50 protein-coding genes and 1 tRNA gene (1 of these 51 running past the window's edge) are annotated in these 56,897 nt (G+C 65.3%); 25 read left to right on the top strand and 26 right to left on the bottom strand.

All coding sequences use genetic code 11. From position 1 onward, the window contains the following. Window positions 1-142, top strand: the 3' portion of a protein-coding gene (locus ACT3TS_RS06380) for a hypothetical protein (protein WP_444530662.1). It extends 71 nt beyond the left edge of the window; 142 of the gene's 213 nt are visible here — the last part of the coding sequence; the start codon falls outside the window, past its left edge; its stop codon occupies window positions 140-142. Between the two features lie 129 nt (window positions 143-271). Here ACT3TS_RS06380 and ACT3TS_RS06375 read toward each other — a convergent pair whose 3' ends face one another. After that, the gene (locus ACT3TS_RS06375) at window positions 272-1,378 is read right to left on the bottom strand and encodes an ADP-ribosylglycohydrolase family protein (protein WP_444530661.1); all 1,107 of its coding nucleotides are present in this window, start codon (window positions 1,376-1,378) and stop codon (window positions 272-274) included. Between the two features lie 95 nt (window positions 1,379-1,473). On the opposite strand from ACT3TS_RS06375, the gene ACT3TS_RS06370 reads away from it, so the two are divergent. The 7 genes from ACT3TS_RS06370 to ACT3TS_RS06340 all read left to right on the top strand — a co-directional run bounded on the left by ACT3TS_RS06370 (window position 1,474) and on the right by ACT3TS_RS06340 (window position 9,771). Further along, the gene (locus ACT3TS_RS06370; protein WP_444530660.1) at window positions 1,474-1,830 is read left to right on the top strand and encodes a YidH family protein; all 357 of its coding nucleotides are present in this window, start codon (window positions 1,474-1,476) and stop codon (window positions 1,828-1,830) included. A gap of 1 nt (window position 1,831) precedes the next feature. Beyond that, entirely contained in the window at window positions 1,832-2,314 is a 483-nt protein-coding gene (locus tag ACT3TS_RS06365) for a DUF202 domain-containing protein (protein ID WP_444530659.1), read from the top strand. Between the two features lie 67 nt (window positions 2,315-2,381). Beyond that, the gene (locus tag ACT3TS_RS06360) at window positions 2,382-3,404 is read left to right on the top strand and encodes an aquaporin (protein WP_444530658.1); all 1,023 of its coding nucleotides are present in this window, start codon (window positions 2,382-2,384) and stop codon (window positions 3,402-3,404) included. Between the two features lie 199 nt (window positions 3,405-3,603). Continuing rightward, window positions 3,604-3,966 (top strand): SdpI family protein, encoded by a 363-nt coding sequence (locus ACT3TS_RS06355; protein WP_444530657.1) that lies wholly within the window; start codon window positions 3,604-3,606, stop codon window positions 3,964-3,966. Window positions 3,967-4,035: 69 nt separating this feature from the next. Then, a complete protein-coding gene (locus tag ACT3TS_RS06350) occupies window positions 4,036-5,226 on the top strand; it encodes an exonuclease SbcCD subunit D C-terminal domain-containing protein (RefSeq protein ID WP_444530656.1) in 1,191 nt (396 codons plus the stop codon). Beyond that, window positions 5,223-8,372: an AAA family ATPase gene (locus ACT3TS_RS06345; protein ID WP_444530655.1), complete on the top strand. Its 3,150-nt coding sequence runs from the start codon at window positions 5,223-5,225 to the stop codon at window positions 8,370-8,372. The genes ACT3TS_RS06350 and ACT3TS_RS06345 overlap by 4 nt, the downstream gene beginning before the upstream one ends. Before the next feature lie 82 nt (window positions 8,373-8,454). Beyond that, window positions 8,455-9,771, top strand: coding sequence for an MFS transporter (locus ACT3TS_RS06340; RefSeq protein WP_444530654.1), 1,317 nt, complete (start codon window positions 8,455-8,457; stop codon window positions 9,769-9,771). Here the strand turns inward: ACT3TS_RS06340 and ACT3TS_RS06335 are convergent. Next, on the bottom strand, window positions 9,755-10,573 hold the full coding sequence (locus ACT3TS_RS06335) for an alpha/beta fold hydrolase (RefSeq protein WP_444530653.1): 819 nt from the start codon (window positions 10,571-10,573) through the stop codon (window positions 9,755-9,757). The two genes, ACT3TS_RS06340 and ACT3TS_RS06335, sit on opposite strands and share 17 nt — an antisense overlap. An 80-nt stretch (window positions 10,574-10,653) precedes the next feature. After that, on the bottom strand, window positions 10,654-12,051 hold the full coding sequence (locus tag ACT3TS_RS06330; RefSeq protein ID WP_444530652.1) for an amino acid permease: 1,398 nt from the start codon (window positions 12,049-12,051) through the stop codon (window positions 10,654-10,656). 222 nt (window positions 12,052-12,273) lie between these two features. Between ACT3TS_RS06330 and ACT3TS_RS06325 the strand changes: the two genes are divergently transcribed. From ACT3TS_RS06325 to ACT3TS_RS06300, 6 genes are all read left to right on the top strand, one after another. Then, window positions 12,274-12,993 (top strand): hypothetical protein, encoded by a 720-nt coding sequence (locus tag ACT3TS_RS06325; RefSeq protein WP_444530651.1) that lies wholly within the window; start codon window positions 12,274-12,276, stop codon window positions 12,991-12,993. A 108-nt stretch (window positions 12,994-13,101) separates the two neighbouring features. Next, window positions 13,102-13,851 (top strand): NUDIX hydrolase, encoded by a 750-nt coding sequence (locus ACT3TS_RS06320; RefSeq protein WP_444530650.1) that lies wholly within the window; start codon window positions 13,102-13,104, stop codon window positions 13,849-13,851. A gap of 78 nt (window positions 13,852-13,929) precedes the next feature. Then, window positions 13,930-15,303 carry a quinolinate synthase NadA gene (gene nadA / locus ACT3TS_RS06315; RefSeq protein ID WP_444530649.1) on the top strand — a complete coding sequence of 458 codons (1,374 nt, stop codon included), beginning with the start codon at window positions 13,930-13,932 and terminating at the stop codon, window positions 15,301-15,303. Next, window positions 15,300-17,120 carry an L-aspartate oxidase gene (gene nadB / locus ACT3TS_RS06310; protein ID WP_444530648.1) on the top strand — a complete coding sequence of 607 codons (1,821 nt, stop codon included), beginning with the start codon at window positions 15,300-15,302 and terminating at the stop codon, window positions 17,118-17,120. Before nadA ends, nadB begins: the two co-directional genes overlap by 4 nt. Then, a complete protein-coding gene (nadC, locus tag ACT3TS_RS06305) occupies window positions 17,117-18,052 on the top strand; it encodes a carboxylating nicotinate-nucleotide diphosphorylase (RefSeq protein ID WP_444530647.1) in 936 nt (311 codons plus the stop codon). The genes nadB and nadC overlap by 4 nt, the downstream gene beginning before the upstream one ends. Next, complete coding sequence (locus ACT3TS_RS06300) at window positions 18,049-19,218, top strand: cysteine desulfurase family protein (protein ID WP_444530646.1); 1,170 nt, start codon at window positions 18,049-18,051, stop codon at window positions 19,216-19,218. Before nadC ends, ACT3TS_RS06300 begins: the two co-directional genes overlap by 4 nt. On the opposite strand, the gene ACT3TS_RS06295 is transcribed toward ACT3TS_RS06300, so the two are convergent. The 5 genes from ACT3TS_RS06295 to ACT3TS_RS06275 all read right to left on the bottom strand — a co-directional run bounded on the left by ACT3TS_RS06295 (window position 19,207) and on the right by ACT3TS_RS06275 (window position 23,294). Next, window positions 19,207-20,034: a polyphosphate polymerase domain-containing protein gene (locus ACT3TS_RS06295; RefSeq protein WP_444530645.1), complete on the bottom strand. Its 828-nt coding sequence runs from the start codon at window positions 20,032-20,034 to the stop codon at window positions 19,207-19,209. The genes ACT3TS_RS06300 and ACT3TS_RS06295 overlap by 12 nt on opposite strands. Beyond that, the gene (locus ACT3TS_RS06290) at window positions 20,034-20,705 is read right to left on the bottom strand and encodes a DUF4956 domain-containing protein (RefSeq protein WP_444530644.1); all 672 of its coding nucleotides are present in this window, start codon (window positions 20,703-20,705) and stop codon (window positions 20,034-20,036) included. The genes ACT3TS_RS06295 and ACT3TS_RS06290 overlap by 1 nt, the downstream gene beginning before the upstream one ends. A 105-nt stretch (window positions 20,706-20,810) precedes the next feature. Further along, window positions 20,811-21,473, bottom strand: a complete 663-nt coding sequence (locus ACT3TS_RS06285) for a response regulator transcription factor (RefSeq protein ID WP_444530643.1) — start codon at window positions 21,471-21,473, stop codon at window positions 20,811-20,813. Next, the gene (locus ACT3TS_RS06280; protein ID WP_444530642.1) at window positions 21,473-22,945 is read right to left on the bottom strand and encodes an ATP-binding protein; all 1,473 of its coding nucleotides are present in this window, start codon (window positions 22,943-22,945) and stop codon (window positions 21,473-21,475) included. Before ACT3TS_RS06280 ends, ACT3TS_RS06285 begins: the two co-directional genes overlap by 1 nt. Beyond that, window positions 22,938-23,294 (bottom strand): hypothetical protein, encoded by a 357-nt coding sequence (locus ACT3TS_RS06275; protein ID WP_444530641.1) that lies wholly within the window; start codon window positions 23,292-23,294, stop codon window positions 22,938-22,940. Before ACT3TS_RS06275 ends, ACT3TS_RS06280 begins: the two co-directional genes overlap by 8 nt. 298 nt (window positions 23,295-23,592) lie before the next feature. Between ACT3TS_RS06275 and ACT3TS_RS06270 the strand changes: the two genes are divergently transcribed. Further along, on the top strand, window positions 23,593-23,886 hold the full coding sequence (locus ACT3TS_RS06270) for a DUF1540 domain-containing protein (RefSeq protein ID WP_444530640.1): 294 nt from the start codon (window positions 23,593-23,595) through the stop codon (window positions 23,884-23,886). An 81-nt stretch (window positions 23,887-23,967) separates the two neighbouring features. Here ACT3TS_RS06270 and ACT3TS_RS06265 read toward each other — a convergent pair whose 3' ends face one another. From ACT3TS_RS06265 to ACT3TS_RS06225, 9 genes are all read right to left on the bottom strand, one after another. Beyond that, window positions 23,968-24,507 carry a GtrA family protein gene (locus tag ACT3TS_RS06265; protein WP_444530639.1) on the bottom strand — a complete coding sequence of 180 codons (540 nt, stop codon included), beginning with the start codon at window positions 24,505-24,507 and terminating at the stop codon, window positions 23,968-23,970. Window positions 24,508-24,613: 106 nt separating this feature from the next. Then, on the bottom strand, window positions 24,614-25,489 hold the full coding sequence (locus ACT3TS_RS06260; protein ID WP_444530638.1) for a fumarylacetoacetate hydrolase family protein: 876 nt from the start codon (window positions 25,487-25,489) through the stop codon (window positions 24,614-24,616). Window positions 25,490-25,518: 29 nt separating this feature from the next. Next, window positions 25,519-26,373, bottom strand: coding sequence for a MurR/RpiR family transcriptional regulator (locus ACT3TS_RS06255; protein ID WP_444530637.1), 855 nt, complete (start codon window positions 26,371-26,373; stop codon window positions 25,519-25,521). After that, complete coding sequence (locus ACT3TS_RS06250; protein WP_444530636.1) at window positions 26,366-27,436, bottom strand: metallophosphoesterase; 1,071 nt, start codon at window positions 27,434-27,436, stop codon at window positions 26,366-26,368. The genes ACT3TS_RS06255 and ACT3TS_RS06250 overlap by 8 nt, the downstream gene beginning before the upstream one ends. Continuing rightward, entirely contained in the window at window positions 27,433-28,269 is an 837-nt protein-coding gene (phnE, locus tag ACT3TS_RS06245; protein WP_444530635.1) for a phosphonate ABC transporter, permease protein PhnE, read from the bottom strand. The genes ACT3TS_RS06250 and phnE (ACT3TS_RS06245) overlap by 4 nt, the downstream gene beginning before the upstream one ends. A 1-nt stretch (window position 28,270) precedes the next feature. After that, window positions 28,271-29,071, bottom strand: coding sequence for a phosphonate ABC transporter, permease protein PhnE (phnE, locus tag ACT3TS_RS06240; RefSeq protein WP_444530634.1), 801 nt, complete (start codon window positions 29,069-29,071; stop codon window positions 28,271-28,273). After that, the gene (gene phnC / locus ACT3TS_RS06235; RefSeq protein WP_444530633.1) at window positions 29,068-29,877 is read right to left on the bottom strand and encodes a phosphonate ABC transporter ATP-binding protein; all 810 of its coding nucleotides are present in this window, start codon (window positions 29,875-29,877) and stop codon (window positions 29,068-29,070) included. Before phnC ends, phnE (ACT3TS_RS06240) begins: the two co-directional genes overlap by 4 nt. 154 nt (window positions 29,878-30,031) lie before the next feature. Then, window positions 30,032-31,027, bottom strand: a complete 996-nt coding sequence (phnD, locus tag ACT3TS_RS06230; protein ID WP_444530632.1) for a phosphate/phosphite/phosphonate ABC transporter substrate-binding protein — start codon at window positions 31,025-31,027, stop codon at window positions 30,032-30,034. A 26-nt stretch (window positions 31,028-31,053) separates the two neighbouring features. Beyond that, a complete protein-coding gene (locus tag ACT3TS_RS06225) occupies window positions 31,054-31,818 on the bottom strand; it encodes an HAD family hydrolase (RefSeq protein WP_444530631.1) in 765 nt (254 codons plus the stop codon). 141 nt (window positions 31,819-31,959) lie between these two features. On the opposite strand from ACT3TS_RS06225, the gene ACT3TS_RS06220 reads away from it, so the two are divergent. Both ACT3TS_RS06220 and ACT3TS_RS06215 read left to right on the top strand, forming a co-directional pair. Beyond that, entirely contained in the window at window positions 31,960-33,489 is a 1,530-nt protein-coding gene (locus ACT3TS_RS06220; RefSeq protein ID WP_444530630.1) for a M20/M25/M40 family metallo-hydrolase, read from the top strand. A 132-nt stretch (window positions 33,490-33,621) separates the two neighbouring features. Further along, the gene (locus ACT3TS_RS06215; RefSeq protein WP_444530629.1) at window positions 33,622-34,431 is read left to right on the top strand and encodes a hypothetical protein; all 810 of its coding nucleotides are present in this window, start codon (window positions 33,622-33,624) and stop codon (window positions 34,429-34,431) included. On the opposite strand, the gene ACT3TS_RS06210 is transcribed toward ACT3TS_RS06215, so the two are convergent. Together ACT3TS_RS06210 and ACT3TS_RS06205 are read right to left on the bottom strand one after the other, a co-directional pair. Then, window positions 34,428-34,880 carry a MarR family winged helix-turn-helix transcriptional regulator gene (locus ACT3TS_RS06210; RefSeq protein ID WP_444530628.1) on the bottom strand — a complete coding sequence of 151 codons (453 nt, stop codon included), beginning with the start codon at window positions 34,878-34,880 and terminating at the stop codon, window positions 34,428-34,430. The genes ACT3TS_RS06215 and ACT3TS_RS06210 overlap by 4 nt on opposite strands. Before the next feature lies 1 nt (window position 34,881). Continuing rightward, window positions 34,882-36,015 carry a CE1758 family FMN-dependent luciferase-like monooxygenase gene (locus ACT3TS_RS06205; protein WP_444530627.1) on the bottom strand — a complete coding sequence of 378 codons (1,134 nt, stop codon included), beginning with the start codon at window positions 36,013-36,015 and terminating at the stop codon, window positions 34,882-34,884. Window positions 36,016-36,271: 256 nt separating this feature from the next. On the opposite strand from ACT3TS_RS06205, the gene ACT3TS_RS06200 reads away from it, so the two are divergent. Beyond that, entirely contained in the window at window positions 36,272-37,747 is a 1,476-nt protein-coding gene (locus ACT3TS_RS06200) for an MFS transporter (RefSeq protein ID WP_444530626.1), read from the top strand. 91 nt (window positions 37,748-37,838) lie between these two features. On the opposite strand, the gene ACT3TS_RS06195 is transcribed toward ACT3TS_RS06200, so the two are convergent. The 4 genes from ACT3TS_RS06195 to ACT3TS_RS06180 form a co-directional block, all read right to left on the bottom strand. Next, on the bottom strand, window positions 37,839-38,774 hold the full coding sequence (locus ACT3TS_RS06195) for a hypothetical protein (protein WP_444530625.1): 936 nt from the start codon (window positions 38,772-38,774) through the stop codon (window positions 37,839-37,841). Window positions 38,775-38,925: 151 nt separating this feature from the next. Then, complete coding sequence (locus ACT3TS_RS06190) at window positions 38,926-42,315, bottom strand: efflux RND transporter permease subunit (protein ID WP_444530624.1); 3,390 nt, start codon at window positions 42,313-42,315, stop codon at window positions 38,926-38,928. A gap of 52 nt (window positions 42,316-42,367) precedes the next feature. Next, complete coding sequence (locus tag ACT3TS_RS06185; RefSeq protein ID WP_444530623.1) at window positions 42,368-43,867, bottom strand: malate:quinone oxidoreductase; 1,500 nt, start codon at window positions 43,865-43,867, stop codon at window positions 42,368-42,370. Window positions 43,868-44,030: 163 nt separating this feature from the next. After that, a complete protein-coding gene (locus ACT3TS_RS06180) occupies window positions 44,031-45,716 on the bottom strand; it encodes an ABC transporter substrate-binding protein (protein ID WP_444530622.1) in 1,686 nt (561 codons plus the stop codon). A gap of 141 nt (window positions 45,717-45,857) precedes the next feature. Here ACT3TS_RS06180 and ACT3TS_RS06175 point away from each other — a divergent pair. Then, window positions 45,858-45,939 (top strand) — tRNA-Leu (locus ACT3TS_RS06175). 78 nt (window positions 45,940-46,017) lie between these two features. On the opposite strand, the gene bcp is transcribed toward ACT3TS_RS06175, so the two are convergent. The 3 genes from bcp to ACT3TS_RS06160 all read right to left on the bottom strand — a co-directional run bounded on the left by bcp (window position 46,018) and on the right by ACT3TS_RS06160 (window position 48,955). Then, window positions 46,018-46,494 (bottom strand): thioredoxin-dependent thiol peroxidase, encoded by a 477-nt coding sequence (gene bcp / locus ACT3TS_RS06170; RefSeq protein WP_444530621.1) that lies wholly within the window; start codon window positions 46,492-46,494, stop codon window positions 46,018-46,020. Window positions 46,495-46,703: 209 nt separating this feature from the next. After that, complete coding sequence (locus ACT3TS_RS06165; RefSeq protein WP_444530620.1) at window positions 46,704-48,290, bottom strand: sulfatase family protein; 1,587 nt, start codon at window positions 48,288-48,290, stop codon at window positions 46,704-46,706. Next, the gene (locus ACT3TS_RS06160; protein ID WP_444530619.1) at window positions 48,287-48,955 is read right to left on the bottom strand and encodes a PadR family transcriptional regulator; all 669 of its coding nucleotides are present in this window, start codon (window positions 48,953-48,955) and stop codon (window positions 48,287-48,289) included. Before ACT3TS_RS06160 ends, ACT3TS_RS06165 begins: the two co-directional genes overlap by 4 nt. A gap of 162 nt (window positions 48,956-49,117) precedes the next feature. Between ACT3TS_RS06160 and ACT3TS_RS06155 the strand changes: the two genes are divergently transcribed. The 6 genes from ACT3TS_RS06155 to ACT3TS_RS06130 all read left to right on the top strand — a co-directional run bounded on the left by ACT3TS_RS06155 (window position 49,118) and on the right by ACT3TS_RS06130 (window position 56,851). Then, window positions 49,118-50,662, top strand: a complete 1,545-nt coding sequence (locus ACT3TS_RS06155; protein WP_444530618.1) for an ABC transporter substrate-binding protein — start codon at window positions 49,118-49,120, stop codon at window positions 50,660-50,662. A 61-nt stretch (window positions 50,663-50,723) separates the two neighbouring features. Continuing rightward, window positions 50,724-51,665 carry an ABC transporter permease gene (locus tag ACT3TS_RS06150; protein WP_444530617.1) on the top strand — a complete coding sequence of 314 codons (942 nt, stop codon included), beginning with the start codon at window positions 50,724-50,726 and terminating at the stop codon, window positions 51,663-51,665. After that, on the top strand, window positions 51,662-53,572 hold the full coding sequence (locus ACT3TS_RS06145; protein ID WP_444530616.1) for a dipeptide/oligopeptide/nickel ABC transporter permease/ATP-binding protein: 1,911 nt from the start codon (window positions 51,662-51,664) through the stop codon (window positions 53,570-53,572). Before ACT3TS_RS06150 ends, ACT3TS_RS06145 begins: the two co-directional genes overlap by 4 nt. Continuing rightward, the gene (locus tag ACT3TS_RS06140) at window positions 53,569-54,405 is read left to right on the top strand and encodes an ATP-binding cassette domain-containing protein (protein ID WP_444530615.1); all 837 of its coding nucleotides are present in this window, start codon (window positions 53,569-53,571) and stop codon (window positions 54,403-54,405) included. Before ACT3TS_RS06145 ends, ACT3TS_RS06140 begins: the two co-directional genes overlap by 4 nt. Before the next feature lie 85 nt (window positions 54,406-54,490). After that, window positions 54,491-56,044, top strand: coding sequence for a beta-N-acetylhexosaminidase (locus ACT3TS_RS06135; RefSeq protein WP_444530614.1), 1,554 nt, complete (start codon window positions 54,491-54,493; stop codon window positions 56,042-56,044). A gap of 51 nt (window positions 56,045-56,095) precedes the next feature. Beyond that, entirely contained in the window at window positions 56,096-56,851 is a 756-nt protein-coding gene (locus tag ACT3TS_RS06130; RefSeq protein WP_444530613.1) for a copper homeostasis protein CutC, read from the top strand. The last annotated feature ends 46 nt before the right edge of the window (window positions 56,852-56,897 follow it).

The following is a 56,897-nucleotide window of genomic DNA, read 5'->3' as shown; positions in this document are numbered from 1 at the left end:
AGCCGGTTCAGACAAGACGTCCGTTGCCTGTGATTCCGTTGCCCACGTCATCGAAAAGGTTCAGTCAAAATCTCTGACCATTGCCGTTCCTGCGGATCGAGCAAGCCAGGGGAGTGTCTACATCGTCGTAGATAAACCCTAAGGCTTGCTCGGCCTCCGGCAGCCGAGCTGCATCGCACGATCCCGGCTTGAGATCCCCGGTCCAACGCCGTCCGGAGGAACTGGCCCTGCCGTCCGAGATTGTAACGGTGTCGTCAACGAGCGTCCGGGGCTATTCGCCCGTGGTGAGCTTGATGAATTCCGCACCGAGGTGGCGGATCAGCTGGGGTGCCTCGCACAGCGTGAGCCATGACGGCGGCAGGGCGGTCTCGCCGTAAAGTGCGCCAAGGATGTTCCCGGCGATCGCGGCGGTTGAGTCGCTGTCGCCGCTGTGGTTGGTGGCCAGCCGAATGGCTGCCAGGAAGTGGTCGACCGGCGAGGACGCCTCACCGGAGGTGGCCAGCACGCAGTACAAGGCAACGCCCAACGCCTCTTCGGCAACCCAGCCCAGCCCCAGCGCATCGGTGAGGGCATCGACTGACAGGGGTTCGCCGTCGTGCGTGGCCAGCGGGGACTTCGACAGCGTGAGCGCCGACTCCAGCCGGTCGAGCAACTCGGCGTCGGCGGCAGGCTCGGTGGCGGCACGGTCCCTTGCGGATTCGGCGGCGGCCTGCAGAGGCAGCCCGCCCATGACCAGCTGGTGGATCAGCCAGCTGAACGCGGCAGCCGATTGGCGTGCCGAGGGGTGGCCGTGGGTCAGCGATGCGGCGTCGGAACTGATCTTGTACACGGTTTCAGCCTCGACGTTGGGCAGCAGTCCGTAGGGGGCCGAACGCATCACGGTGCCGCAGCCCTTTGACTCCGGGTTGACCGGGCGGGCAATGGTGCCCATCTCGCCCGTGGCCAGCCCCGTGACGCAGGCGTTGCCCGGGTGGCGCTGGTGGTGGAGGACGCTCTGGCCGTCAATCCAACGCGGCGACTGCTGCGGGGCGTGTTCGGCGGTGGCAATGCCCTGGGTTTTCAGCCAGCGCAGGTAGGCGAGCCACTGGCAGGCGTTGATGTCGGCGCCAACGCCGTTGTTGGCCCACTCCAACACGTCCAGCAGGCCGTCAAGGGTGTACAGGGTCATCTGGGTGTCGTCGGAAAAGTGTGGCGGGGCGGCTGCCTGCGACAGGTCCACCAGCAGCGACGGGCCGAATTTGGCGGCAATGTCGGCGAGCGAATCAAACTCCACCAAATAACCGAACGCGTCACCCAGGGCGCCGCCCATGAGAGTCCCCTGGACACGGGTGGCAAAATCGGCCGGCGGAGCGTTGACGGGCCCTGGTGCAATAGTCATGTACTCCAATTTACCGCCAAAGCCTGATCCGGGGGTGACCGCGGCGCCCAGTAGACTCGAGGCTGGACAACCACCCCTGATTGATGAGGAGACCCATGCGGGAACCAGCTTGGCGACGGACGGGAAAGACCCCCGACTACAGATTTTCGCTGGCCAATGAGCGCACATTTTTAGCCTGGGTACGCACCGCGCTGGCGTTGTTGGCGGGCGCCGTGGCCATCGACCAGCTTGCACCGGAGATCGCTCCTCCGCTGGTCCGCATCATCCTGTGCATGATTTTGGCCATGATCGGTGCCGTGCTGGCCATCGTCAGCTATCGGCGGTGGGCCCATCAGGAGCAGGCCATGCGCAACGACCAGGAACTGCCGCACTCCTGGCTCATGCTGGGCATGACAGTTGTTGTTTCGCTGGCCGCCATAGTCTTTGCCGTGCTGATTTTGGTCCGGCCGTAACATGACCGCCGCACTGCCCGCCGGCCAATCCGACGCCGGCCTGTCCGACGACGGCCCGAAGGGTCCCGGTCCCAGGCATCCCGCCGCCGACCCCGGCCTGCAGCCCGAACGCACGGCCCTGTCCTGGCGCCGGACCATCATGAGCGCCGTCATCGCCACCATTTTCATCTGGCGTGGCTGGTTGGAGGCGCTGACCGGCGCAAACGCGGACCAAGGCCCCAGCGACGCCGCCGGCGCGGGTCTTTTTGCCGCAGGCCATTCGGCCCAGGTTGTGGGGCTGGGCGTGTGCGTCATGGTCGCCTGCCTCACGACGGTCGTCCTCGTGCTGTGCGCCGTGAGCCGGATCCGCATGCTCCACGCCGGTGTTGGCGTGCTTGAAAGCAGCGAGCACATCGCTGCTCCGGCTCTTATGTTACGTACAGCCTCGGCCGCTATAGTTGCTCTGGCTGCGGCCACGGTGACTGCGTTGGCGTTGGGGGTCTAGCCCCAGCCACGCCCGCCGGCAACAGCCAAAGCTTTGTTCTCGTCTCCAACCGAAGGATCTTCACACCATGACTACATCCGGAACGGCCACGGCCCCGGTGCATGCCTACTCACTCAGTACCCGTACTGCCATTGAGGGGCTGGGCAGCTTTTTCATCGTGTTTGCCGGGCTGGGCACGGCGCTTTTCAGTTCCGGCGGCACCGGGACCACGGTGGGGTTCGCGTACGGCCTGGCCATGGTGGCAGCGATCATTTCCTTCGGCCACATCTCCAACGGCTACTTCAACCCGGCGTTTTCGCTGGGCATGGCCGTGGCGGGCCGGCTGAAGTTCTCAGCCATGGTTCTCTACGTGGTGGCCCAGACCGTCGGTGCCCTGTTGGCATCGGCGATTTGGCTGGCGCTGATGAAGGTCATGCCCGCTGGCGCCACGCCTGAAACCCCCGCACTGTTTGGTGCCCTGGCCAACGGCTTTGACGCCCATTCCCCCTCGCAAGTCCCCATGATTGGGGTCCTGATTGTGGAAATTGTTGCTGTCGCCCTGCTCACGGCCATGGTCCTGGGCGTAACCTCCGCCCGGAACAAGACGGCCCTGGGCCCGGTTGCGATTGGTCTGGCATTTGCCGTGGCTGTTGGCATCACGATGCCCCTGACCAACGGTTCCCTGAACCCGGCCCGCGCCACCTCCGTGGTGTTCCTGGCCGACTCCTGGGCGCTCGGCCAGCTCTGGCTGTTCTGGCTGGCCCCGCTGTTTGGTGCAGCCCTGGCCGCCGCCATCTACCGCTCCTTCGCACCGTCCAAGCCCCTGGCCGCTGAGGACCTGACGGACGAGTCCCTGACGGACGACGCCGATGCCTCCCACGTGGCCACCGGCACCTCCGTTTCCTCCGCGGCTTCGGTGACGGACGACGCTGTGGTGACGGACGACGCTGTGGACGCCGATGAGGCACCCGCCGCGGCGGTCCCGTCGTCGGCCAAGAAGAGCGGCACTGACAGTGTCAAGGACAGCGGCTCTGCCGCCGGTGCCGCAGGGAAGCGGGCAGCCAGCCAGGCTGACGACGCCCAGGCGTTCTTCGACGCACCGAAGAAGTAAGCAGGAACCCATAGGGGCTGCGCAGCAGCTTGTCGACTGATATCCGGGTCGGTGGGAAACGGCGGGAATCACAAGAAATTGTTGATTCCCGCCGTTTTTGTTCCCAAGTGTTCAGGTCCGCAAATGAGGGTGCAGCCAACCTTCGCCGACTGCTGCACAACCGCGGCAGCCGGGTGCTGTTTGCCGCTAAAGTTGAACCATGCTGATCTTCTCCCTCCTCTTACTTGCTGCCTGCTCGCTGGGGATTGCCGCGCTCAACCATGCCTGTGCAGTCGGGAAGATCAAAAAGAACCCGCTGGTGGGCATCCGTACAGCCAAGACGATGGTCAGTGAAATCACCTGGCAGGCCGGGCATGCAGCTGCTGTCCAGCCGATGTGGGTCAGTGGCATTGCCGCAGCGGCCATTTCCCTGGCGGGGCTGCTCTTCCTGGATTCCCCCAACACCCAGATCGTCATGGTGTTCCTGGCGTGCGCACTGCTGGTGACGGCCGTCATTTACGGGGCAAAGCTTGCCAACACCGCCGCCGTTGAAGCGCTGGCAAATGAAAACCCACGACGCTAGACCGGTGCCCGGCATTGCCACGGCGGGGATCAAAGCTGGAATGTCAGTGGCCTCCGCTAGCGTGGAGGCATGAAGCTACTTCACACCTCAGACTGGCACTTGGGCAGGTCGTTCCACGGCGTCGGCACACTGGCCGCCCAGCGGCGCTTCGCCGACCAACTTCTTGACACCGTCACGGCGGAAAACGTTGACGTGGTCCTGGTTGCCGGGGACGTGTACGACCGTGCACTGCCCAGTGTTGATGTGGTGAACCTCTTTGATGACATTCTGGCCCGGCTCAACGCTGCGGGGGTCCAAGTGGTGGTCACCAGCGGCAATCACGATTCCGCCACCAGGCTTGGATTTGGCGGTCGGCTGCTTGAACGTGCTGGGGTGCACCTGCGCACCCGCCTGGCAGACCTGGCAACTCCTGTGCTGCTGCCGCTCACGGACGCCAACACCGGCACCGGTTCGGCAAAAAACGACGGCGGACAGGTGGCCATATACGGTATTCCGTTCCTGGAACCACGCCTGGTCGCCGAGGAACTGGGCGTCGAGAACGGGACGCACTTCAGCGTCACCGAAGCAGCCGTACAGCTCATTTCCGCAGACCTTGCCACGCGGGCGCCCGGCACCGCGTCGGTGGTGCTGGCCCACACCTTTGCCAGTGGTGGCATCACGTCCGCCAGCGAACGGGAATTGTCGGTCGGGGGAGTTGGCGCCGTCCCGCTGGACCTCTTTGACCCCTTCACCTACACGGCCCTTGGCCACCTGCACGGGCCACAGCGGCTGAGCGATACCGTCCGTTACTCCGGCTCCCCGCTGCCGTATTCCTTCTCGGAGGCCCGGCACAACAAGGGTGCATGGCTGCTGGAGATCACTCCGGACGGGCTGGGCGCCGTCACGAAAGTCGACTGGGCCCCCGAACGTGCCCTGAGCATCCTGAGCGGAAAAATCGACGACCTCATGACAGCCGCGCAATGGTCTGCCGCCGAGGAGGACTACTGCCAAATCACCCTCACGGACAACGACCGTCCGGAACTGGCCATGGACCGCCTGCGCATCCGCTTCCCGCACACCCTTGTGTTGATGTTTGAGCCCGAGACGGCCCGCACGGCGGACAAGCAAAGCTACGGGGACCGCATTGCCAAGGCCGCGGACGAACTGGAGCTGTGCTGCGGGTTCCTTGACCATGTGCGCCACCGCGGCGCCAGCGACGACGAACAACAGGTTTTGCGTGCAGCCCTGGCAGGCGTGCGGGAACAGGAGGCGGCACTGTGAGGATCCACCATTTGGAAGTCCAGGCCTTCGGCCCCTTTGCCGGCCGGGAAACCGTTGACTTTGACGCGTTGGGCGCGCAAGGACTCTTTCTGCTCAATGGTTCAACCGGAGCAGGCAAGACCAGTGTCCTTGACGCCATTGCCTATGCCCTCTACGGGCGTGTCCCGGGTGCGCGGCAGGGCGCCCAGAACCAGCTGCGCAGCCATCACGCGGCCGAAGGTGTCGGCCCCGAGGTTTTGTGCGAGTTCAGCGCAGGCGGGCGGCGCCTTGAAGTGCGGCGCAGTCCCGAATGGATGCGCCCGGTCAAGCGCGGCACGGGCACAACGCGCGAGCAGGCCAGCACGCAGCTGCGTGAAATGACAGCAGCGGGCTGGGAGGTGAAGTCAACCCGAAATGACGAGGCGGCAGCCGAGATCCAGGAACTCTTGGGCATGAGCATGGCCCAATTCACCAAGGTCGTGTTGTTGGCCCAGGGTGATTTTGCGGCATTCCTGCGGGCCAGTGCGGAGGAACGGCAGGTGCTGCTGCAGAAACTTTTTGGCACGGACATTTACAAGGACCTGGAAATCCGCCTGGCCACCGACTCAAAGACTGCCCAGGCAGCCGTTGCTGCCGGAATCGGAGAGCTGGCGGCCACCGAGCAGCTCGCCCGCAGCCAGGCAGCACCGGTTCTGGCCGCCGACGCAAAACTGCAGGCCGAGGCCGGGCTGCAGGCGGAGGAAGCCTCCGGTGTTGTGAGCGAGGTTGCCGGCGAGACGGCGGATCCGGCAGGCAACGAGCCGGAGGGCGCCGGCCCGGTCGGCATCGGCGAGTTGCAGGGAACGGATCTTTTTGACGCACTCAACGAGGGGCTGGCCCGCGCCGTCGAACGTGCCACGCAGCGGGACGGACAGTTCCAGGCACAGTCCGATGCGCTGGCCGATGCCGTGAAGGAAGCGGAAGGCCGCAGCAGCCGCCACAAAGCCCTTGCCGCGGCGGCAGCGGAACGGGACAGGCTGGCAGGGCTGGCGGAACAAGCACAGCAGTGGCGCCACCGGCAGGAACAACATCACGAAGCCCAGGTGCTGGCAGCAGTGGTGGCTGCAGCCGTCAAGGCCACCAGGGAAAGCGAACAGGCGCAGTCGAGTGCTGCGGCGGCTGCGGCGGCCTTTGACGCCAATGACATCGCCGCCGCGCTGCTCGGGAAACCGGCGGCAGAGGCCGGAGCCGCGGACCTGGAAAGACTCGACCGCGAGCTGACAACCCGGCTCGCCGCCGTCGACGGGGCGCTGCCGGACGAAGCCCGGCTCGGCCAAAAAACGGCCGTCCTGGCAAAAAACGAAAAGGCGTTGACGCTCGCACTCAAGCAGCAGGAACAACAATCCGCCGCTGTTGCCGCGGACAAGACCCGCCTGGCCGAGGTGCAGGAGCTCCAGGAAACGCTTCGCCGGGGCGCCCAAAACGTCGACCACACGGCCACAGGAGCCGAGCAGGCGGCACTTCTGGTCACAGCCATCGAGGAGCACCAGGGCCAGAGCCGCACGGTGGATGAGCTTGCCGCGGCCGAGTCGGGCACCCGGGAGCATGCCCTGGATGCCAGGGAAAGCTGGCTGGAGGCCTTCAACCGCAGGCTCAGCGAGGCCGCCGGGGAACTGGCCGCCAACCTCGTCGACGGCGAGCCCTGCCAGGTGTGCGGCAGCACCGTCCATCCGGCACCCTCGCCGCTGGCCGGCTCCGGGGCCGATCTGGTGCGGGCTGAGAAGGCGGCCAAGAAAGCCTTCGACAACGCCGACGCGCTCGCCAACACGGCGCGCACGAAACTCTCCGACGCCAAAAACATCCTCGCGGTCCTGGCCGGGCGCGGAGGCGGGGGCGGGCTGCAGGAGGCGCGGGACGACGTCGAGCTGAAGAAGCTTGCGCACAGCCAGGCCGTCGAGGCAGCCGCCAAGCTCGCAGCGCTGACCGCCGAAGCCGCGTCACTTCAAGCGCGCATGGGCCAGGCCCAGGCGGAGGTGCTTGCGGCCACCGGACAGGCTGCCTCGCTGGAAGCCGGCAATGCCGCGCTGGTGCAGGAGCTTGCGCTGCTGGGGGAGCATCTCAGAGTTGCCCGCGACGGTTTTGATTCGCTGGCGGAACGTCGCGCGGCGTTGGCCGGCGCCCAATTGCCAGGGGAGGAACTCCTGCACGCCGTGCGGCGGCGGGCCACCGCGGCCGCTGCCAAGGACGAAACCGGGACTGCGCTGGAGCGGGCGCTCGCGGACTCGGTGTTTGCCGACGTCGACCTTGTGCAGGCGGCGCTGTTGGCCCCCGCGGCTGCAGCCGCCCTGGACAAGGACCTCAAGGACCATGCCAGGGCGCTCGCCGTGAACGCCGACAGGCTTGCTGCACCCGATGCCGTCGCCGCCCAGGCCGAAGTGGATGCCAACATTGGCGCGCCCACCGCAGACATTCTGGTGTCGCTGGCGCAGGAGGCACGGCAGGCGTCGGCGCAGGCCCGTGCCGGCGCGTTGGCGCTGGGGCTGGCGCGGTCGGCTGCGGAACAGCTCGGCACAACCGGGGCGGCCTTCACGGCCCTGGACCAGAGGGTTGCCCCCCTGCGTGACAAGGCCCGGTTGTTGGCCGGACTGGCTGAGGCTGTGCGTGGCGGCGGGGACAACAAATACAAGATGACGCTGACAAGCTACGTTTTGGCCGCGCGCCTGGAGCAGGTGGCCGAGGCGGCCTCGGTGCGCCTGGCGACCATGAGTGATGCCCGCTACACGCTGCGGCACAGCGATGCGAAGTCCGGGAACAGGAAGTCCGGGCTCGGATTGGAGGTCGTGGACCAGTGGACCGGCATCAGCCGGGACACGGCGACCCTGTCCGGCGGGGAGTCGTTCATGGCGTCGCTGTCATTGGCGTTGGGGCTTTCGGACGTTGTGCAATATGAGTCCGGAGGCCTTGACATTGAAACGCTCTTCGTCGACGAAGGCTTTGGCAGTCTCGACGAACAATCACTGGAACAAGTCATGGACGCACTTGAGGGACTGCGCGACGGCGGACGGATGGTCGGGCTGGTCAGCCACGTCGCCGAGATGAAGCAGCGCATACCCCTGCACCTGCATGTGCACAAGGGCCGCAACGGCTCCACCCTGGAGCTGAGGATGGCGGGCGCCGCGGCGCCATAGACGGGTAGACTTGGCGGGTCTGTGAGTCAGGTGAGCCGGTGTTTGAAACCGGTACGGTCCACGGCAAAAGATGTGAAAGTAGTTGAGTTCCTCGACCTCCCCCGAAGCCCCCGCAACCGCCGCCCCTGCCGTCAAGGGCGGCCGTTATTCCGTCCTGCCCAGACTTGCCGGAAGAAGCTACATTCCCCTTGGACTCTTTGCCCGTGTTCCGCTGGCGATGCTGACCATCGGGGTGCTGACGATGGTCACCCATGTCAGCAACTCGTACGCCATCGGCGGGTTCGCGGCCGGCAGCATTGGCCTGGGTGCGGCCGTGGGCGCCCCGGTGGTGGGCTATTTGGCCGACCGGCTGGGTCAGCGGCGGGTGCTGCTCGTTGCCGCCGTCGTGAATTTCATCCTTGTCACGGCCGTCGTCTTGCTGGCGCACTGGCTGCTGCCGGACAACGGTGCCCAGCTCACTGACGGGGCCACGCTGGTCGTGCTCCTGACGGCCCTGGTGGCGGGCGGCACCTCGCCCCAGGTCGGCCCGCTGTCCCGTGTTCGCTGGATGGCGATGAGCAAGCAGCTTCCCGTGAAGCAGCGGGGGCCCATGGTTGACACGGCACTGTCGCTGGAAGGCACCGCCGATGAGGTGACTTTTGTGCTGGGGCCGGCCCTTGTTGGCCTGCTGGCCTCGCTGGTGGCGCCGTGGCTGCCGCTGATTCTTGCCGCTGTCCTGACCGTGATCCTGGTGACCTTGTTTGCCCTGCACCCGACGGCGGAGTTGGTCAGTGCCAGCCCCGCACCCAACAGTGTGGTCGGCAATGCAGGCTATGTGACGGCGGAGAAGCCGAATTGGTTTCTCGTGGCGGTGCCTGTGGCTGCGATGCTGTGCATGGGCACCTTCTTCGGCTCGGCGCAGACGTCACTGACGGCGTTTACCGGGGTTCACGGTTCGGTCGACCAGGCCGGGCTCATGTATGCGATCATGGGGGCCAGCTCGGCGCTGACTGCCCTGTCGGTTGCCTACTGGCCGGTGAAGTTCAGCTACGCGTGGCGTTGGGTGCTGGCCTCGGGCCTCATGGCGGCGGGGACCATGGCCTTCCTGGTGCCGGCCTCCCTGGGCCAGATGGCGTGGGTGCTGCTGTTGGTGGGGCTCCCCGTGGGACCGACCATGGTGACGATCTTCAGCGTTGGCAGCGTCGTGGCACCGCCGCAGTGGATGGGCACCGTCATGACGGCCCTGGCCAGCGGCATTGTGGCGGGCACGGCCTTGGGTTCTGCATTGTCGGGGTCGCTGGCGCAAAGTGTTGGCTACGAAGCGGCGTTCCTGGTGCCGATTGGGGCCGCCACCACGTTGTTCCTGCTCGGCCTCGTGGCTGCCGTGGTGTTGCCCCGGAGGCTCACGTCAGGAAACTGATGGCCGCTTCCTTGAACTCGCGTGAAGTCACGGTGTTGTTGTGGGTGCGCCCGGCGATGACAAGCTGCTGCGCGTCCGGGCTGAGCTCGGCAAGCCGGCTCATGCTGCGGGCCCGTTCGTCGAGACCTCCGGCGACCAGCAGGATCGGCATGCGCGGCACTGCATCCGTGGGATCGAAGGGCTCCATTTTCACGGCCTGAATAAGTGCCAGCAGCGCGAAGATGTCGTTCGATGGGATCACCTGGGCCATGTTCAGCAGCCAGGCTGTCGAGTCGTCGGCGATGGGCGTGCCGTCGTTGAGGAAGTCCTGGGCGGCCTTGAGGTCAAAGTCGGCCAGGGGGTCTTCGGGATTGGGCCCGCCCAACACCATTTTTCGCACGAGCTCGGCCTGCGTGGCACCAAATTCCCAGGCCAGGCGGGCACCGAGCGAATAGCCGATGAGGTCGACGCCGCTGGCCGGGTCGTCGTTGCTGAGCGGCTGGACCCCCTGGTCGGCGAGGATTTGCAGCAGGTCGGCCCGGATCTTGCCTGGCGTGTAGGAATCAAGGTCGTAGGGTGCCAGGCTGTGCCCGTGCCCGGGCAGGTCAACACTGATGACACGGCGCCCGGCCCGGGTCAGTGCCGTGACCCAACCTGTCTTGACCCAGTTCAGATCCACGGAGGAAGCAAAGCCGTGGATCAAAAAAACCGGGGGGAGTGGAACAGGGGTTGCAGGCTCAAAGACCACGACATGAAGTCCTGCGGAGGCGCCTTCAGTGTTGTGGGGAGCCAGCGCTGCCGTGTGCTTGCCGGGGGAAACCATGGCCAACCTTTCCCGCGGAGGCCAGTGCCGCCGTCGTGCTTCAACCATAGCGAATCCGGACCCGTGCGAAAACTACGCCCCTAGTTCAGAGCCCGGGCGCGCCGTTGGGCCTGCCATTGCCCGGCCCTGCTGAGAATCGCGATGCCGGCAACCAGGCCAAAGGTGCTCAGGAGCTGGCTGCGGCTGACAGGGTCGGAGAAGCCGATCACGAAAATGGCGGCCAGGAGCGCCAAGCCCGCAAGCGTCAGCACGGGGAAACCGCGCATGCGCAGGGGAAGCGCCGTCCCGTCCCTGTCGGCGCGGCGGCGCAGGATGAATTGCGACAGCAGCGCTGAGCCCCAGACGACCAGGCAGGTGGAACCCACCAGATTCAGCAGGGCATTGAGGACGACGCCGGGATACAGGAAATCCAGGAGCACCGTGACGAAGCCAAACGCCACCGAAACGGCGACGGCGGCAACCGGGACGAAGCGCTTGTTGGTGCGGGCAAAAAGTTGTGGCGCTTCGCCGCGTTCGGCCAGCGAGTGGATCATGCGGGAGGCACCGTACAAGTTGGCGTTCAAAGCCGACAGCAGGGCGGCAACCGCAACCAGGGTGATGGCCGTGCCCGCCCAGGGGAGTCCGGCGACGTTCAAAACACCGGCAAAGGGCGAGGAAAGCGCCTCCGAGGTCCACGGCAGGACGGCTGCAATGACGAAGATGGAGCCTACATAAAACACCAGGATGCGCCACACCACCGTGCGCACCGCCACGGCCACACTGCGTGCGGGGGTGGACGTTTCGGCGGCGGCCACAGCCACAATTTCTGTGCCGCCAAAGGCGAAGATCACCACAAACAAGGCCGTGGTGATGCCTGCCATGCCCGCAGGGGCAAAGCCGCCGTGATCGGTGAAATTGCTCAACCCCGGTGAAGTGGCGCCGGGAACCCAGCCCAGCAGCAGGGCCGCCCCAAAGGCCAGGAACAGTACGATGGCTGCGACCTTCAGGAGCGCAAACCAGAACTCGAACTCACCATAGTTCTTTACCGAGGTGAGGTTGATGGTTGTGAAGACCACCATGAAGATCAAGGTCAGCAGCCAGGAAGGCAGCACCGGCCAAATGGTGACAAGGAGCTGTGAGGCACCCAGTGCCTCGGCGGCAATCACCACCACCAGCTGCAGCCACCACAACCAGCCAACTGTGGATCCGGCGACCTTGCCCATGGCTTTTTCCGCGTAGACCGAGAAGGCGCCTGAGTTGGGATTGGCCGCGGCCATCTCACCCAGCGCCCACATGACCAGGATGATCAACGTGCCGGCGACCAGGTAGGAGATCAAAACAGCCGGCCCGGCCTGCATGATTCCTTCGCCCGAGCCAAGGAAGAGCCCGGCACCAATGGCACTGCCAAGCCCCATCATGGTCAGCTGGCGCTGCTTGAGCGAATTTCCCAGGCCGGTCGTGGCCGGCGCGGCAGTGGCAGCGGAAGTGCGGTTGTTCATGAAAGGGATGGCCTTCTTTAGCGGTGCCGGCCGAGTGCGGCCGAGGTGCGGGGAGCTGTGTTCCCCTCGAGAATTATCCCCCATGGGAATCCACAGCCAAATCCTGCCGCCGTTTGCCGGCCGGAAATGCCGGCGCCGGACGGTACCGGCACCAGCCGGGGTCGGCCGTCGCGAACTTCAGCACTCGTTGCCAGCCAGTGTCCAATGCGGCAGTGTGGGGTCATGTACTTCAAACACGGTGCGCGGCCGGCGGACATCCCCGCCCCTGCCACGCCCGACGAGGTGGCCGCCTCCTTTCCCGTCCCGTTGTTGGCTTTTGCCGGCCAAACCACGCTGGTGGAAGCTGCCGTCAGCCGCATGGGCGAAAGTTCAAACGGCGAGACAGTGATGGAAGCCGCCACCCTTTCCTATACGGTTTGGCGGAATCCGGCCAACCGGCACGACCCGGCCAACCTGCTGGAGCTGTCGGCGGAAATGCGGGCGCAGCTGGCTGTTGAACCGCCGTGGCCGCTGCCGGATTGGATGATCCAATGGCGGGAGACGATGCGTTATCCGCTGGCGTGGGATGCAGTGCGCACGACGTGGACAACCGCCGCGGTGCCCCGGCCGCGCCTTGCGACGCTGCTTGCCGAGCATGCCAACTACCTCTTGATGAACATGTTCCGGACTGAACGCATGGCTGCCGGGCCGCCGGGCCGCCCTGGACTTGGCGGCGAACTGTTCGACGGGGTGACACCGGGCAGTGCTGGATCGGGCAGGGTCATGGTCGACGGCGTGTCCGTCGCCGGGCTGATTCTCGATTCGGACAGGCACGTGTTCGGCGTCGGCGTTGATCTGGGGGACCGCTACCTCACGGCCGTGGTGTCCCGGGAATGGCTGCCGCTGCTACGGCTTGAATTCGCCACCAGGCACCGGCACCCGCGCGGCGCCGACCGGGAATAGGGCGCCGGCGGGCCGGCACCACGTGCGCCGGAGATTTGTTTCCCTGCACCCTTAAGCCGTAGAATCAGTTGTAGTCAAATTGACTCTAACTAGGGAAGCGGGTGCGGCATGGAGCAAACACGGTTCGTCAGCGCGGCAAACATCAGCGAGCGCTTGGCCCAGCCGCCGGCCCTGGCCATCTCCACGGTCATCTTTGCCCTCCGTCCCAGTGCGGACAGCGGCCGCGCCACTCTGTGGCTGCCGTTGGTGCGCCGAATCCGCGAACCGTTCCAGGACCAGTGGGCCCTGCCGGGCGGACCGTTGACGCAGGCGGATTCCCTGCTGGATGCTGCGGGCCGAAACCTTCACGACACCACCGGTCTGGCGCCAAGCTACCTGGAGCAGCTGTACGCATTTGGCGGGCTGCACCGCTCGCCCAGCCAGCGGGTGGTCTCGATTGTGTACTGGGCAATGGTCCAGTCCACCGAGGCCGAGCTGGCCCGGGAGTCGGAGAACGTGAAGTGGTTCCGTGCGGACGGACTGCAAACGCTGGCCTTTGACCACAATGAGATCGTCGACTACGCCCTGTGGCGGCTGCGCAACAAGATGGCCTACGGCTCCATTGCCCACCACCTGCTCGGCGAAAAGTTCACCCTGGCCCAGGTGCGCGGGGTGTACGAAGCGGTCCTGAACCGCAGTGTGGATCCCGCCAACTTCCGACGCCAGCTCAAGCAAACTGCCCACATTGAACCCACCGACGAGTTCCTGCAGGGTGGCAAGCACCGTCCGCCCCGCCTGTACCGCTACTCCGGGGACCCCGCCGCGGAACACGACGGCGGCCAGCCGAATCCCCAGCCGAATCCCCAGCCAAGCGAATAAACGCCCGCCCCGCCTGGCCGAACCCCCTCGCAGCCGAAGCGCCGCCACCTCCCACTGCCTCACACCTTGGAGCACACCATGTCATCCGTGAACACCACCATCCAGCTCATCACCCGCGAGCAGGCGGAGGCCGCCCGCCCTGCCGGGGTGCCCGGCCGGGCGCAGGAGAGCTGCGACGACGAGCTGGCCAAGGGGCCCTGGGAATTTGACCTGGCCGAGGCGCTCGCAGGCACCCCCGGTTATGGGCCGGGGGCCTCGGACGCGGACGTTGCCCCGGCCGCCACGCCCGTGCAGGGCCAGCTGCCGCAAGAGTACAAGGACGCCTCCGACGCCGAACTTGAGTCCCGCATTCTCGCCGCCAAGGCGGAACTTGGGGAACGCGTCGTCGTGCTGGGGCATTTCTACCAGCGCGACGAGGTGGTGCAGTTCGCCGACTTTGTGGGGGACTCCTTCCAGCTGGCCAATGCCGCCAGAACACGCGACAAGGCCGAGGCCATCGTCTTTTGCGGCGTGCACTTCATGGCGGAAACGGCGGACATGCTCTCCGGCGCCGCGCAGTCGGTCATCCTGCCCAACCTTGCCGCCGGCTGCTCCATGGCCGACATGGCCGACCTGCCCTCGGTGGAGGCCTGCTGGGCGGAGCTTGAGCAGCTGTACGGCACAGAGCCCGGCGCCGACGGCCGGGTTCCCGTCATTCCCGTCACCTACATGAATTCCTCGGCCGCGCTGAAGGCGTTTTGCGGCGAGCGCGGCGGCATCGTGTGCACGTCCTCCAATGCCTCCACGGTGCTGGAATGGGCGTATGAGCGTGGCCAGCGGGTGCTGTTCTTCCCCGACCAGCACCTGGGCCGGAACACTGCCAAGGCCATGGGCATCCCGATCGAGCAGATGCCGCTGTGGAATCCGCGCATGCCCCTGGGCGGCAACAGCGAACAGGTCATGCAGGACGCGAAGGTGGTGCTGTGGCAGGGATTCTGTTCGGTGCACAAGCGTTTCACGGTGGCCCAGATTGAGCAGGCACGGATGGACTTCCCCGGTGTGCGGGTGATCGTGCACCCGGAATGCCCCATGGAGGTGGTGGATGCGGCCGATGAGGCCGGCTCCACCGACTACATTCTCAAGGCCATCCAGGCCGCCCCCGACGGCACCACCTTTGCCATCGGCACCGAGATCAACATGGTGAACCGGCTTGCCGCCCAGTACCCGCAGCACACCATCTTCTGCCTCGACCCCGTCATCTGCCCCTGTTCAACCATGTACCGGATCCACCCGGGCTACCTGGCCTGGGTCCTGGAGGGGCTCGTTGCCGGGGAAGTCCACAACCAAATCACCGTCCCGGAGGCCACCGCCGACAACGCCCGCATCGCGCTGGAACGGATGCTCGCGGCCAAGCCGGCACCCAAGCAGGCGCAGCCGCCGAGCAGCCGTCCACTGAGCGCCGCACGCGCATGAGCAATTCGCATCTGGCGGTTGTGGGCAGCGGCATCGCCGGGCTCTATGGTGCGCTGCTCGCCGCCGAGGCCGGGGTTCGGGTCACGCTGTTGACCAAGGGCACCCTCGCGCAGAGCAACACGCACCAGGCGCAGGGCGGGATTTGCGCCGTGCTGGCCGAGGGTGAGGCGGCTCCCGGCGACTCGGTCGAGGCGCACATTGCCGACACCCTCAAGGCCGGCGCCGGCCAGTGCAATCCCGACGCCGTGCGCATCCTCTGCACGGAAGCCGCCGGCGACATTGCGGCCCTTGAGCGCTTCGGCGTCGCCTTTGACCGCGACGCCACCGGCAGAAAGTCCCTGGGTCTGGAAGGTGCGCACTCTGCCGCGCGGATTCTGCACGCCGGCGGGGACGCCACGGGCACCGTCATCGCCAACGGGCTCATCGCCGCCGTCCGCGATGCTGCCGAGCTGGGTCTCATCACACTGCTGGAGGGCTGCTTCGCCACGGAACTGCTGGCCGCTCCAAACACCCGGCGGCACGACGCCGGGACCCCGCCCCGCGCCGCCATCGCCGGCATGGCGTACCTGGACCTGCGCAACGAACGGCAGCTGCTGGACGCCGATGCGGTGCTGCTCGCAACGGGCGGCGCCGGGCAGCTGTTCGAATTCACCACCAACCCGCAGCTTGCCACGGGCGACGGCGTGGCCCTCGCCTGGCGTGCAGGGGCCGTACTGGCGGACTTGGAGTACTTCCAGTTCCACCCCACGGCGCTCGCCGCGGGCGACAACTTCCTCATCTCCGAGGCGGTCCGCGGAGCCGGCGCGGTGCTGCGCGACGCCAACGGGGAGGCGTTCATGCCCCGCTATCACCCGGAGGGCGACCTCGCCCCCCGCGACGTCGTCTCCCGCAGCATCGCCGCCCACCTGGCCGCCCTTGCCGCAGCAGCCACGGGCACGGGCGAACGGGCGGGCCGCCACCATGTCTTCCTGGACGCCACCGGCATCGAGACGGCCTACGGCCCCGGCTGCCTCGCCCGGCGCTTCCCCACGATCAACGCCACCACGGCGGCCCTCGGTTTCGACTGGCGCCGTGACTGGATCCCCGTGGCTCCGGCCGCACACTATTGGATGGGCGGAATTGCGACCGACCTCCTCGGCCGCACCTCCGTCCCCGGGCTCTATGCCGCCGGCGAGGCAGCCTGCACCGGCGTCCACGGCGCCAACCGGCTCGCTTCCAATTCGCTGCTCGAGGGCCTCGTCTTCAGCCGCCGCGCCGTCACGGCCTTCACGGCTGCTGCCAACGGTGGACGCACCTGGCCCGTGAGGTACGACGACGCCACCCGGCTTCCCAGTTTCCCGGCACCCCTGGCGGAGGAAGGGACAGAGACGGAGGCAGCCGCACTGTCCCGCACCGGGCTGCGCCACCTGATGGCTTTGCACACAGGGGTCGTCCGGGATGCTGCGGGCCTGAAGCTGGTGGCGGATGCGCTCGGCGCCTTGCACCGGGGTCCCAGCAGGCGGGCTCCCAGCAATCCAGCCACCCGGTACCCCGATCCCAACATCGCGTCGGGAGCAGGGCTGCGCCGCGAGCACGAAGACAACAATCTGCACCTTGTGGCGCAACTGCTGGTGAACGCCGCCCTGGCCAGGGAAAACTCCGTGGGTGCACACTTCCGCGCCGATTTCCCCCAAGGCCCGGACTTTCCCCAAGGCCCGGGCCTGCAGCAAACGCTGCACGTCCCCATGGCCGGCTCCGCCCGGGCGTCCAACCACTGGGTCAATCCCGTCCCTTTCCTGACCACCGCCGAACCCCAGCGTGAAAGTGAAACAGTATGAACGCCGTCGTACCTGTCCTGCAGGAAACCGCCCAAACTGTGCAGCAGCTCCCCGCTCTTCCCTGCGCCGCCATCGAGGACATTCTGCGACGTGCCTTTGCCGAGGACGCGCCGTACGGGGACATTACCTCGGCCACGCTGCTGCCCGCCGACGCCCGGGCCACGGCCTGGCTCGTGGCGCGTGAGGCCGGCATCTTCTCCGGCGGGGACGTGTTCCGGGCCGCCATGGTGATGCAGGACCCGGACGCGCGGGTGGAGCAGCTGGTGGCCGACGGCGCCACGTTTGCCAAGGGGGAGCAGCTGATGTCCGTGACCGGCCTGGCGCGCGGCGTGCTGACGGGGGAGCGGATCGCACTGAACCTGACGCAGCGCATGAGCGCCATCGCCACCCAGACCGCCGAATACGCCGCGCTCATTGCGGGCACAGGTGCGCGGGTGACCGACACACGCAAGACCACGCCCGGCCTGCGCATCCTGGAACGGTACGCGGTGCGCTGCGGGGGAGGGCACAACCACCGCTTCTCACTCTCGGACGCCGTGCTGGCCAAGGACAACCACCTGGCCGTGCTCACCGGCGGAGACACGGGAAAGCTGACCGCCGCGCTCGCAGGCGTCCGGGCCCAGCTGCCGCACACCGTGCTCTTTGAGGTTGAGGTTGATTCGCTGGAGCAGATTGAGCCCGTGCTGGCCGCCGGTGTGGACACCATCATGCTCGACAACTTCAGCAACGACGAGCTCGTGCAGGGCGTGGCGTTGGTCAATGGCCGGGCCCTGGTGGAGGCCAGCGGCAACGTCAACCTGTCCACGATCGCGGCCATCGCACGCACCGGCGTTGACATCATTTCCGTCGGCGCACTGACCCACAGCGTGCGCGCCCTGGACCTGGGCCTGGACATTGCCGTGGAGCTGGCGGGCTCCGCGGAGCTGCCATGATCTTCCTCGACGCGGCCGCCACCACGCCCGTCCGGCGCGAGGTCATCGAGGCGATGTTCCCGTTCCTGACCAACCAGTTCGGCAACCCTTCCAGCCACCACGAGCTGGGGGAGATGGCCGCCGCCGCCTTGGCCGGTGCCCGGGAAAAATGTGCGACGGCGTTGGGCGCCCATGCGGAAGAGCTCACGTTCACCTCCGGCGGCACCGAGGCAGACAACCTGGCCCTGAAAGGCATCGCGCTGGCCCGCCGGGCAGGCGATCCCCGGCTGAACAGGGTCCTCATCAGCGCCGTGGAGCATCCGGCAGTTGTTGAATCGGCCGACTATCTGCGCCGCATCCACGGCTTCGAAGTTGAGCTGGTTCCGGTCGACGCCTCTGGTGTGGTCGACGCGGAGGTGTTTGCCGGGATGCTGGCGGCTGGCCCGGCCGGCAGCGATGTTGCGGTGGCCTCCGTCATGTATGCCAACAACGAGGTGGGGACCGTCCAGGACCTTCCCGCACTGTCGGCCGCGGCAACAGCTGCGGGTGTGCCGCTGCACAGCGATGCCGTCCAGGCCGCTGGCTGGCTGCCGCTGGCAGTGCGTGAACTGGGCGTTACGGCGCTGAGCATTTCAGGACACAAAATTGGTGCACCCAAGGGCGTCGGGCTGCTGTACGTCAAGGGCGGCACCCTGTACGAGCCGTTGATCCACGGCGGCGGGCAGGAGCGCGGCAGCCGCTCAGGGACCGAAAATGTGGCGTTTGCCGTCGCCCTGGCCACAGCGTTGGAGATGGCTGAAGCGTCGCGGCCGGCCGTCGTCGAACGCGTCCTGGAACTGCGGGACGACTTTATTGAGCGGATCCTCCGGGAGCTTCCGGCGGCCGTGCTCACGGGGCACAGGACGCGGCGGCTGCCGAACGTGGCGTCATTTTGCTTCCCCGGAACCAGCGGCGAATCGGTGCTGCTGGAACTGGAGCGGCGGGGAATTGTGTGCTCGTCCGGCTCGGCGTGTGCCGCGGGGTCGGACGAACCGTCGGCGGTGCTGAGCGCCTTGGGCATTGAGCGGACGGTGGCGCAGACGGCGCTGCGCTTCAGCTTTGGCTCCGATGTGAGCGCCGAGGCACTGGAAACGGCGGCCACCGAGCTGGTGGCCGCCGTCGAACGGATGCTGCGCCTACGCCGCTGACAACCGGAAACCGGGGGCTGCGTCGGGTGCCTGGAATCCGGGGCCGGAGCGGTGCCGGTTGAAGTGTTCGCGCAGCACCCTGTCCCATTTGTTGGCCGGCAGTTCGGGGTGCAGCAGTGCGATGCCCACACAGTACTTGCTCATCGCGACCGCACGGATGCCCATGGCTGCCAGCAGCCTGTCAGCGGCTCCCCGGCCATCGGCCGACTTCGTCTCGACCACCACCAGGTCGGGCCCGGGCACCGTTCTGTCCGCATCGCTGCACACCAGCTGCACGTCCAGGGTGACGCGCTCTCCGCTGTGGGCATCCACCAGGGTCCCGCGGCGGTAATCGGTGGTGATGACGGGAACCAGGTGCGGCAGCTCGATGCCGTAGTGCTCTTCCAGGAGGGCGGCCAGAAAATCCCCGGATTCCGGGTTCATGCTGGCGTGTTGTGCCAGTGGATGCGGAATGCGGTGCTTGTCCGTTTCCCCGCGGGCACCCTTGAGCTTGGCTTCAAACATGCACAATCCGGAGTCCAGATAGGTTCGGGTGCGGGCCTTGAAGCGACGACGGCGGCCCTGCCGGTGGGCCCGGAACTGGTCCAGCCCCGGGGTGTCAAAGTACGTGGAACTGTAGCCAAACACCCGGCGGGAATCGATTTCCATGGACTTGAAGCCCGGCCCGAGCCTGTTGAGGAAGATCGCCAGCTCCACTTTTGAGAGCAGGAATTTTTTGTCCACCCGCCGCATCAGGGCTGCCTCTGCCAAAACCGCTGCCAGGCCGATGGGTTTCCTCAGGGCCAGCCCTTCGGAGAGGACGCGCCGGCAGCTCATCAGCGTGCTCCAGCCAGCTCGTCCAGGGCACTGCCAGGCAAGGCCAGGGCGCCACCGGGGCCCTGCTGGGCGGCCGGGTGCGAACTCCCATTGCTGCCGGCTGCTTCATGGCGGGCCTGGCCGGGAACCGCACCCTTGAACCGGACATCGACCACCGTCAAGTCCCTGACCAGGTCCAATTCCTGCACCTCAATGCGCATGACCTGGCCCTGCAGCAGGTTTTCCAGCACCGCCTTGAGCTCGGCTTCGTCGGCGTAGGCCCGGTCAAGGGTGATGGTCTGGCGGCGTGTGCGCGGGGCAATGCGCGGGTGGTCCGCGGCGTACATGACGGCGACCAGTGCCGCCGAGAGCACGGGGGACAGCCAGGCCGGATCCGGGTGCAGGCCGTTCATGAGTCCCAGCACGAGTGCTGCGAAGTAGTAGCCGATTTCGCCCTGGGTCAGGGTGTCGGAGCGGAGCCGGATGATGGAAAGGATGCCGAACAGGCCCAGGCCCAGGCCCATGCCGGCGCCGCTGCCGGACAGAAGCGTGGTGACCAGCATGATGCCGACGTTCAAGCCGACGTAGGCGAGGGCGAGATCCCGGCGCTGGTAGCGGGGGAAGTAAACGGCGTAAACCAAAATGCAGATGCAGACGATGTTGGCTGCAAACGCAATCCAGAGATTGAACATGGTGGCTCCTAACAGTGCTGATGTTGTCTTACCACCACTGTGCAGCACCAGCATGAGGCTGAAAGGAGACCAGGATGAGAGGACTCTCATGAAGCATGTGGCGCGTTAGTCCTGCTTGAGCCGGTACCCCATGCCGCGGATGGTTTCGATCCGTTCCGCCCCGAACTTCTTGCGCAGGTACCGGATGTACACGTCCACAATGTTGGAACCCGGATCAAAGTCAAAGCCCCACACCTGGGAGAGCAATTGCTCCCTGGAGAGCACCTGGTCCTTGTGCCGGCACAGGGTCTCCGCCAATGCGAATTCCCGGGCGCTGAGGTCCTTGGCCACACCGTCAACGTGGGCGCGGCGGGTGCGCAGGTCAAGGGTCAGCCCGCCAGCCGTTAGAACTGTTTGGTCTTCCAGCACGTGGCCGCGCAGGCGCAGCCTGACCCGTGCCAGCAGTTCTTCGAAGGCAAAGGGTTTGGGCAGGTAGTCGTCCGCGCCGCCCACCAGGCCGGCCACCTTGTCGTCGACACTTCCGCGGGCCGAGAGGATCAGGACCGGAATGTCGATCCGGTCCTCCCGCAGCCTGCGCAGCACTGTCAGCCCGTCCATCAGGGGAAGGCCCAAGTCCAATATGAGCAGGTCGTACAGCATGGAGCGGGCCTCATCGTAGGCTGACTGCCCATCTGCCACGATGGTTGTCACGAAGCCCTGGGCGTTCAGCCCCTTTTGGACGAACGTGGCAATCCGTTCTTCATCCTCTGCGATCAGGATCCGGCTCATTAAGTGTCCTTCCAGGGGTTGACGGAGTTGCTGTCCGCGGGCACGGGGTGGTGGTCATCGGGGATGATCTCCGCCGGCAGGTCCATGGTGAAAGTTGTGCCGGCGCCGGGAGCGCTCTCCACTGCGACAGAGCCGCCGTGGGCGTGGGCAATGGACTGGACTATGGCCAGTCCGAGGCCGGCACCCGAGGCCTGGCGCGGGCTGGAACCACGGTGGAACCTGGCGAAGATGCCTTGCTGGGCTTCTTTGTCCATTCCCGTTCCGGTGTCCCGAACCCACAGAAACAAGCGGTCTCCGTGGCTGCCGCCCAGCACCAGCCGCGAGCCCAGCGCAATGGTGCCGTCAACGGGGGTGTAGTTGACGGCGTTGGAAGCCAACTGCATCAGGGCCTGGGTGAGTCGCTGCCCGTCTGCCTTGATCCGGCCTTCCGCCAGCTCGTCCAGGCCCCAGTGTTGGGCGCCGAGCATGCTGACCTTGCTCAGGGCGTCAACCACCAGATCGGCCAGGTCAACTTCCGCGAACACCACAAAATCGGGCTGCTCCGACTTGGCTAGGACCAGCAGATCATTGACCATGCGGCCCATCCGGTCCAACTCGTCCGTGACCAGTGCAATGGTTTCGCGCCGGTCCACCGGATCGTCACTGATCAGTTCCAGCTGGCCGCGGATCACGGTGATCGGCGTACGCAATTCATGGCCGGCGTCGTCAACGAACTGCTTCTGCGTGGCGAAGGCTGTTTCCAGCCGGTCCAGCATTCGGTTGAACGTGGTGGCGAGGGCGGCAACATCGTCGCGGCCCACCACGTCAATGCGGCCGCGCAGGTCCGTTTCGCTGATTGACTCGGCTGTTTCCCTGACCTGGCGCACCGGGGCAAGCACACGTCCGGCGATGACCCAGCTGGCGATGCCGGCGCCCATGACAGCCAGTGCACCCGCCAGGGCAAAGATGCCCAGGGAGCTGTACAACGGGGCGGCGACTTCGTTGCGGAACTGTATGCTGACCAGCGCCCCGCGCGTTGGATCCCCGGCAACCTGCACCGGAATGAGCGCATAGGCAATCGTCCCGGAAGTGGTTTTGTAGCTGCCATGAACTGGTTCGCTTTGGTCTGCAATGCTGGCCAGGAAGGCCGCATCCTTGTCCAGCCGGACGGGCGGGTCCCCTCCCATGCGCCGGTGCGGGGCGTCGTCAAGGAGGCTGAACGCGGTTTCCGCACGGTTGGCCACGGTGTCCTGCAGATACCGGGTCAGCAGCTCGTCGACAGAGAAATGCGAGCGTCCCGAAGGTGACTCGGCGAAGGTTCTGAAGCTCGTTGCGGCGTGGGTAAGCCTGTCATCGACCAGGGCATCGGTGCGGGCCGAGAGGAACTGGGCGGACAGGACCAAGGCGCTGGCAAAGGCAATGGCAATCAAAACCACCATGGCTCCAATGATGCGGGCCCTGGCGCTCAAGGTGCGGCGGGCCGGCTCAGTCATCCGCGTCGTCGTCCCAATCATCGCCGTCCCAGTCGTCGTCGCAATCGTCATCGCCTGCCAGGGGCGCGCAGCCGGGAACGGGGACGGCCCCTTCCGGAGGCGGGCTCGGCGTGGCCGATGGGCTGGGCGTGGCCGTGGCTGAAGGGGGAGCAGTCTTGCTGGGACTCGGCGTGGGCGCCGGTGTTGGTGCCGGTGTTGGTGGCGGCGTGGTTGGCGGAGGAGTGCCTGCGGGGGTGACCACAACGATCTCGCCCAGTTGGGGTTCGGAGCTGGACGTCAGCAAGGCAGTGGCAAGGAAAGCGCCCCCAACAACCACAGCGATGAAGGCGAGAAGGATGAACCGTGGCATGTGCATGGCTCCATCCTTTCCGTACCGGCTGATGCAGACATGAGCCCGGGATGAGAGTCTTCTCATCCGCTGCACCGTGCCCCGGGTGAGGCAGGGCCGGGTGCGGCCAAGCCTAGGTGCGCCCGGGCCTGGAAGCAAAAGCCCAGTGTGTCTGGGCGGCATCCTTGGCCGGGCGGGGAGGCGAATTACGGCACAAAACTGGCACTAATTAGTTGGGTGCATTGAGGCGTAGGCTGAAGGAAATCGGGCCATAGTGGCCCGATGTGGCACCACTAAATTTCGTCCCAAGGAGAGCATCATGACTGTCACCGTTCCCGTCACCGATTGCGCCGTGTCGAATTGTTCCTTCAATGACCACACCCATTGCGGCGCTGCCGGCATCACCATTGGCGGCAACTCGGATCACGCCCAGTGTGCCACCTTCATCGACACCGGCGTGCACGGGGGCCTGCCGAAGGTTTTGGCTTCAGTGGGGGCCTGCCAGCGCACCGAATGCGTCCACAACGACCATCTAATGTGCGGGGCCGACTCGGTGCGTGTGGGACCCGGCGCAGACAACGCCGACTGCCTGACCTACGAGCACAGCAGCTAACGTTCGCCCGCGTTGGTGGGAGCGCCGGCCGGGGCAGAGCAGCCGGGCAACCCCGCTGGGGCATGCCAACTGTGACCCCAACTAGGGGACGGATTGGGCGCTGGCCTCATGCGGCTGCCTGGCTCCGGCATGGCGCACGCGCCGGAAGATCCAATACCGCAGCAGCAGGAAGCGGGTGACTGCCGAGGCCACGTTTCCCAGCACGATGACGGCGAGTTCAACCACGATTGAGGCGTTCGGGGAGACCTGGTGGAGCACCCACAGGCTGCCGCTGGTCATGGCAAGCGCCAGCAGCATGACCCACAGCCCGCGGCGCTGGTCCCGCCACCAGAGATGGCGCCCGTTGAGCCCAAAGCTGATGCGCCGGTTCAGTTCGGTGTTGAGGATGGAGCACAACACGAGCGAGATGACGTTGGCCCACTGCGTGCCGGTCATGGGTCGCAGGCTGGCAAAAATCGTCATGGAAATAACCGTGCAAATAATGGCGACGACGGCGAAGCCGCGCAACTGTGAGACCAGCACCGGGTTGCCCTGCCACCAATTTTTGAGCGCGCCGAAAACCCCGCGGCCCGTATTGAGGGACTCTACGGGGTTCGACTCCGGAGTTGTTGTTGTTGCCATGGTTAACTAAATCTTGCCAGCTTCATGTGTGAACACCCAAATAGCCGCAGGAGCGTTCCCTGTGAATCCCATCTGTCCCGGTGCCTTGTCAGATCGCGGCGCTCCGTCAGATTTCGGCGATGACAGGGTTGCGCAGTTCGCCAATGCCGCCGACCCGGCAGATGACCTCGTCGCCCGGGGTGATTTGGCGGCACTCCGCCGGGAAACCTGTGAGAATGACGTCGCCCGGCTGCAGGGTCATGAAGCTGCTCAGGTACACCAGGATCTCGTCGACGCCCCAGCCCAGGTCGTTGCTGGTGGCCGGGGCAAGCTCCGTGCCGTTGTGCACAATGCTGATGGCCACGCCGTCGTCCGCCAAACCAACAACAATCCACGGGCCAAGCGGTGTGAACGTGTCGGGGCTCTTGGCGCTGATCCACAGTTCGTCGCTTTTTTGTGCGTCGCGGGCCGAGACGTCATTGCCGATGGTGAAGCCCAAAATGGGCTCGCGCGCGTTCGCCAGGGTCAGGTTCCGGGCAGGGCGGCCAACGACGATTGTCAATTCGGCTTCGGGGTCGACGTAACCCACCGTGGGGCTCAGTACGATGGCGTCGCCGGGGCCCACGATTGAGCTGGCGGCCTTGTGGAATGCCTGCGGAGGGAGTGCGCGGCCGGGGGCGCCGGTGTTGTGGGCCATCCCAAAGACATTGACCGGCGCGCAGGGTGCCAGGAACGTGAAGTTGTCCTCGGCGACAGTTGCGCCAAGGGTCCAGCCGTCGCGGTCAGCACTGTTTTGGTTGGCGGGCGATGCCGGGAACGGCGTTTCAACGATGTGCCAGACGCGGCCTTCGGGGCTGGCGAAATCTGCGGCATCGTTGCGGACAAAGAATTGTTCGGGCAACGTCGGCTGGGCAGCGTCTGCCGCGGCAGCGCCCGCCTGGTTGGCAGTGGTTTCGGCCTGAAGGGGGCGGACACGGGCTAGGCGGTAGGTCGCATTGGTCATGAGGACATCCTACCTCCTGGCTGGTGGTGCTATTCGTCCAGATTCCCGCTGATGATCTCCAGGGCCAGCGCCTTGGCGGCCGCTGCCTTCGGCCCCAGTTCCTCCGTAAGGGCCGCAATGAGGCCTTCCATGAGAATTGTTTGCGGGATTCTGCTGGTGACCGTGACTTCCTCGCGAAAACTCAGATCCCCCATGCCCACAACCAGGGAGAAATCCGCCATGGCGGCCAAGGGGGAACGCGCAAACGCCGTAATGACCACCAGCGTGGCGCGGGCGTCAATGGCCGCCTTCGCCACACGCACGGTGGAGCTGTTGGCCCCGCTGCCACTCATGATCAACAGCACGTCGGAAGGCCCCAGCAACCGTGCGGCGATCTGCTGGCCAATCACGTCCAGGGGCGATTCGGCCGGCCGGCCGATGGCGCTCAGCCGGGCAGCCATGTCCGCCGCCAGCGGGGCCGATAGCCCGTTGCCCACCACCAGCATGCGCCCGGCAGCGGCGATGGCGCGCACGGCGCCCGATACTGCCGCCGGGTCAAGGAGCGCGGCCATGGAGGTCACGGCGTTGCCCACCTGCACAAAGGCGTCGGCCACGGTGCCGGCTGCGCCCGCCGCCTTGGGGCGCTGGTCGGTGCTGGCATACCCGGCGTCGCGGGCGAGCAGGACCCGCAGTTGCTGGTAGCCGGAGTAGCCCAGGCTTTGGCAGGTGCGCACCACTGTGGCCCTGGATGCTCCTGCCAGCTCTGCCACCTGCTGTGAAGACAGCTCCACTATTTGTTGGGTGTGCGCCAAAAACACTGACGCCACGGCTTGCTCGGCCGGCAGCAGGGCCGGGCGGGACGAACGGATGTGGGCCACGATCTGGCCGGGGGCGTGCTCAAACACCGCTTGCTCCTTCACGATCTGCGACTGCACCGCTTGTTCCTTCATGGTCTGCAACTGCACGGTCTGCTTTCAGTGGAGCGGGGAATCCGGCTGCCAGAAGCTCGGCCGGGGCGACCGCAATGGCGGCCGATATGCCGGCAACGGCAGGCGGGGCCAGATCGAAGACAAGCTCGGGGCTGACCTCCGGCGGGAGGTGGATGCGCACCGGAAGCGTCCGCACCCGCATTGCGGGGCGTGCCATCTCACCGCCCGGCAAGGCGCTGAGGGTGATGAGCGTCCCGCCGCTTCCCGCCCCGGCCCGTTCGTGGCCCGCGGGGGCAAGCACGTCGTTGGAATTGACGACGCCGGAGGTCACCACCACCGGTATGGTTCCGGAACCAGCGGCAAGAACGTCAGTCAAATGATGGTGGTAATGGCCGCTGAGGATGGCCACTGTGTCCGAGCCGGCCAGGGCATCGGCCAACTCGTCGGGGTTGATCAGTTCAATGCCCTGATGCAGGGCCGTGACCGGTTCCACCGGAGGGTGATGGACCACCACCACCGTCCCGTGCCCGGAATTGGTGGCCAGCTGCGCCCGCAGCCACTCCAGTTGGGCGGCATCCACATGGCCGTGGGTGCGGCCCGGAACTGAGCTGTCCACGGTGATGATGCGGTACCCGGCCACCTCGCTGACGCCAAAGATTGGCATCTCCACGCCGGCCGGTGTTGAAGTGTCCGCCGCCGAAGAGACCGTCGCGGTGCCTGGGTGACCGGAGCCGGGATGGCCCGAGCCGAGAACGGCCCGGAAGCCGCCCCGCTGGTCGTGGTTTCCCATGGCGTAAACGGCCACGGCCCCGTGCCGGGCCGCAAAGTCTCCCGTCAGCGAACGCAAGGTGCTGTAGGAAGCCGGGGACCCGTCGTCGGACACGTCCCCGGAAAGCACCACGAGATCCAGCGGGCCGGCGTTTTCAAAGGCATCGAGGGTGCAGCGGTAGGCGGCCACGGTGTCCACAACGCCGCCGTGCAGGGTGCCGTCGCCCATGAGGTGGGTGTCGCTGAGATGGAGAATGCGCAGCGTTGTCATGATGCCAGCTTAGGGGCCCGCCACGTGCCGTGGATGAGCTTGTTGCGCACGGCGCCGGAGATCTGGTCGATGCACATGGTGACAACCACCACCACGATCAGCAGCATGCCCACGGCGTCCCAGTTGCGGAACTGGACGTTGTCCTGGAGCATCTTGCCGATGCCGCCGGCGCCGATGAGTCCCAGGATGGCCGAGGCCCGTACATTGATTTCAAAGCGGTACAGCCAGAAGGACAGCACTTCGGGGGCTGCCGAGGGCCACACGCCCCAGCGAATCAGGGCCAGAGTGCCGCCGCCGGTGGAACGCACGGCCTCTTTGGGACCGGGGTCCACACCCTCGAACGCCTCGTACCCCCACTTGCCGAGGGTGCCGATGGAGCCCACGGCCAGGGCCAGCGCGCCGGTGAACGGGGTCAGGCCCGTGACCGAGAGAATCAAGATGGCAATGACCACCTCAGGCACGGCGCGGATCACGGCAAAGATCAAGCGCAGGGGTGCGTTGACGGCCCGCGGCGCCAGGCCCCTGGAGGCCAGGAAGCTCAGCGGGAAGGAGATGATGATGCCAAGGACGGTGCCGATCCAGGCCATTTGCACGGACAGGACAGTTGCTTTAAAGGCCTCCCCAAATTTGCTCCAGTCCGGCGGGAACAGCATCAAGCCAACGTACTTGACCAGCTGGGAGGGGAAGTCGGCCAGGGATGACCACTTGATCTTGACCGACCAAAACGCGGCAACGACGACCAAGCTGACCACGAGCCACAGCGTGGTGCGCAGCCTCGAGGTGGGCTTGACGGGACGGGCGGTGGGTTGAGGTTTTGTGATTGTCGCGGCCACGCTACACCAACTTCTTTCGCAGCCAGGAGGACACAGATTCCAGTACCAGGACCATGAGCAGGATTTCGAAAATGATCAGGGACAGTTCGTGGTACCTGAAGAAGCTGCGGACATTGTCGATCAAGATGCCCAGACCGCCGGCACCCACCAACCCGATGACGGCCGAGGCCCGGATGTTCAGTTCAAAGGTGTACAGCACCTGTGATGCGAAGCTGGGCAGGATCTGCGGCAGCATGGCCGCCCGGTTGGCCTTGGGCCAGCTGGCACCGGCCGCCAGGGCGGCTTCCTGCGCACCGGCATCCTCACCGTCCAGGGACTCCGAGACCAGCTTCACGATGATGCCAAGGTTGAACAAGATCAGGGCCATGATGCCCGACAGCGCGCCCACACCCACCACGGCGACCAAAATTGAGGCAAACAAAATGTCCGGCACGCTGCGGATCATGTTCATCACAAAGCGCACGCCCGCCAGCAGCCCCGGCTTGGGGTTGGTGGCCCGCGAGGCCAAAAAGGCCAGCGGCAGCGAAATCGCCGAGCCGATGGCCGTGGCAATCACGGCCATCTGCAGGGTCTCCAGCAGCGCCGGAATGGTCTTGGGGAAGAAGCCGTAATCCGGCTGGAGCAGCTGGACAATGTTCCCGGTGGCGTTGCGCCAGTTGGCCACGATCGCCGGCAGGTCCACGTGCACGCCGATCCCTGCCCAGACGGTGATTGCCACGAGAAGCACGACGGCGGCCGCGGACTTTGCGCCATGGCGCGGCTTGAGCGGGCGGCCGGCTCCCGCCGTCACGGTGCCGTTCACAGCTCGCCTTGGTTGCTGAGGACGTCCTCGGCGGTCAGCGAGCGGCCGTAGATGTTCTCAAAGACGGATTCATCGGCGTCGGCTCCCGCGCCGTCGAACACCACCTCGCCGGAGCGCAAGCCGATCAACCTGTCGCTGTACCGCCGGGCCAGATCCAGGAAGTGCAGGTTGACCACCACCGTAATGCCCAGCTCGGCGTTGATGCGCTGCAGGTCGCGCATCACCACATGGGAGGTGGGCGGGTCGAGGGAGGCCACCGGTTCATCGGCCAGGATGACCTTTGGCCGCTGCGCCAGTGTGCGGGCGATGGCCACGCGCTGCTGCTGTCCGCCGGAGAGGCTGGAGGCTTTTTCATAAGCCTTGGGCACTATCTCGACCCGTTCCAAGGCCGCCATGGCGAGTTCGACGTCGTCGTTCTTCCAGGCACCGAGCAAGGTGCGCCACGCAGGGGAGTGGTAGAGCCTGCCCATGAGCACGTTGTTGATGACTGTGGTGCGCTTGGCCAGGTTGAAGCTTTGGAACACCATGCCCACATTTGAGCGCAATTCCCGCAGGTCCCGGCCGCGCAGTTGGGTGGTGCCGCGGCCGTTGAGCTGATGTTCACCCACGGTGATGCTGCCGCTGGTGATCGGGACGAGGCCGTTGATGGTGCGGACCAGGGTTGATTTGCCGGCTCCGGAGAGGCCCACAATCCCGACCATTTCGCCGGCGGGAATGCTCAAGTTGATGTTTTTCAGGCCGGTGAAGCCATTGGGATAGGTCACGCAGACATCGTTAAAGCGGATGTCCGCCCCGGTGTGCTCCATTGGATCTGCTTTCTTTTGCTGTCGCGCCAGTGTCCCGTCCCTCTGCTTGTTGGCTGGGGACGGGACAGCTGCGGTGCCGTGTTGTGGTGCTGTGCTTGTGGTGCTTGTGGTGCTTGTGGTGCTTGTGGTGCTTGTGGTGCTTGTGGTGCTGTTTCTAGCCGAGCCCGATGGAGCGGGCTGCCACCTGGGTGGTCCGCAGGCTTTCCGGATCGGCCGGCTGCATGCCGGTGATCTGGTAGATCGCGGTCAGCGCCTCGACGCCCTCCGGGGTGCCGGCGTAGTCGAGCATGGCGTCGCTGATCTTCTTTTGCCAGTCCGCGGTGAGCTTGCTGGAGATCGACATGCCGTCGTTGGGGACTTCCTCCGTCAGCGCGAAGACCACCACCTTCTCACCAACGTCGGGATTGTCGGCGGCGACCACTTCGCGGGCGTCCCAATAGCTGAAGCCCACCTCGGCGTCGCCCTTGTACACGGCCAGGACCGAGGCGTCATTGGCGGTGACCTTGATGGGGAAGACGTCTTCGATGGCTACGCCGGCGGTCTTCATGGCGGCCACGGGGAAGATGTATCCGGCCGGGGATGCCGGCGAGAGCATGGCCACGGTGGCGTCCTTGACCTTTGCCACCGAATCCAGCCCGGCGGGGCCGTCGCCGGAGGCTGTGCCGTTGCAGTACAGCATGCCGTTGGGCCCCTTGGCGGGAGCGTCGGTGCAGTACTTGTCAGGGTTGTTGGTGAACATTTGGGCGGCATAGCTGGACTTGTCCTTGCGGACCGTCTGCAACGCGGGGGCCGCTCCATACTTGTCGCAGGCCTGGCTCATTTGCAGGGACGGGAGCATGCCAATCTGGGCCTGGTTGGCGCCGATGGCCTCAACGGCTGCCTGATAGTCGGCGGTAATGACGCCGGTGACGGGGATGCCCAACCGGCTGCTCAAGGCCTCTTCGAGCGGCTTGACCGTGTCAACGAGTTTCTTTGCATCACCGGACGGGACCAGGGCAAGGGTCAGCTCAGTTGGCGCGGCGGCCGAGGCGTCGCTGCTGCCGGTGCAGGTTGTGGCCTGGTCTGCCGCGCCTGACGCGGAGTCTGCCGCGTCCTGGCTGACGCCGCAGGAAGAAAGTGCAAGGGTGCCGGCCAGTGCCAATGCACTCAATGCTGCGACTTTGAAACGGAACTTGTTCACAGTGGTGCCTTTTCTGAAGGGGGAGTGGACGTGCTGGATTGGGTTGAGAGGAGGCCAGCTGGATTGCGGGCCCAATCGGAGATGGCGTCATACAGCAGTTCAAACCGCGGGGAGCTCAGCGTGGCCGCTCCGCTGCGGTGCTCGAATCGGTCAATGAAGGCGGTGGCGCAGCCGTGGCGTGCCGGCAGCTCAATGTCGTTGCTCCACACGTCGCCGACGCTGAGCAACTCGTGCGGGGCCTTGTCTGCCAGCAGGATCGGCAGGAGCTCGGCGAATCCGGACGGTTTGCCGGCTTCGGGAATGACCAGGTCAATGGAACCGGCCAGGCCCAAGGCGGCCAGTGATTCCGGCACGCCCACCAGCGGGGCATTCGTCAGTAAAACACGGAAGACGACACCGGCCAGGCTGTCCAGAAAGCCCGCCAAGCCGTCAGGTGCACTGATTTCCACCGTGCCCGCAGCGAGCCGCTGGCGGCTCTGTGCATAGGCTCGGCTGAGTCCGTCTGCATCGACCAGCCCTTCGGCAAGGGCCGCCACGGCCGCGTAGCCGTCCTTGTAGGCGGGGGCGTTTGGGTCTTCGGCCAGGAATTCGGCCAGCCCGTCCCGAAGTGCCGTGCGGCCCGGTTCGCTGATCTGGTCGGCGGCAGCGTCGGCGTAGGCCAGCACCGGGCCGTCGCCCAGGCAGACAGTGCCGTCAAAATCGAGAATCAACAGGGGGAGGGGTTGTTCGGCAGCCAGTCGGGCCAATGTCGTTTTGCTCACAAACAGAAAGCGTACGTGATCGTGAACACTGTGTCCATGAAATTTGCATTCATGGAACGAATGTTCATGTGGTGTTTACATGCGGTTTCCCCGGGCACCGCACCGTGCCAACCACAAGGGTCGTGGCATAGAATCCGGTGCATGCGTAAAGGAATGGGCAAACCGATCAATCGAGCCGTGGCAGCAGCCTTGACTGTGGGGGCCGCCGGGACCGCGGCGGTCATGGGGGCAAGGGCCTTCCGGGCCGGGCCGGTGGCGGCCGCTCCCGGGGCGGGGTTCGCCGGAGAGGGTTCCGCCGGAGAAGTTTCCACCGGGGTGGCAGCCGGCATCGGCACGGACCATGCGCAGCCCGCCGCCGACCGGCTCAGCGAGCTGATCACCTTCCGCACGGTGTTTTCCAGTGCCCGGGACCAGATAGAACTTGAGCAGTTCACCGGTTTCATTGAGGCGCTGGAACGGTTGTACCCGGGCGTTCACGCTGCGTTGAGCCGCGAGTTCGTCAACGGCCATGCGATGTTGTTTAAATGGGCCGGCACGGGGTCGAACCCTGCGGCCCGGCCAACGGTGCTGATGGCGCACTACGACGTCGTCCCCGTTGACACGCGCGACGATTGGACGCACCCGGGCTTCTCCGGCCACCACAAAGACGGATACGTGTGGGGCCGGGGCGCACTCGATGACAAGGGCGCCCTGGTTGTCATCATGGGCGCCATTGAGTCCCTGCTGCAGGAGGGGTTTGCCCCGGAACACGACCTGTATCTGTCCTTTGGCAACAACGAGGAGACGGCCGGCGACAGTGCTGCCGCCGCCGTCGCGCTGTTGGCCAAGCGTGGTGTGAAGCCGTGGCTGGTCCTTGATGAGGGCGGCGCCGTCGCCCTGGACGCGTTCCCGGGCCTCAAGGCGCCGGCAGCCGTCATCGGCGTGGCCGAAAAAGGCATTCTGGACCTGGAACTGCTCACCCGCGGAGCCGGCGGGCACGCCTCGACGCCGCCGCGCATGGGAGCCACAGCGCGCCTGGCCCAGGCCATCGTTGCGCTGGAGGAGACGCCGTTTCCGGCGTCGATGCCGGGGCCCGTGGCGGAGATGATGCGCCGGATCGGCTTGAACAGCGGCTTTGCCCTGCGGCTCGTGACCGAGAACATGTGGGCGTTCAAGGCACTGCTGACGCAGGTTTTTGGTCTCGTTGGCGATGAAACACGCGCCTTGACCCGCACCACCGTTGCCGTGACAATGTTGGAGGGCAGCAAGGCCTCGAACGTGCTGGCCTCCACCGCACGCGCCAACGCCAACATTCGCATCGCGGTGGGGGAGAGCGTGGATTCGGTGGTGGAACGCGTGCGCAGCATCATCGATGACCCCTCCGTGGAGCTGACGGTGCGTTCGGGCCACAACCCCTCGCCCGTTTCCGCCTTCGACAACGAGCAGTTTGCGTTGCTGACGCGTGCCGTGGCGGAGTCCTACCCGGACGCCGTGGTGACACCGTACATCCAGACAGGGGCGACGGACTCACGCCATTTCACGAAGATTTGCCCCGCCGTCTACCGGTTCTCGCCGCTGCTGATGGACGCCGGCGACCGCGCCAGCCTGCACGCCGTCAACGAGCGCGTCCGCATCAGCTCACTCGGCGCCGGCGTCGTGTTTTACCGTGAACTGCTGCAGGGCCTGAACTGACTCCTTTGCCACCCGCGATGGCGTGTCTGCGGCCCGGGGCCGCTGCACCAGCAGCGGCCGGGGTTAGCATGGCAACATCGAGTATCGGGCACAAGTGGCGCCGGCTGATGCGGCGGTTCGGAGGGCAGTGGCATGAGGATGCACGCACAGGGGCGTCCAGCCGGCATCGTGGGGCGCCTTGCCACCGTGGGGATCCTGGCAGCGTCGCTGGCGCTGGCCGGCTGCGGCATCTCCCTCGGCGTGCCGGACGCGTCCCCGGAGCCAGCAGCCCCGTCAAGCAGCGCAACCACCCCGGAACAGGGCGCAGGCTCCACGGCTGAGCCGTCGCCGTCGAACGTCAGCTCCGGCGGCGCAAGCGCCAGCCCCACGGCCGAAGCCGTTGCCAAGCAATGGAAGATCTTCACGGACCCGGGCAAGGCCGTCAGTTTTGAACTGCCGCAGCAATGGACGGTTCAGGTGCTTGCGCCGCCCAGCGCCGGTGCGCTGCGCCTCGAGGTGCGGGACCCGCAGGCGAGGGTCATGGCCACACTCAACACCCACATCACGGGCCTGGGCGGCGCCTGCCAACCGGATTCCAGCCGGCCCTACACGGTGCTGGCCAGCATTCCCATGGCCATCCCCTCGAACAATGAGGCCCCGACAGCCGTGGAGCCGCGCTACGTGTACCGGATCATCCAAGGCGCCACCCACCACTTTGCCTCGTACGGGATCACCGACCATTCGGCCGGGACCGACGGCAAGGCCTGCCTCGTGTACAACACCGTGACCTCGGAAAAGCTCGGCATTTACATGTTTGGCGACGTGCTCCAATTCAGCAGCGCCGCCGACGGCTCACCCGGGCTGCGCGCCTTCGCCACCATCGCCGACGCGCAGGCCTACATGCTCACCAGCGAGTACCAAAACATCCAAAAAATGGTCACCTCGCTGCAGGCACTCGGCTAGCCGCCCGCCACCGAGGCGCGCAGCTTGCCGGTCAGCTCCAGCAGCGTGCGCATTTCATCGTCGGTCAGGGCAACTTCCATGAGTTCCGTGATGTGCTGGACATGCGCCCGGCCAACCTTCTTTTGCAGGGCGGCGCCGGCCTCGGTCAGGCCAATCAGCACCCCGCGCCTGTCGCCCTCGGGGGTCCGGCGCTGGATCAGCCCGCGGGCCTCCAGCCGGTCCACCATGCGCGAGATGCTCGGCTGGGTCAGCAGGACGTTGTCGTGGATCTCGTTCAGGCGCAGCCAGCCGGTGGGGCAGCGCGACAGGTTGAACAGGACGTCATATTCGCGGCTTCCGAGCTTCTTGAAACTGGGCTCCTTTTGAAGTTCACGCATCATGGCCACCTGGGAACGCAGCAGCGATTCCCACGAATCGGTCGCCAGCCTGCGGTGCGCTGCGGCTGACATGTCAGTTCACCCCTGCCGTGGCGCCGGTCGTGCCGGCTGTTGCATGTTCGACGGCGGCCGCGGCCTGGGCAGCGGCGCGTCGGGCTTCGAAGGTGGGCCCCTCAGGGACGGAGGCCGGGCGGTTCTTGGCAAACTCCTCGCGGAGCGTGGGCAGGACGTCCGAGCCGAACAGGTCCAGCTGCTCCAGCACTGTCTTCAGGGGCAGGCCTGCGTGGTCAACGAGGAACAGCTGGCGCTGGTAGTCGCCGAAGTAGTCGCGGAACGCCAGCGTTTTTTCGATCATTTCCGCCGGGCTGCCGACTGTCAGTGGTGTCTGCGAGGTGAAGTCCTCCATGGACGGGCCGTGGCCGTACACGGGGGCGTTGTCGAAGTACGGCCGGAATTCGTTGACGGCGTCCTGTGAATTCTTGCGGATGAAGAACTGCCCGCCCAGGCCCACGATTGCCTGCTCCGGGGTCCCGTGGCCGTAGTGTGCGTAGCGCTCCCGGTAGAGGTTGATCAGCTGGATGTAGTGTTCCTTGGGCCAGAAGATGTTGTTGGCGAAGAAGCCATCGCCGTAGTAGGCGGCAATCTCGGCAACCTGGGGCGTGCGGATGGCACCGTGCCAGACAAAGGGGGCCACGCCGTCGAGCGGGCGGGGTGTGGAGGTGAAACCGCGCAGCGGCGTGCGGAACTTGCCTTCCCAGTTCACCACTTCCTCATCCCAGAGGCGGCGCAGGAGGGCGTAGTTTTCCACCGTCAGTTCCACGGAGTCCTGGTTGTTCTTGCCAAACCAGGGGTAGACGGCGCCCATGTTGCCGCGGCCAAGGACGATGTCGGAGCGGCCGTCTGCCAGGTGCTGGAGGGTGGCGAAGTCCTCGGCGATCTTGACCGGGTCGTTCGTGGTGATGAGCGTGGTGCTCGTGGAGAGGATGATCTTCTCCGTCTGCGCCGCGATGTAGGCCAGGATCGTTGAGGGGGAGCTGGGGTAGAACGGCGGGTTGTGGTGCTCGCCCGTGGCAAACACGTCCATGCCAATGTCCTCGGCGTGCTTGGCGATGGTGGTGATGGCCTTGATCCGCTCGTGTTCAGTGGGGGTGCGGCCGGTGGTGGGGTCCATGGTGATGTCGCCAACACTGAAAATTCCGAACTGCATTCTTTGCTCCTCAGCCCACGGACACACCGTGAGATATATGCGTTTGTATCTATTATATGGCTCAACCCGGAGAAGCGCCAAAATGTTCCCGGAGGTGGGGCAGGAGGACCGACAGGGGCAAATCCCCGGCTGCGCTGCCAGCTGGCACTAGGATGCTTTTCAAGGCTCTGTTATGCATGTCACAGCATGCATGCCGCAGCGACGGTTGCAGCCGCCCTTGCGTCAACAGCCGTTACAGCACCTGCGGAGGAAATTCATGGCTTCATTGCACCGCGGCATCGCCGGAAGAAACCTCCGGGCGGGCCCGACTGCCACGGCCATCGTGGGCTTTTTGGTGCTGGTGGAGCTCACCAGCGGCATCCTCCAAGGCTATTACACCCCGCTGCTGACGGACATCGCCAGGTTCCTGGGCATCCACGACGCGGATGTCAACTGGTTTGAGGCTGCCCAGCTGATGGTCAGCGCCCTCGTGGTGCCGGTGCTGGCCAAAATGGGCGACATGATCGGCCACCGCAAGGTCCTGTTGGTCTCGACGGCGCTGACGGCCGCCGCCTCCTGGGGCGTGGCCTTTGCCCCCAACTTCTGGCTCTTCCTCCTCGCCTGGGCGCTGCAGGGCTTCTACGTGGTGTGGCTGCCGCTGGAAATCGCGCTCATCTACAGCCGCTCCCACAAGCGCCCGGACGGTGCCGCCCTGACCCGCAAGTCCGCCGGCATCCTCGTTGCCGGCCTGGAATTTGGTGTGATTGTCGGAGCCCTGGCCGGCGGGTTCATCGGCGGCGCCCTGCCCGACAAGCTCTGGCTGACCCTCATGATCCCCGCCATCGCCGTCACGCTGTGCTTCTTCGTGATCCTGTTCGGCGTGCCCGAATCCGAGAACCGCACCGGCGGCAGGCTCGACCTCATGGGCCTGACCCTCCTCTCCACGGGCCTGCTGCTCATCACAGCCGGGCTCACGTTCATGCGGATCAACGGCCCCGGCACCTGGTGGGCCTGGGCCGCCGTCGTGCTGGGCATTGCGGCGCTGGTGCCGTTCACCCGCCACGAACTGGGCCACCACGACCCGCTGATCGACATCCGCCTGCTGCGCCAACCCAGCATGTGGCCGGTGCAGCTGACGGCATTCCTGTTTGGCGTCTCGGTCCTGGGGGCGCAGGCACCGCTGTCAACGTTCGCGCGCACCGACCCGGGCGAGGTGGGTTACGGGCTCGGCGCCAGCTCCAGCCTGGTCTCGATTTTGATCGGCGTGTACGTTTTGGGGATGCTGGTGGGAGCGCTGCTGTACCCCGTCATCACCAGATGGACGACGCCGAGAATCACCTTGATGGGCGCCGCCTTCCTTGTCGCCGTTGGTTACCTGTTGTTCCTGCCGTTCCACGACTCGATGCTCCAGGTGCTGGTCAACATGGCGATCGCCGGCATTGGCAGTGGTGCCCTGGTGGCTGCACTGCCGTCGGCTGCTGCCGCTGCGGCTCCGCTGACCCAGACAGGCATGGCGACTGGCCTGACCAATGCCACGAAGACGGTCGGCGGCGCCTTTGCCTCCTGCGTTTTCGGGATCGCGCTGGCCGGACAGGCGCTGGGCTCGCTGACATCGGGTGCGGGGTCTACGGCCGCGCCGCTTGAGGGTTACATGCTGGTGTGGACGATCTGCGGTGTCACCGCCCTGGCGGCCGCCGTGGCGCTGTACTTTGTGCCCAAGCTGGCGTTCAGCCCGACCCTGCCCGTGACCTGACACCGCCCACCCCACAGAATTCGAGTTTGCACTTATTAGACGGAAACGCCCTGTTTTTTGCTCAAAGGGTCCAATAAGTGCAAACTCGATCTCAGCTGGGGCGCCAGCCGCGGGCGTAGAGGGCGTCGCGGACCTTTTTCACGGCTTCTTTGGCATCGTTGGTCATATGCCGCTTCATAATGTGCACTTCCTGCCATCCTGCACTCGCGTAGTCTTCGGCACGCCGGACGTCACGCTCCACTTGTGTGGGGTCATTGTGCGTGTCTCCGTCGTATTCCACGGCGATCTTGTATTCAGGGTAGGACTGGTCGGGCGTCCGATCCGCCCCGTTCGAAAGAGGTGTTTCAACGTTGAGCAGCGGTTCAGGCAACCCTGCATACCCACAGGCCAAGCGGAGCTTGGTTTCTTGCGGGGAATCGGAACCAACCCGGGCCAGACGCAGGGCCTCGCGTGCCTTGATGATCCCGCGGCTCCCGTGGTGGCGGGCCAAGAGGACTTCAAGCTCCTTGATGGTGGCATAAGGCTGGGTTCGACCCTCAAAGTTCAGGCGTGGAATCCTGATGAGGTGGTCGGCGACAACCACGAGCTCTTCGACGGACATTTTTGCGGCGCAGTCCAGCCACGTTCTGATGCGGGTGGTGATCCAGAGGCCATTCAAAAAGCAGACTTCATCATTCCGGATTTTGGTTTGGTGTCCTTTGACGCGCAGCCGTCGAGGAGCGATATGAGGAGATTGCCGTGAAATGTGGATGTTGGCGTCGTCGGCGCCTGGCAAGAACCCCGGGAACTCCCAAATCCGGAAGGCCGTGGCATGGGATGCCGCTGCATATCCGGTGACCACCGTGTATGGGCGGGTGAGCAGTGCCAGGGGCACATCGGCGTCGTCCGTCAGAATCTTGATGCTGCGGCTCAGCGTCACTACGTCCCGGTGGCACAGTTCTCCGTAGCTGGCGCCCTTCTCGAGCGCCTCAGCCACAGTGAAGGGCGCCGACCAGAACGGCTCAGGCAAACGACCGAGGGGAGTCATTCCTCAATCATGGCAAGATTCGTGACTGCCTGCAGAAGTTATCCACAGCCCCCGGGCGCTGAAATTCGACTTTGCACTTATTAGACCGATGAGGGCCAAAAACGGCCAAAATCGTCTAATAAGTGCAAACTCGAATGCCGGGAGGGTGGGGTTAGTCGGTGGCGGCGCGGCGGCCGCGTACCTTCGGGATCGCGCCTGTGGTCCAGTCCTGAAAATCGGCTTCTGGCTTCGCCGGGGCCGGCGTGGACGTCGTGGCAGCGTCGGCTGAAGATGCTTTCCCGGCAGCCTTGCCGCCGCGGGACACTGAGCCGCCTGATCCTGAGCCGCCCGTTCCTGAGCCGGGGGAGTGGACGACCTTGAGCGCCTTCATGAGGTCGTGCCGTTCCTTGCGGCCTTCGACCAAGCGGTAGAGCACGGGAACCAGGATCAAGGTCAACGCCGTTGAGGACACCAGGCCGCCCACCACCACAATGGCCAGCGGCTGGGAGATGAACCCGCCGCCGCCCGTGAGCCCGAGGGCCATGGGTGTCAGCGCAAAAATGGTGGCAAGCGCCGTCATCAGGATGGGGCGGAGGCGCTGGCGTGCCCCGTGCTCGATGGCGTCGGCCACGTTCATGGCCGGCCTGTCTCCGGAGGGCTGCCGGTATTGGTTGATCAGGTCGATGAGCACGATGGCGTTGGTGACCACGATGCCCACCAGCATCAACATGCCGATCAGCGACGGCAAGCCCAGCGGGATGCCGGTGATGAGCAGCAGGCCAATGGCGCCCGTGGCGGCGAAGGGGATGGAAACCAGCAGAATCAGCGGCTGGATCAGCGACTTGAAGGTGGCCACCATGATCACATAGACAATGGCGATGGCCGCCAGCATGGCCAGCCCGAGCTGCTGGAACGACTCCGCCTGCTGGGTCGCCGCGCCGCCAATTGTGGCAATGGTGCCGGCGGGCAGGGTGGTGGAATCCAGCCGCTTTTGCACCTCGGAGCTCAGGGATCCGAGGGCGTCGCCTTCGGGCGTCACCGAGACGGTGGCCGTGCGCTGTCCGTTGGAGGAGGTGATCGTCAGCGGCGTCTGGACTTCCTCCACGCTGGCCACCTGCGACAGCGGAACCGGCCCGTCCGCTGTGGGAATCTGGGCTGCGGCGAGGGCGGCGATGGAATCAAACTTGGTGCCCAGCCCGATCTGCACCTTGTAATCCGTGGTGTCGATGCGCACCGTCCCGCCCGGGATGGGACTGACCGTGGCGGCCAACAAGCCCGTGATCTGTTCTTCGTCGAGGCCGGCAGCCACGGCCTTGGCCCGGTCAACGCTGACCTGGACCACCGGCTGGGCGCCGCTGAGGTTGCTTTCCACCGACTGTGCGCCGGGGACGTCCGCCATGGCCTTCACCAGGTCGTCGCTGGCCTGCTGCAGTTCCTCGCCGGTGGCCGCCTTGACGGTGATGTCCACGGTGCTTGAGGTCCCGAAGCCGCCGCCCTGGGAGCCGAGACTGATCTCGCCCGCATCCTTGAGGCCGTCAACGGCCGTGCGGACAGTGTTTTGGAGCTTCACCTGGTCGGCATCCGGATCGGTGATGACCTGGAACTGGGCGCTGGATGCACCCGAGGACAACAAAGCCGAGAAGCCTCCAGAGCCATTCCCAACCGTGACCTGGACGTCCGTGACACCTTCAATGTCCGTCAGCGCGGATTCAACTTTTTTCGCGGCCTCATTGGTCACGTCGAGGCTCGTTCCGGCCGGCATGTCCTGCTGGATGCTCAGGCTGTTCTGGCCGGTGTCGCCCAGCAGGTTGGTGGGCAGCAGCGGAGTCATGGCCAGCGTCGCAGCCAGCACAATGCCGCCGGCAATCAACGTCACCACGGGGTGTTTTTGTGTCTTGGCGAGGATCGGCAGATAGCCGCGCTGCAGCCAGGAAGCTCGTTCCTTCTCTTCCACAGCGCTCAGCAGCGCCTGCCCGCTCAGGCCGCTGCCGCCGTCGTCCGTACCAGCGTGGGCCGCAGCACCGGCACCAGCACCCACGACGGCGGCATCAGCGGCCGGCGCGGTCGACTTCAGGAACCAGTACGCCAGCACCGGCACGATCGTCAACGACACGAGCAGGGAGGCCAGCAGTGCGAACGTCACGGTGAGCGCGAACGGGCGGAACAGCTCCCCGGCCAGGCTGCCCACAAAGGCGATCGGCAGGAACACGGCCACCGTGGTCAGCGTGGAGGCCGTGATGGCGGCCGCAACCTCGCGAATGGCGGCCAGGATGGCAGTCTTCTTGTCCTCGCCGTAGCTGAGGTGCCGCTTGATGTTCTCAATCACCACAATGGAGTCGTCCACCACCCGCCCGATGGCAATGGTGAGCGCGCCAAGGGTGAGGATGTTCAGCGAATATCCCGTGGCCCACAGCCCGATGAACGTCACCAGCAGGGACAGCGGGATCGAGATGGCCGTGACCAGTGTTGAGCGCACCGACATCAGGAACAGCAGGATGACGACGACGGCGAACCCAAGTCCCAGCAGGCCCTCCACCGTGAGGTCGTGGATCGACTTTTCAATGAAGGGGGCCTGGTCCAGGACGGTGGTGAACTTGGTGTTGTGGCCCAGCGACGCCGTGATTTCCGGCAGCACGTCGGCGACCTGCTGCGAGAGTGAGACGGTGTCGGCAGCCGGTTTCTTCGTGATGGACAGGGCCAGCGTGGCCTTGCCGTTGGTGCGCGTGATGGAGGTGGTGGGGTCGTCGGCCAGCGAGACGGCGGCAACTGAGGCGATGGTGGGAGCAGCGGCACCGGCGCCAGCACCACCGGCACCGGAGGATGAGGCTGCCAGCGGCAGTGCCTCGACGGCGTCCAGGGAGTCAACCGGGCTGCCTGCCTGAATGGACAAGGTGGTGCCGTCGGTGCTCAGCGAGCCGACCGGAACCAGGGCGCCGTTGTTCTTCAACGCAGTGGCAATGTCGCCGGGATTCACGCCGGCGGCAGCCATCTTGGCCGGATCCGGCAGGATCTCGATGTGCTGGGAGTTGGCGCCGCTGACATCGGCGCTGCGGACGCCGTCGATCTTCAGGAGTTTGGGAACTGCGATGCGCGCCAGGTCCGTGTTGAGCGCGGCCAAGTCCTGGTCGGAGGAGACGGCCAGGAACACGATGGGGAAGTCCGCGATGCTGCCGGCGATGGGCTGCGGCTGAACGCCGTCGGGCAGGCGCTGGCTGACATTGGAAATGGCCCGGTCAATCTGGTTGCGGGCACGGTCCAAATTCGTGCCGTAGGTGAAGGCCAGATTGATGGTGGAGACGCCGCTGCGCGAGGTGGAGGTGCTGGATTCGAGCCCCTCCACCGCGTTCAGTGCCGCTTCAAGGGGTTCACTGACCTGTTTGTCGACCACCGCGGGGGAGGCGCCCGGCATGGCCGAGACCACCGTGATCTGCGGGAACTCGATGCTGGGGATGAGCTCCTGCTTGAGCGAGCCGAGCGTGATGACCCCGAAAACCATCGCAAAAATGGTGATCAAGGCGATCAGCGCCCGGTTGCCCAGCGACATTTTGGCCAAATTGAACATCAAAGAACTCCCACTGCTTGCGCCGGTCCCCATCCAGCCATGCGGGGGAACTTTAGGCTATGTCCGACTTCAACTGCAAAGAAGCTGCCGTGGCGGCCAGGCTCTTTTCAAAAAGTTCCGCATCGTCGTTCAGCTTGGTGCCATACGTTGGCATCATGCCGCGCAGGGAATCCTGCCATTCGAGCTTGAACTTGCGCGGGAAGCAACGCTGCAACAGCTCCAGCATAATCGGCACGGCCGTGGACGCGCCGGGGGAGGCGCCCAACAGTGCGGAGATGGTGCCGTCGGCTGCCGTGATGACCTCGGTGCCGAACTGCAGCACGCCGCCCTTCTTGGCATCCTTCTTGATGATCTGCACACGCTGGCCTGCCGTGATGAGCTCCCAGTCGCCGCCGTCGGCTTCGGGGAAGTACTCGTGGAGGGCCTCCACCTTGCCGCCGCGAGACTTGGTGACCTCGCTGACCAGGTATTTCACCAGGTCGAGGTTGTCCTTGCCCACCGCCAGCATGGGGACGATGTTGCCCGGGCGGATGGAACCGGGCAGGTCCATGTAGCTTCCGGTCTTGAGGTATTTGGTGGAGAAGCCGCCGTACGGGCCGAACAGCAGTGAGGGCTTGCCGCCAACGTAGCGGGTGTCAAGGTGCGGGACCGACATGGGCGGGGCGCCCACGGAGGCCTGGCCGTAGACCTTGGCGCTGTGCTTGGAGGCGATCGTTTCATCGGTGCAGCGGAAGAACTGGCCGGAGACGGGGAAGCCCCCGAAGCCCTTGCCCTCGGGAATGCCCGACTTTTGGAGCAGGTGCAGGGCGCCGCCGCCGCTGCCGATGAACACAAACTTCGACTTGATCCGGCCGCGCTCGCCCGACGTCGGGTGCTTCAGCGAAACATCCCACCCGCCGTCCGAGGTGCGGGCAAGGTCGGTGACACTCGTGCCATAGTTCACTTCGACGTCGTTCTTGCCCATGTAGCTGATCAGCTCACGGGTCAGGGAGCCAAAGTCGACGTCGGTGCCCTCGGCTGCGCGGGTGGCGGAAACTTTCTCCTGCGGGTCGCGGCCCTTCATGACCAGCGGGGCCCACTTGGCAATGGTCGCGGGGTCTTCGCTGTACTCCATGGAGGCGAAGACGGGGTTCGCCTTGAGCGCCTCGTGCCGGGCCTTGAGGAATTTGCGGTGTGCCTCGCCGATGACAAAACTCATGTGCGGGACGGTGTTGATGAAGCCCTTCGGCGAGCCGATCAGCGATTCATCCACCAGATGCGACCAAAACTGGCGCGAGAGCTGGAACTGCTCGTTGATGTGGATGGCCTTCGCCGGGTTGACGGTGCCGTCCTTGCCCATGGGCGAATAGTTCAGCTCGCAGAGCGCGGAGTGGCCGGTGCCGGCGTTGTTCCACGGGCTGGAGGATTCCAATCCTGGCGTGTCGAGCTGTTCAAACAGCACAATCTTCCAGTTTGGTTCGAGTTGCTTGAGCATGGTGCCCAGCGTGGCGCTCATGATGCCGCCTCCGATGAGGACAACGTCAGCGTCTTTGGTGTTCGAAATGAAGGTCACAGTCAACTCCGGTAGAGGCTCTTCCTAGCGCTAGAAGCGTATCGCGGCAGGCGCTGGAAGCGTAAATCAAGGGCTCGTGCGGAGCCCCGTAATTCCCCGGACGACGCCGGATTCGGTCCCGGGAGTGCCCTGCCGGACTCCTGCCGGGGGCGCGGGCGGACACTCAACCGGTGGCCGGGGTCAGCTTCACATGGTTGAAAACCTCGTTGAGCACGGGGCTGAGCGGGTAGGAGGCGACCTTGTCCGACAGTGCAATGGCTGAGATCGGGAAGGCAATCGGCACTGCCGGGACAGTGGCGGCGAGCTGCTTGCTGATGGCTTCGTAGGCGGCTGTGCGCTCCGGCCCGTTGGGCAATCCGCGCGCCCGTGTGATCTTGGAGACCAATTGCGGATCGTCCATGCCCAGCTCGTCAGTCGGGGAGCCGAAGAGCGGCCCCACGAAGTTGTCGGGGTCCGCGTAGCTGCCGTTCCAGCCCAGCAGGCTCAGCGCGTGGTCGGTGTCGCTGGTGACGGCGTTGAGGTAGCCGTCGTTCCACGGGACGGGCACGGGCTTGATGTTGAAGCCGGCCGCCGTGAGCTCGGTGGCAATCTGTGCGTAGACCTTTTCCGGCGACGGCAGATAGGTCCGGGCGGCGTTGGTGGGGTAGTAGAACTTGAGTTCCTCCCCCTTGTAATTGGAGGCAGCCAGCAGGTCCTTGGCCTTTTGCGGGTCGTACGGGATCCCTTCAACGGCGTTGTTGAAGCCGCTGAGTTTGGGCGGGATGAACTGGGCGGTGGTTGCCGTGCCGGCAATGAAGTACTTGCTGGCCAGGGTGGCCTTGTCGATGGCCGCGGCGATCGCTTCACGCACCTTTTGCTCGGCCAGGACCGGGACCTTTTGGTTGATGCCCAGGTACATGACGGAGAAGGGGTCGCGCTGCAGGACCTGCTTGCCACCCTTGATGAGCTTGTCAAAGTTGCTGGGCGTGACAGGGTCGAAGCCGTCGATGGAGCCGTCCTCCAGCGCCGCCAAGCGGGTTTCCGGCTGTTCAAAGGTCTTGAAGTTCAGTGTGGCGATCTCGCCCTTGTCGCCCCAATAGTTCGGATTTGCCGTCATGGTCACAGCCCCGGGGGAGGCCGAGTCAAAGACGAACGGGCCGGTTCCCACCGGGTGCAGACCGTAGTGGGAGACCTTGTTGGCGGAGAACGTCTGGTCCAGGATGTCGGCCGTGCCGGACTTCAACGCCGTCGGGGAGGAGATCGCGAAGGCGGGCAGCGTGAGCGCCTGCAGGAATCCGGTGAGCCGCATTTTCAGGCCCAGCGTGACCTTCAGCGGTCCGTCAACGGTGCAGCCTTCGTAGAGTGAGTTTTCCCCATCGTCGGAGAAAGCACGGAACACCTGCTTGAACATCGACGAGGTGCCGTCCCCCCGTGTCGCGGACGTCAACGCGTACCAGCGGTCAAAGTTGGCGCACACGGCTTCGGCGTCAAAGGCCGTGCCGTCATGGAACTTCACGTCCGGGCGCAGCGTGAAACTGTAGTCGAGGCCGCCGTCGAGCTCCTTCCAGCTCGTGGCCAGGCTGGGCGCCGGGGCACCTGTCACGGGGTCGATCGTCAACAGGCCCTGGAGCACCTGCCGCGTCACCCGGTACGATTCCGTGTCCGAAACCAGCGCCGGGTCAAAGCCCAAGGGGTCGGAACCGGTGCCGAAGTTGAACGTGGCGGAGGGGGCTTGAACAGTGGCCGGGGCGCTGGTGCCCGGGCCGGGCGCGGGGGCCGCTGTGCACGCAGTTGCTGCAACAAGGACGACGGCGGACATGGCGACCGCGCGCCGGAGCACCTTTAGCAGGGGGCCGGCGGGGCGTGGCACGTTTGAGTTCTCCTTGCAGCGCGGACATTGCATCAGCCACTCATCATAGTGGGAGATTCTGTGGACTGGCCCGGCCCGGCGGACCGGGTGGTCGGAAGCACCCGGGCAAGCCGGTAGTATTATTCATGCTTCATTGCACCGGCGCGAGTGGTGGAATTGGTAGACACGCAGGTTTTAGGTACCTGTGCCTTCGGGCGTAGGGGTTCAAGTCCCCTCTTGCGCACACAACAAAGGCCCACGCCGACGAAAGTCTGCGGGGGCCTTTTGCTTGTCCGGGCACCGTTTGTCAGGGCGCCGTTTGTCAGGCGGCGTCGATTTTCAGGTCGCGGCGCAGCTTGGCGACATGGCCGGTGGCGCGCACGTTGTACTGGGCCAGCTCAACGTTTCCGTCGGCGCCAACCACGATCGTGGACCGGATCAAGCCTTCGTAGGTCTTGCCGTAGTTTTTCTTTTCGCCCCACGCGGCGTACGCCAGGGCCACCGCATGGTCCGCATCGCTGAGCAGCGGGTAGGTCAGTGCGTCCCGGGCCACGAACTTCTCCAGCTTGGCCACCGGGTCGGGTGAAATTCCCAGCACCTGATAGCCGGCCGACTCCAGCGACGCCAGGCTGTCACGGAAGTCGCAGGCCTGCTTGGTGCAGCCGGGGGTCATGGCCGCCGGGTAGAAAAACAAGATCAGCTGCCGGCCGGCAAAGTCGGCAAGGGAGGTGGTGCCGCCGGCGCTGTTGGACAGTGTGAAGGCGGGGGCGGGATCGCCGGGGGCAAGACGTTCACTCATGAAAAACTCCTGTGGTCACCCCGCGAACGCCCGCAGGCGCGCCCGGGGTGGTCGTTGTGGGCACTCGCCCCAGCCTAATGCTTCGGCGCAGCGTGTGCTCACTGCACAAAATCGAGTTGCACCAGCGCAGTTGCACAAGCACGACGCCGGCCACCCGCCTTGGGTGCCGGCGCCGCCGTCGTGCCTGGTTGTGCGGGCAGGGCTGCGCGTCAGCCGGACGTCCCCGCGAACAGCTCCGCCCGGGTGCTGGGATAAACCGGGGTGATGGCCGGGCCGTGGTTGCGGCCGGAATGCTCCGGGTCAACCGGGGCCTGCCACGAGACAGCGACCGAACCCGTGCCCGGATTGAGCCGCTGGTGGAGATCGTCGGCCAGGTGCTCGCGCCCGGTTCGGCGCAGGTGCTCCATGTAGAGGTCCGGGTCGTTGTACAGGGCCGGCCCGTTTTGCAGCGTTGTCTGCATGGGATCGGGCAGGGACCCGGGCATGCCGGCGTAGGTGTTCCACCAGACGGCCAGCTTGGAGCGCATCCGGTCCACGAGCTCCGGTTCCTCATCCAGCAGGTTCCGGGTGAGGTACGGATCCTCGCTCACATTGAACAGGGATTCCCACTCCGCCCGGAAAGCGCCCGGATGATAAGTGCGGATGTAGAGGTGGTCGCGGGTGCGCACGGCCCGCTGGTAGGTGTGGGCGCCGTGGCCCAGGACAAGGTAGTCGCGGGATGCAATCGGCAGCCCGCGCACGGCGTCGGCAAAGGATTCGCCCTGCCACTTTTCAGGGATGGGCAGCTCCAGCAAATCGCAGATCGTCGGCGCGTAGTCAATGTTGTACAACAGCGCGTCGCAGGCGGTCCTGGATCCGGCACCTGCTGTGAGTCCCGGCCACTTGACCAGCAGGGGCAGGTGGTGGGTTGGCTCGCTGGCCAGCCCGTGCTCGGCGTAGGAGCCCTGCTCGCCAAAGGCCTCGCCATGGTCGGCACTGACAACGATCGCCACGTCGTCTGAGATGCCCATGGCCTTGAGGCCGTCCAGCAGGCGGCCGAATTCGCTGTCCCAGAAGTGGATGGCGCCGTCGTAGCCGTTGATGAGCTGCTCGTAATCGGCGCGGGTGCGGATTTGCTGCGGGAAGTTGTGCGGCACCCGCCGTTCAAACAAGCCGTCGGAGTACATGAAATCCAGGGCGGAGCGTGGCCCGTAAATCTCCGCATGGCCGTCGATGGCCGCCTGGTCGGGCCATGCCGGAGCCGGCCCCGAGGCGGCGGCCTTGTCGGTCCATTCCTTGGCCTGGAGGTAGTCCATGTGCGGATCCCAGTACGTCAGGTGCAGATACCAGTCGTCGGTGTCCTGGTGGCGGCCGATCCATTCCAGCGCCGTGTCGGTCACAATGTCTGCCGGCTCGTCGCCGACGTCAGGTGTGGCGCGGATGCTTTCGCGGAAGTTGCCCAGGAAATACCAGGCCCGGTGCCGTTCGGCAAAGGACGAGACAGCTGCCGTCAGGTAACCATGGGCGCCCAGGTGCTGCCCCAGGAGGGGGCGGCCCGGGACCAGGCTGTGTCCGGCGTCGACCCTGAATCGGGCGGCCTCGCCGTGGTGGCCGATCACGCCGTTGGTGATGCCAAACTGGCCGCTTGTCAGAGCTGTGCGGGAGGGCATGCAGGGAGAGTCGGAAGCGTAATAGCTCTCGAAGCGGGCGGCGTCCTGGGCAAAAGCGTCCAAGTTGGGGGTGATGGGGCGCTGGTAGCCGTAGGGGCCGGTGTGGTCCGGGCGCAGGGTGTCCACGTCCACATAAATGATTTTCACGCGTTCTTCACGTCCTGATATTGCGAAATTGGGTCCGGCGTCGTTGTGTCCGGCACGGTTGAGTCCTGCACAGCGGCGGCGTCGCCGGACCCCTGAAATTCGTTGAGTTGTTCGGTGAGCCGGGAGTGCGTCATTTCCAGCCAGGTGAGGTAGGTGGTCCCCAGCAGGAAGGAACGCTCGCGGCCCAGCCGCACCAGCTCGCGGTGCCACAGCGGGTTGATCTCAAACGCGGTGCGCGCCGGATCGATGTCGTCACTGTAGGCTTTTTCGCGCTGCTGCTTGCGGCGGTAGGCCAATTCGGTGGTGAGCAGCCGCAAGGCCACATCGGGGCCCAGCACTCCTGTGAGCAGGAAGCGCATCTGAAAGTCCGAGTCCAGGGGCCGCACCGAGGGCTCATAGGGGGACAAGGCCCAGTCCCGGAAGGTGGCAATCCCGGCCGGCGTCAGGCGGTACACCTTTGCGTCGGGGCCGGAGCGGTGCTGGTCGATGATCAAGTCCACCCACCCCTTCTCCAAGCACTTTGTCAGCTGCCGGTAGATCTGGGACGGCTGTGGGCTGTAGCCAAAGAAGGGACCCTCCTGTTGGAGCCACTTGTGCAGGTCGTAACCGGCCATGGGCGTGCGCACCAGGTGGCCCAAGATAATGCATTCAAGTTTATTAAGCACTGTTTGCCTCTCCTCCGACTATATGATTAGAATCATAGCCAACTTGTATACTCACCGCAAAGACATGCGGTGAATGCAGGCAAAGTATTGATAAATGTACATAGTCGATCGGTTGATGACAGCAATCGTCACCAAGCGTGGATCCAAAACAAGGGAGTTTTCGTGAAGGCACCAAAACGGATGTACCGGGCCTTGGCACTCGCCGCCACGGCCGCCATTTTTCTGTCCGGCTGTGGCGGCGCCAACACCTCCGGGGAGGAGGGCGCCGGTGGCAAGTCGGTGACGACCCTGACACTGGCCGCCGGCATAGAGCCGCAGTCCATGGACCCGGCCATGTCCCGGGAAGCACAATTTGTGCAGTACTTCCAGCCAGTCTTTGACACCTTGATCCGCCGGGACAGTGACGGCATCCCGCAGCCCATGCTGGCCACCAAGTGGGAGACCTCCGAGGACGGGAAGTCCCTCACCCTCACGTTGCGCGACGACGTCACCTTCACTGACGATACCAAGCTCACGGCAGAGGCCGTGAAGGGCAATCTGGACCGCTTCAAGGTCACCGGCGGCCCGTTGGCCGGCGCGCTTGCCTCTGTCGCAAGCGTCGATGTCGTGGATGCGGTCACCGTGAAGTTGAACTTGTCCGAGCCCGATCCGGCGCTGGTCTACGCGCTGGGTGGGCCCAGCGGCTACATCCAGTCCCCGGCCAACTTTGACAGCCCCACGGTGGACACCCAGCCCATTGGTTCGGGACCGTATGAGCTGGACCGGGCTGCCACGACGCCCGGTTCGCAGTACACCTACGTAAAGAAGGCCGATTACTGGGCTCCTGATCTGCAGAAGTTTGAAAAAATCGTCATCAAGCCCATCAAGGATGAAAACGCCCGCTTCAATGCTGTGCGTTCGGGACAGGCCGATGGCATGATTGCCACGGCCAAGATCGTCAAGGCCGCCGAAGCCGCCGGCGTCGAGGTGAAGATGGTGCCCGGTGACTGGCAGGGACTGAGCCTGTTGGACCGGGCCGGGACGATGACGCCGGAGCTTGCCAAGGTGGAGGTCCGCAAAGCCATCAACTACGCCGTTGACAAGGACGCCATCCTCCAGAATGTGGGTCAGGGACTGGGCACAGTCACCAGCCAAATCTTTAGCCCGGCCTCGGACGCTTACGTTGACGAGCTTGACGATACCTACAACTACGACGTCGACAAGGCCAAGTCGCTGCTCAAGGATGCCGGTCTGGAAAATGGCTTCACCCTGAAGATGCCCACCTCCGCTGACATGGATCCGGCGTTGGCACCTGCCATCTCGGGTCAGCTGGCCAAGGCAGGCATCACCGTGGAGTGGGTGGACGTCCCCGCAGCGCAGTACCAGGCCGAACAGCAGTCCGGAAAGTTCCCGGCAGCGTTTACCGCCTTTGGCCAGCCCGTTGTGGCCTGGTCGGCCATTAGCACCGTGGCGACGGAATCGGCCCCGTGGAACGTGTTCAAGTTCAGCACCCCGGAAAGCAAGATTCTGCTCGACGAGATTGTGAACACCAGCGGCGAAGAGTCCACAGCCAAGCAGCAGGAATTCAACAAGTACCTGGTGGACCAGGCCTGGTTCGCCCCGTGGTACCGGATCGACCAGCCGTACTTCATCTCCAAAAACGTGAGCGTGGAAGTGCAAAGCGGCCAACCGGTGCCCTCGATCTACAACTTCGAACCGGCCAAGTAAACAGCCACCGCCGGCGTGGGGCGGACACCCCGCCCCACGCCCCGTTCCCAAGGATTCAGCAGTGATTTCCTATATCTGCCGCAGGATTGGCGCCGGGCTTGTCCTCATCGCCTGCGCATCATTCATCGTCTTGGCTCTCATGCTCGCCAACAGTGAAAACGTCGCCCGCAACATTTTGGGGGACGAGGCCTCGTTGCAGCAGCTCGCTGCCAAAAAAGTCGAGCTGGGCTTGGACAGCCCGCTTTTGTTCCAATATGGTCAGTGGCTGTTCAATGCAGTACAAGGCGATCTGGGCAAATCCTGGTTCAATGCGGAATCCGTCGGCTACCTGCTGCTCAACCGCATCCCCGTCACCTTGTCCATTGCCGTGGGGACGGTGGTGGCCTCCACCCTGGTCTCCCTGATCATGGGTGTGGCCGCCGCCGTGTACCGGGGCTGGCTGGACCGCGTCCTGCAGATCATCTCGGTGGTTGGACTGGTCTTTCCGGGCTTCTGGTTGGCCTTGGTCATGATCGTCAAAGTATCCATTGAATGGGGCCTGGTCCCCGCCACCGGCTACATTACCTTCGCGCAATCACCATTCGGCTGGATGCAAAGCCTGCTGTTGCCGGTCTTCTCACTGGCCATTGGTGCCGTGGCCGGCTTGTCCCAACAGGTCCGCAGCGCCACCATCGGCGTGCTCGAAATGGACTTTGTCCGAACCTTGCGCAGCCGTGGGCTCTCCGAGACCAGCGTGCTGTTCCGGCACGTGCTCCGCAATGCCGCTCCGCCCACGCTGACGGTGCTGTCCCTGAACTTTATTGGGCTGATGTCGGGCGCTGTCATGATCGAGCAGGTCTTTGCCCTGCCCGGCTTGGGCAGCATCGCCGTGGAAGCCACCGGAGTGGGCGACATCCCCATCGTGGTGGGTGCAGTGGTAATTTCCGTGGTCATTGTCGTGATCGTCAACCTCGTCATCGACCTCATCAATGGCTGGCTCAACCCGAAAGTGCGGCTGTCATGAGCATTCCCCCCAATACTGCACAACCTCTCACCACCGGCACGGCCAGCAGCACGACGCTGGCCAAAAGTGACGAAGCACGGCGCCAAGGCATTCTCCGGCGCATTGCCGCGTCCCCCATGGCGGCCATCTCACTGAGCGTTTTGATCCTCGTGATCCTGGCTGTGATCATGGCACCGCTTTTGACCCGGTATGACCCCAACGTGGGCGACATCGGCAAGGCCCTGCTGCCACCCGGAGCCGAGCACTGGCTGGGCACCGACAGCGCCGGCCGCGACGTCTTTTCCCGCCTTGTCTACGGCGGCCGCATCACACTGGGCGGCGCCGGCCTGGCACTGGCCATCGCCATGGCCATTGGTGTCACCACCGGCCTGTTCGCCGGCTACTTTGGCGGCAAACTGGATTCCAGCGTCGACTGGGTGAGCAATTTGATCATTGCCCTGCCCAACATCATGATCCTGCTCGCCGTCCGCGCCGTCTGGGGCAACAATGTGTGGCTGAGCATGACCATTTTCGGTGTGCTCATGGCCCCGGGCTTTCACCGTTTGGTCCGCACCATTGTCAGCGGCGTGCGCAACGAACTTTACGTGGATGCCGCCCGTGTCTCAGGCCTTGGCCTGGGCCGCATACTGGGCCGTCACGTGTTGGTGGCCATCCGCGCACCCATCATCATTTATGCGGCGCTTGCCGCCGTGGTGGTCATTGGCGTGCAGGCAGGCCTGGACTTCCTGGGCCTGGGCAACGTCACGGTGCCAACGTGGGGAACCATGCTCAACGAGGCATTGGTCAATCTCTACGTTGCCCCCGATCTCATGCTTTGGCCCGGCATTGCCCTGGGGCTGGTGAATGCTGCGCTGATCCTCTTTGGCAACAGCCTGCGCGACGCCCTCGAGGACCGTCCCACAGCCAAGGTCCGCAAGCGCCGCCGTTCCGCCACCCTGTCCAAGCACGACGTCGATGCCTCCGCACGCTCCACCGGCACCGCACGCTCCGCCGGCACCGTGGGCGGTGTCCCCGAAGCGGTGGACATTCCCGGAGACAGCATTCCCGCTGACAGCATTCCCAAAGACAGTGTGCTGTTGGTGCGTGAACTGCAGGTGGGCTACCCCTCCGAGGACGGCTACAAAGCCGTGGTCAAGGGGATCTCCTTTGGCGTCCGCAAGGGCGAGGTTCTCGGCCTCGTCGGGGAGTCCGGCTCGGGCAAGACCCAAACCGCGTGGTCCATCCTGGGGCTGCTGCCCACGGGCGGGCGCATCCTGGGCGGCAGCGTGGAAGTCGCCGGCCAGGATGTGGCAGCCCTGTCGAAGAAGGCGCGGCGGGCCCTGCTCGGGAAGACTGTGGCCTACATTCCGCAGGAGCCCATGTCCAACCTGGACCCGACGTTCCGCATTGGCTTTCAGCTGGTTGAGCCGATCCGCCGCCAGCTGGGCCTTGGAAAGGCCGCGGCCACCGAAAAGGCGTTGGCCATGCTGGCCCGCGTGGGCATCCCGGACCCCCAACGCACCTTCGATTCCTACCCGCACCAGATATCCGGCGGCATGGCGCAACGCGTCCTCATCGCCGGGGCCGTGGCCTGTGACCCGGAGGTCTTGATTGCCGACGAACCCACCACCGCCCTGGACGTGACGGTGCAGGCCGAGGTGCTGGACCTCCTCCGCGAACTGCAGCAGGAGAAGGGCATGGCCGTCGTGCTGGTCACCCACAACTTTGGTGTCGTGGCCGACCTGTGCGACAGGGTGGCCGTCATGAAGCTGGGCCGGATCGTGGAACAAAACGGTGTGGAGGAACTCTTTGCCGCACCGAAGGACCCGTACACGCGCATGCTCTTGGGCTCCGGACTGGAAAACAAGACACCCCGAACCCGGCTGCTTCCCGACGAAGCGGCAACCCTTGAGGAGGCGGCACTGTGAGCGCACCGTTGTTGGACGTCCAGAACCTGGTGACGGAATTCCCGCGCCGCGGCTGGCGCAAGCCCCCGGTCCGCGTCCTCAAAAGCATTAACCTTGATGTCAAGGCCGGAGAGACAGTGGGCCTGGTGGGGGAGTCCGGCTCGGGCAAGACCACCATTGGGCGCGCCGTCCTGGGCCTGGCCCCGGTGACCGGTGGAAAGATCGTCTTCGACGGGCAGGACATCTCGCATTTGAAGCCTGCGGCCCGCCGGGCAGTCAGCAAGGACATCCAGGTGGTGTTTCAGGATCCCTACACATCCTTGAACCCGGCCATGACCATTGCCGACATTCTCGCCGAACCACTCGTGGTCCAGGGCATGACAGGTGCCAAGGCGCGGGCCCGGGTTGCCGGGCTGTTGGAACGGGTGCAGCTCCCGGCCGACGCGGCGGCACGGCTGCCCCGCGAATTTTCCGGCGGCCAGCGGCAGCGGGTGGCCATCGCCCGGGCGCTGGCGATGGAACCGAAACTGATTGTGTGTGACGAACCCGTATCAGCGCTTGACTTGAGCACCCAGGCACGCGTGCTGGACTTGTTTTTGGAAATTCAGGAGCAGACGGGGGTGGCCTACCTGTTCATCTCCCACGACCTGGCCGTGGTGCGGCATCTGAGCCACCGGGTCTGCGTGCTTTACCACGGGGACGTGGTGGAGTTTGGTGAAGCCGGGCAGGTCACCGACGACCCAAGCCACCCGTACACCCGCCGGCTCCTGATGGCATCGCCTGTGGCGGATCCTGCACGGCAGCGGCAGAGGAGGGCGGACAGGCATGCCCTGGTGGCCGCTGCCGGAGAGTAGGCTTCCTGTGCGTACGGTGAAAACCGTGACGCCGGAGCCGGCACCATTCAAAATAACAGCACCGACCCAGAACGGACTGAAATCCTTGAACAGCACAGACTCACACGACGCCGGAACCCTCCCCTCGGCAAGAACCGGCACCGCATCCAGCGCAGTCGATGGTGCCCCGGTGGTGGTTCCGGCCCTGCAGCAGTGGACCCCGAGCGGGGGCGCCACCAGCCTGGGTGCGGGGTTCGTCGTCGAACATGCACCGGACCTGGCGGACATTGCGGCCACGTTCCTGGCTGACCTGGCCGAGCTGACAGGCGTTTCGGGGACCACCGCCGACGGTGGGAACGGGACCGCCAGCGGGAAGGGAACCGCCGTCGAGGTTGGCGCCGGGACAGTTGTGTTGGCCTTGGATCCCGAGCTGGAATTCGGCACCGACAATGCCACAGCAGCAGTTGAAGGTTACGTGCTGGAGATCGACGGCGGCGTGAAGGTCACGGCGCGCACGGTGACCGGCGTGTATTGGGGCACGCGCAGCCTGCTGCAGATGCTGGTGTCGTCCGTGACGCTGCCGGGCGGCACGGCGGTTGACTGGCCGAATTACCCGGTGCGCGGCTTCATGCTCGACGTGGGCCGCCGCTTTGCCCGGCCCGAAGCCGTGCGCGATTACATCCGCATGATGAGTTGGTTTAAGCTCAACACCTTCATGGTGCACCTCAACGACAATGAGATCACCAAGGACACCAAGCGCAGTTGGGATGAAGCGCAGCAGGGCTTCCGGCTGGCGTCGGAATCGGCGTGGATTGCGGGGCTGGCCTCGGAGGACGGGGCCTACAGCCGCGCCGATTGGGATTCCTTCGAGGATCTGGCCGAACGTCGGCATGTGCAGCTGGTGCCGGAATTGGATGTGCCGGCGCATTCGCGTGCCATCATCCGTTGGCGTCCCGAGACGGGGCTGCGGGGCGGGGATTCGGACATGCTCGATTTGGCCAAACCAGAGACCACCGAGTTGGTGAAGTCCCTCTTTGACGAGTTCGTGCCGTGGTTCCGGGGTCCGGCGGTGCATTTCGGCGCCGATGAGTACGACAAGGACCACGGAGGGGACTACCGGGCGTTCTTCAACACCATCAGCGCGCACCTGCGCTCGCTGGGCAAGGGTCCCGTGGCCTGGGGGAGCCTGAGCACCATGTCCGGGGGCGCCGGAGCCCCCGGACCCGACGGTTACAACCGGGACGTGGTGATGTGCGCGTGGAACAACGACTGGTACAGCGGCCAGGCGGCGGTGGCTGACGGCTACAAGGTCATCAACACCAACGACGATTTGTTGTACATCGTGCCTTTTGCTGATTATTACCATGGTGCGGGGTTGGCTGCGCAGGCCTTGTTTGAGTCGTGGGAGCCGCACGTGTTTGGTGCCGGCCAGAACCTCTACCCGGGGCACCCCCAGCTGTTGGGTGCGGCGTCGGCCGTGTGGAACGATCTGGTCCTGAAGGACTACGACGAGCAGGTTGTGTATGAGATGGTGCAGCCAGCATTTGGCGTATTGGCGCACAAGATGTGGGCGGGTGCCGTTGCAGGCCTGAGCTACGGGGACTTCACCGAACGGAGTGCGTTGGTGGCCAGGTGGCCCGGGAGCGTGCTGCTTAAATAGCCCCTTTCGGGGGCTGAATCGTTGAAGTTAGAGGTGTTGAGGCACGGGGCAATGACACCTCGGTTACGTTCCACGAAGGGCACGACGAGCATGGTTGATTTGGAGATTGCGGTGCAGGACGCCGCCGGGGCAATGACTGCGGCTGCCGGGGGAGCGACACGCGTTGAACTGTGTTCAGCCTTGCGGCTGGGCGGCCTGACGCCGTCGCAGGGATTGGTTGAGCAGGTCCTGGAAGCCACGGCGGGCCGCGAATCGTTTGTCCACGTGCTGGTGCGCTCCCGTGGCGGCGGCTTCGTCTACGACGAATCCGAGGTGGCCACCATGGAACGGGAAATCCACGCGCTGCGGCGCGCGGGCGTCCACGGAATTGTGGTGGGTGCACTTGACCGCAGCGGCGGCATCGACATCGGGGCGCTCGCCCGCTGGGTGGACGCCGCGGAGGGCCTCGCCGTGACTTTCCACCGTGCCATCGACGCCTGCCCCGACCCGGCCGCACAGCTTGGGGTTTTGGCGGCGGCCGGTGTACGCCGGGTGTTGAGTTCCGGAGGCGCGGGGCGCAGCATTGACGGCCTGGCCGTCCTGACCCGGATGGCTGCCGGTGCGCCCGCCGGTTTCGAAGTGATGGCCGGCGGCGGAGTCCGAATCCAGGACTTGCCCCTGCTTCAGCAGGCCGGGGTCGACGCGGTCCACCTCTCAGCACGCGTCGCAGTGACAGCTGCCGGACCAAGCGGGCCCGGCGGCGGCAACGCCGAGTGGGATGCCACCAGCCTGGAACTGGTGAAGCAGGCCCGCGCGGCCCTGTCCTGACCCTGCCGCCGGGTGCCTGTGCAGGGCGTCTGTCACCCGTGTTTGC

It is taken from the genome of Specibacter sp. AOP5-B1-6, from assembly GCF_052376555.1.
In the GTDB taxonomy this organism is placed as follows: Bacteria; Actinomycetota; Actinomycetes; order Actinomycetales; family Micrococcaceae; genus Specibacter.
This window is presented reverse-complemented; position numbering and strand designations above follow the sequence as displayed.

Bases quoted from the DNA above. Each gene is read 5' to 3' on its own strand.
- ACT3TS_RS06270 (WP_444530640.1), top strand. From the start codon at position 23,593: ATGACTGTCACCGTTCCCGTCACCGATTGCGCCGTGTCGAATTGTTCC.
- ACT3TS_RS06260 (WP_444530638.1), bottom strand. From the start codon at position 25,489: ATGACCAATGCGACCTACCGCCTAGCCCGTGTCCGCCCCCTTCAGGCC.
- ACT3TS_RS06215 (WP_444530629.1), top strand. From the start codon at position 33,622: ATGAGGATGCACGCACAGGGGCGTCCAGCCGGCATCGTGGGGCGCCTT.
- ACT3TS_RS06325 (WP_444530651.1), top strand. From the start codon at position 12,274: ATGTACTTCAAACACGGTGCGCGGCCGGCGGACATCCCCGCCCCTGCC.
- ACT3TS_RS06200 (WP_444530626.1), top strand. From the start codon at position 36,272: ATGGCTTCATTGCACCGCGGCATCGCCGGAAGAAACCTCCGGGCGGGC.
- ACT3TS_RS06355 (WP_444530657.1), top strand. From the start codon at position 3,604: ATGCTGATCTTCTCCCTCCTCTTACTTGCTGCCTGCTCGCTGGGGATT.
- ACT3TS_RS06360 (WP_444530658.1), top strand. From the start codon at position 2,382: ATGACTACATCCGGAACGGCCACGGCCCCGGTGCATGCCTACTCACTC.
- ACT3TS_RS06280 (WP_444530642.1), bottom strand. From the start codon at position 22,945: ATGACTGAGCCGGCCCGCCGCACCTTGAGCGCCAGGGCCCGCATCATT.
- ACT3TS_RS06295 (WP_444530645.1), bottom strand. From the start codon at position 20,034: ATGAGCTGCCGGCGCGTCCTCTCCGAAGGGCTGGCCCTGAGGAAACCC.
- ACT3TS_RS06320 (WP_444530650.1), top strand. From the start codon at position 13,102: ATGGAGCAAACACGGTTCGTCAGCGCGGCAAACATCAGCGAGCGCTTG.
- ACT3TS_RS06130 (WP_444530613.1), top strand. From the start codon at position 56,096: ATGACACCTCGGTTACGTTCCACGAAGGGCACGACGAGCATGGTTGAT.
- ACT3TS_RS06365 (WP_444530659.1), top strand. From the start codon at position 1,832: ATGACCGCCGCACTGCCCGCCGGCCAATCCGACGCCGGCCTGTCCGAC.
- bcp (WP_444530621.1), bottom strand. From the start codon at position 46,494: ATGAGTGAACGTCTTGCCCCCGGCGATCCCGCCCCCGCCTTCACACTG.
- ACT3TS_RS06195 (WP_444530625.1), bottom strand. From the start codon at position 38,774: ATGACTCCCCTCGGTCGTTTGCCTGAGCCGTTCTGGTCGGCGCCCTTC.
- ACT3TS_RS06145 (WP_444530616.1), top strand. From the start codon at position 51,662: ATGAGCATTCCCCCCAATACTGCACAACCTCTCACCACCGGCACGGCC.
- nadC (WP_444530647.1), top strand. From the start codon at position 17,117: ATGAACGCCGTCGTACCTGTCCTGCAGGAAACCGCCCAAACTGTGCAG.
- phnC (WP_444530633.1), bottom strand. From the start codon at position 29,877: ATGGAGCACACCGGGGCGGACATCCGCTTTAACGATGTCTGCGTGACC.
- nadA (WP_444530649.1), top strand. From the start codon at position 13,930: ATGTCATCCGTGAACACCACCATCCAGCTCATCACCCGCGAGCAGGCG.
- ACT3TS_RS06335 (WP_444530653.1), bottom strand. From the start codon at position 10,573: ATGGTTTCCCCCGGCAAGCACACGGCAGCGCTGGCTCCCCACAACACT.
- ACT3TS_RS06210 (WP_444530628.1), bottom strand. From the start codon at position 34,880: ATGTCAGCCGCAGCGCACCGCAGGCTGGCGACCGATTCGTGGGAATCG.
- ACT3TS_RS06205 (WP_444530627.1), bottom strand. From the start codon at position 36,015: ATGCAGTTCGGAATTTTCAGTGTTGGCGACATCACCATGGACCCCACC.
- ACT3TS_RS06375 (WP_444530661.1), bottom strand. From the start codon at position 1,378: ATGACTATTGCACCAGGGCCCGTCAACGCTCCGCCGGCCGATTTTGCC.
- ACT3TS_RS06300 (WP_444530646.1), top strand. From the start codon at position 18,049: ATGATCTTCCTCGACGCGGCCGCCACCACGCCCGTCCGGCGCGAGGTC.
- ACT3TS_RS06290 (WP_444530644.1), bottom strand. From the start codon at position 20,705: ATGTTCAATCTCTGGATTGCGTTTGCAGCCAACATCGTCTGCATCTGC.
- ACT3TS_RS06350 (WP_444530656.1), top strand. From the start codon at position 4,036: ATGAAGCTACTTCACACCTCAGACTGGCACTTGGGCAGGTCGTTCCAC.
- ACT3TS_RS06330 (WP_444530652.1), bottom strand. From the start codon at position 12,051: ATGAACAACCGCACTTCCGCTGCCACTGCCGCGCCGGCCACGACCGGC.
- nadB (WP_444530648.1), top strand. From the start codon at position 15,300: ATGAGCAATTCGCATCTGGCGGTTGTGGGCAGCGGCATCGCCGGGCTC.
- ACT3TS_RS06220 (WP_444530630.1), top strand. From the start codon at position 31,960: ATGCGTAAAGGAATGGGCAAACCGATCAATCGAGCCGTGGCAGCAGCC.
- ACT3TS_RS06285 (WP_444530643.1), bottom strand. From the start codon at position 21,473: ATGAGCCGGATCCTGATCGCAGAGGATGAAGAACGGATTGCCACGTTC.
- ACT3TS_RS06265 (WP_444530639.1), bottom strand. From the start codon at position 24,507: ATGGCAACAACAACAACTCCGGAGTCGAACCCCGTAGAGTCCCTCAAT.
- ACT3TS_RS06190 (WP_444530624.1), bottom strand. From the start codon at position 42,315: ATGTTCAATTTGGCCAAAATGTCGCTGGGCAACCGGGCGCTGATCGCC.
- ACT3TS_RS06370 (WP_444530660.1), top strand. From the start codon at position 1,474: ATGCGGGAACCAGCTTGGCGACGGACGGGAAAGACCCCCGACTACAGA.
- ACT3TS_RS06275 (WP_444530641.1), bottom strand. From the start codon at position 23,294: ATGCCACGGTTCATCCTTCTCGCCTTCATCGCTGTGGTTGTTGGGGGC.
- ACT3TS_RS06250 (WP_444530636.1), bottom strand. From the start codon at position 27,436: ATGACAACGCTGCGCATTCTCCATCTCAGCGACACCCACCTCATGGGC.